The sequence below is a fragment of the Micromonospora sp. NPDC048898 genome, from assembly GCF_043198035.1.
Classification (GTDB): domain Bacteria; phylum Actinomycetota; class Actinomycetes; order Mycobacteriales; family Micromonosporaceae; genus Micromonospora.
Genome location: NZ_JBICUF010000004.1, coordinates 383,062 through 439,789, shown reverse-complemented (window position 1 = coordinate 439,789; position 56,728 = coordinate 383,062). Strand labels below are relative to the sequence as shown.

Below are 56,728 nucleotides of genomic sequence, written 5' to 3'. Positions count from 1 at the left end.
AGCTTCGCGAAGGCCCACGGCCCCATCGCCTGACAGCATCGCAAAGATGCCCCCGGCATTCGCGTCGGGGGCATCTTTGCGTCTCAGTAGGAGTCGCCTCACGGGTTCAAAGCGGCCCCGTGTAGCTCCTGTAGGTAGGTGTATGCGGACCGGAGCAAGCGGCCGGTCGCCTGGGCGGCCTCAGCGGTGGAGAGCGCCGGTTTAACGGCGACCAGAGAAGCCGGGGTTTGTAGATCAAAACGCGTCGGGCAGGAGAATCGCGCCGATCTTGCACTTTCTGTCGTTGATTTCGGCGGGAATGCCCCCTGATGTCTGGGCAGAAAGTGCAAGATCGCGGGGCAGGCTCGGCGATCATGGCGTGGAGTGCCTGGTTTGGTGTTGCACGGGCGCTTTGTCGTCCGGCACAGTTCCATGATCGGCGAGGCAGTGCCCGTGACAGTTCTCTCGGGCTCGGTGATTACAACGGCCTGCAGAGCGTCTACGGCCCCTAGAGCTACGGTGATCAGATGGTAATCAAAGCTCTTCGCTCGACCTTTGCGATAGCGCTGGTGTCCATCACTCTGACCGCCTGCCCGTCAAGTGGCAACAGCAGCGAGGTCTGTGTATCGCCCAGCCCAGGCATCTCGCCGCCGCCATGCCATGACATGCCGACCGCTGTCGTCGATCAACCCTGAGGGACCGCCGGGAAGCCGTAGTTGAGGCATCCCGGCGGCGCCGGTGGCTTCCGGACCAATAACAACTCCAGCGCTAGCCAAAGAGGATGCCGTTCCGGGCTCAAAGCGTTTACACCCGGCCGTCCTGACCAGCGCTGAAGTTGCTATTTCGCTGGCCCACCCCGGCGCTAAACGTAGTAGAATCACCACGAACGCTTTGGGCGCCCTCGGGCCACCAGAGTTCTGGCTCCTAACTTTGGATGGCGCTCACCGACTTCGGTGGGCGCCATTCCGGTTTCCCGGCCCCTTTCCAGCACGTCCGACGTGGAGACGGGCCGCCAGCGCCCTACGCCGTCCCGGCGCCCAGCGTCCAGGGCGCTGACCCTCGTTTCGGAAGTGGGCACGCCGCGCGTGCCTGACGCCACCGCACCGCCCCGTAGGATTCCGTTCATGAGTTGCTTCGCCGCTTGGCGCACCCGCCGCTGAAGGTCGGCTCGCCGCCGTTCCGGCTGCTTGCTGGCCATCTGATGCCCGGTTTGTTGGCTTTCAGAACCTCAGCTTGAGAGGCACACTCAGATGCGTATCCGTTCGTTTCTTCAGCATGACCTGGCCCGGCTCACCGAACTGACCATCGAGACGTTCGGGCCGTTCTATGAAGACTCCTTCCGCCCCCTCGTGGGCGACGTCGTTTTCACCAACCAGCACGGCGACTGGCGCGACGACTACGTCAAGCAGGTCGCCGGGCTCCACGACCCCGCCGAGCACCGGTACGTCGCGGTCGCCGAGATCGACGGCGTCATCGCCGGCTACGTGGCCTGGGCGGTAGAGCCTGAGCGCAGAAATGCCAGCGTCACGATCCTCGCCGTGTCCGCGCAGCACCGCCGGCTCGGCGCGGGCACCGTGCTGTCTGAGCACGCGTTCGCCGCGATGCGGGAACTCGGTGCCGAGGTCGTGACTATCGGCACGGGCGGGGACGGTTTCCATGCGCCCGCCCGAGCCCTGTACGAAACGCTGGGTTGCACGCCCCTGCCGGTCGCCGTCTACTACCGGGAACTCTGATCCGGTGACGCGCTACTCGTGCCCGGAGCTGCGCGTTCGCTAGTCGCCGTCGCGGCGGATACGACGACGGCGGGGCCACGGTTGCCCGTGACCCCGCCGTCGGTCGAGTTACTGCCCGGCCGGCTTGAGGCAGAGCACCCGGTTGGCGCCGCTGCCTGGCAGCACCACGTGTGGCTGTGTCGTGTCGGTGCACTTCTCCTTGGCGTCCACCCTGGAGACGATGGAGAAGGAGCCCGCCTCGCCGCAGGTTGCCGCCGAGGCACCACCCTGACCGGACTGCTTCACGCAGCTGCCGACCGCCGGGTCGAACGGCGCCGGGTCGTCCTTGCCGACCTTGCCGAGGAGCAGCAGCAGGCCGAGCGGCACCGCCAGGATGAGTACCGCGGCGATCAGTACCGCGGCCAGCACCCGGCCGTTGCGTACCTTCGGCGTCGGTAGCTCCGCCTTGGGGCTGTCGGCGGCGTCCGGCTTGAACGAGTCGAACCGGCCCTGATCCGACTGGCCAGGCTCCTGGCCCCAGGACGGTACGGGCTGCTGCGGGGGCGGGAAGGCCGGCGGGAAACTGCCGCCCGGCACCGACTCGGTCGCCGGCCCACCGAACCCCGGCCCACCGAACCCCGGCCCACCGAACCCTGGCCCGTCGGAACCCGGCCCGCCAAAGTTCGGCGCGCCGTAGGTCGACGTGCCGCCGACCGCGGCGCTGCCGGCGGCGGGTGGGCCGCCGAACTGGTCGGCCGGCCGCTCGGCACCCCCGTGCGGCCGGGTGCCGTTCACCGGCCGGTTGTTACCCGGCGTGTCGACGAAGGACGGCACACCCGGAGGGAACGCCGGAGGCGGCGACGAGGCCGCACCGAACGCGTTCGGTGCGGGCTGCCGGTCGTCGAAGCGCGGCTCGGCGGAGGGCTCGCCGCCCCAGCCGGGGCCGAGCTGCCGCGGCGGCTCGTTCTGCCAGTCCGGTGCGCCCTGCCGCGGCGGGTCGTTCTGCCAATCCGGGGCGGCCTGGCGTTGGGAGTCGCTCTGCCAGTCGGGTGCGCTCTGCCGCGGCGACTCGTTCTGCCAGTCCGGTGCGGCCTGGCGGGGCGGGTCGTTCTGCCAGTCCGGTGGGCCCTGGCGATCGGTAGCCGGGTCGGCCTGGAACGCCTCCGGCTCCGGCTCGTTGTCGGGCTCGGGTCGCGCCGGCCGGCCGTACACCCGGGGTTGGGGTGTGGCCGTGCCGGTCGGACGGATGGCCTGGTCGGTCGGGGGCATCACCCGGCTGGCCAGCGGCACCGAAGCGCTTGCCGTGGCCTTGGCCGCCGCGCCGGCTGCCGACTCGGCGTCCGACACCGGCACCACCGCGCGGCCCGCTCCGGCCTCCGGAGAGGTACGCGGTGCGGGCACCACCGCGCTACTCGGGTGAGCGTCCTCGGCGCGGCCCCAACCGGCCGGGTCCGCCTCGTACTGTGCGGCGACGTCCGGTGTCTCCCGCTCGGGGTACGCGGGCTGCTCGGGGATCGGTGCGAACTGGGCCTGGGGCACGTAGTCGGCCGGCGGTGCAGCCGCCAGGCTGGCGCCGGGCACGCGCTGCTCCTGCGGAGGCAGCGGCACCGCGTTCGCCGGTGAGATGCCCGGCGCGGGACCGGGTTGGTAGGCCGGTGCCTCGTCGCCGCGGTCCGCCTCCCAGCCGCCACGGGCCTGGGCGGAGGCTTCCGCTTCGGCGCGACCCCACACCTCGCCGGGTGCCCACGGCTCGACCTCGGCCGCACCATCCCTGCCGGGCGCGCTGACACGGGAGGGAAGGCCGCTCTGCTGCGCCGGCGCGGGCTGATCCTGTGGCGACAGCACCCAGTCGGGCTGCTGCGGACGGCTCTCGGCCTCGCCCCAGGCGGCCGGCTGCGCGGGCTGGTCCTGCCGTGCGTCGCCGTCACCCCGCCCGGCGGGCTGCGCCTGCTGCTGGGCGGCCCAGCCACCGGAGCGGGCCGGGTCGTCCGACCCGGGCCAGTTCGTCGCCGGGGCCGGCACCTGGGCCGCGCCACGGGCCGCGTTCGGTTGGGCCGCCTGCCCCCACGCGGGGGCGGACTGCTCGGCCGGCTCGGCGGGCTGGCCCCAGGCCGGCGGCGACTGCTCGGCAGGCGTCCACCCGGGCTGGTCGTCGCGTCCCGCCGCGCTGGCGGGCCAGCCGCCGCTGCCGGACGCCTCGTCCTGCTGGGCGCCGCCGGACCAGTTGGCGGCCTGCGGCGACTCGGGCTGCGGCGACTCGGCACCGCGCCACTCAGCGGCAGGCGGGTTGGCCGGCGCCGCGCCACCCCAGCCGCCGGCGTTGGCCGGGTCCTGCTGGGCGGGCCAGGCAGCGGTGGCCGGAGGCACCTGCGCGGCGCCCCGCGCGGGCGGCTGGGCCCAGTCGGGCTGCTCGGCGGCGTTCGGGGTCCAGGTGGGGGCGGGCGCGCTCTGCTCAGCCGGCGTCCAGCCCTGCTGTGGCTGCGCGGCCCAGGCTGGCTGCGCCGGAGCCGGTGCGCTGTCGCCGCCAGGCCAGGTGCCGGGCTGCTGCTGCGGAGGCTCGCTCGCGCCACCGCCGGCCGCCCACGCCGGCTGCGCCGGGTCGTTGGGCTGCGGGGCGGCGGTGCCCCACGTGGGCTGCGCCGAGTCGTTGGCCTGCGGGGCAGCGGTGCCCCAGGCGGGCTGCGCCGGGTCGTTGTGTTGCGGAGCAGCGGCGGCACCCCAGGCAGGGGCCGGTGGTTGCTCGGACTGGGTGGCCCATGCCGGCGTCGACGCGTCGGACCGCGTCGGTGGCGGGGGCGCCCAACCCAGGTCTGGGCCGGTGGCGTTGTGGCCGTTGTCCGGCTGCGCCGGGCGGTCGCCGTACGGCGCCGGTCCGCCGGCGCCCGGTGACACCTCGTCCGGCTCTTGGCCGGTGCGGTGCGGGCCCTCGGACGTCATGGGTGCGCCTCCTCCATCACATGTCGGCTCGCCGGTGCCGATCGGTCTCCTCGGCATGGCTGCCGGCGTCACCGGCATACCGCTGTGCCGGCTCCCCGCACGGTATCGGGTGGTGGCACGGCACGTCCAAGGAGCACCGGTCGTCACTCCCCGTATCCGGTTGGTGTCGAGCTGCTTCGGTTGGCTCGGCCTCTGCCGGGTCGGCGGGCGGCGACCGAAGCCCACCGTACCGGGCGTCGCGGCAGGGCGGAATCCCGGTGGCGGGTGGCCGGAACGCCGATGGCCCACCCGGCGGGCCGGGTGGGCCATCGATCTGGAGGAGGTGAGGAAAGTCGTGGAGCGTCAGCTCATGTGACGCTGGGCGATGACGAGGATTTCCTCGCGAACTGCCGGCGAGTTCGCCGAGCGCAGCGCGTGCTCGATGGCACGGGCGCGGCGGGTGGCGTCGCGGTGGTTGCGGATTCGCTCGATCATGCTCATTGGTGGGTCCCCCTAGCTATTCGGTTGTCAGCCCCTGATGTGTCTATTCAACCGCAGAACCCCGGGAACTTCCATCGATTATTAGGTGAGCTGGGACACCCGCCTAACAATCGAAGGTCAACAGGCTGCTTGGCCGACGCTTCCGTTGCCGAAACGACACGGCCGGTGTGCCGGGTGTTAACCCGTGGCACACCGGCCGTGGCTGGCGTCTCGAACCGATCAGGTCCAGGCGAGCAGCGCCGCCTCCGGGTCCGCGAGGAAGTCGCCGATGTCGCGCAGGAACTTCGAACCCAGCTCACCGTCGATGATCCGGTGGTCGAAGCTCAGCCCCAGGGTGGTGACCTGGCGGACCTTGACCTTGCCCTTGTGCACCCAGGGCATCTCCCGCACCGCGCCGAAGGCCAGGATCGCGGACTCACCCGGCGGCAGGATCGGAGTGCCGGTGTCCACCCCGAACACGCCGACGTTGGTGATGGTCAGGGTGCCGCCGGACATGGCCGCCGGCGAGGTGCGCCCGGACTTCGCCGTCTGCACCAGGTCGGTCAGCGAGTCCGCCAACTCGCGCAACGAGAGTCGGCCGGCGTCCTTGATGTTCGGCACGATCAGGCCCCGCTCGGTGGCCGCCGCGATGCCGAGGTTGACGTACTCCTTCACCACGATCTCGTCGCCGGCCCACGTCGAGTTGACCATCGGGTGACGCCGCACCGCCAGCAGCACCGCCTTCGCCACCAGCAGCAGCGGCGAGACCCGTACGTCGCGCCACTCCCGCCGGCCGCGCAGCCGGTCCAGTGCCTTCATCGCCCGGGTCACGTCGACGGTCAGGAACTCCGTCACGTGCGGGGCGGTGAACGCCGAGCGGGACATGTTCTCGGCGGTGAGCTTGCGGACCCCCTTGACCGGGATACGCTGCTCCCGGTCCGCGCCGAAGCTGGGAGCCGTCGTCACCGCGAGTGGCTCCGCCACCGCGACCGCGCCGTTCACCGCCCGGTGTACGTCCTCCCGGGTGATCGAGCCCAGCGGCCCCGACCCGGTCACCGTGCCGAGATCAACCCCAAGATCCTTGGCAAGCTTCCGCACCGGCGGCTTGGCCAACACGGCCCCGCCACTCGCCCCGCCGCTCGCCCCATCGCGTCGATCATGGACTTGTGGTGCCGGAATCGTGGGGATCGCGGCTGGTTTGTCACCCACCACAACTCCATGATCGACCCCAGCGGGGGTGGCGGGCTGGGCGGGGACGGGGGCGTTCTTGCGGGGGCGGCGTTTTGCGGCCGTCGTTCGTGGGCCGTAGCCGACGAGCACCGCCGTCCGACCGCCCGGGGCGGCACCGCCGATCAGGCCCGGCTCCACCATGCCCTCGGCCGGGGCCAACTCCACCGCAGCCAGCGAGGCCGCCGACGGGGTGGGCAGGTCGCCGCTCGGCGTGGCGGTGGTCGACGGCGCCTCCAGCGGGCCGGCGCCCGGGTCGGTGTCGATCGCGATGATCGGCGTACCGACCTCGACAGTCGTGCCCTCCGGGTGGTGGATCGCCTGCACCTGCCCGGCCCACTTCGCCGGGATCTCCACCGCCGCCTTGGCCGTCTCGACCTCGACGATCGGCTGGTTCAGCTCGATCGTGTCGCCGACCTTGACCAGCCAGGCCAGGATCTCGCCCTCGGTCAGCCCCTCGCCCAGGTCGGGCAGGTTGAACGTCTTGATCCGGGACATGGCGCTCACCAGCCGAAGGTGCGGTCGACGGCGTCGAGCACCCGGTCGAGATCGGGCAGGTATTCCTCTTCGACCCGGGCGGCCGGGTAGGGGGTGTCGAAGCCGGTCACCCGCAGCACCGGCGACTCCAGGGAGTAGAAGCACTCCTCGGTGATCCGGGCGGCCAACTCGGCGCCGAGGCCGAGGTTCGACGGAGCCTCGTGCACCACGACCGCACGGCCGGTGCGCCTCACCGACTCGTACGCCGCCGCCAGGTCCAGCGGGGAGAGCGAGCGCAGGTCGATGACCTCCAGCTCCCGGCCGTCCTCCGCGGCGGCGGTCGCCGCGTCCAGGCACGTCCGCACCATCGGCCCGTAGGCCAGCACGGTCACGTCCGTGCCGGGCCGCACCACGCGGGCCGAGTGCAGGGGGTACGCCTCGGACAGCGGCGCGTCCAGGTCCACCTGCCCCTTCTCCCAGTAGCGCCGCTTGGGCTCCAGGAAGACGATCGGGTCGTCCGAGGCGACGGCCTGCTGGATCATCACGTACGCGTCCTGCGGGTTGGAGCAGGTCACCACCTTCAGGCCGGCCGTGTGCGCGAAGTACGCCTCGGGCGACTCGGAGTGGTGCTCGACCGCGCCGATGCCGCCGCCGTACGGGATGCGGATCACCATCGGGATGTTGAGCTTGCCGCCGGAGCGGTAGTGCATCTTCGCCACCTGCGACACGATCTGGTCGTACGCGGGGTAGACGAAGCCGTCGAACTGGATCTCGCAGATCGGCCGGTAGCCACGGATGGCGAGACCGACGGCGGTGCCGATGATGCCGGACTCGGCCAGCGGGGTGTCGATCACCCGCTGGTCGCCGAAGTCCTTCTGGAGGCCGTCGGTGATCCGGAAGACGCCGCCGAGCTTGCCGACGTCCTCGCCCATGATGATGACCTTGGAGTCGTTCTCCAGGGCGCGGCGCAGGCCGGTGTTGAGGGCCTTGCCGATGGTGAGCGTCTCCGTGGCCATCAGTGGGCGCTCCCCTCGAAGGACTCCATGTAGCGGCTGAACTGCGCACGTTGCTCGTCGAGCAGCGGGGAACCGTTCGGGTAGACGTGGTCGAACATCGTCACCGGCTCCGGGTCGGGCATGTCGAGCACCCGCTCGCGCAGGTGCACCGACTCGCGGCGGGCCTGCTCGTCGACGTCGGCGAAGAAGGCCGCGTCGGCGATCTGCTGCTTCTCCAGGAAGGCCTTGACCCGGGTGATGGGGTCCTTGGCCTGCCACGCCTCGACCTCGCTGGCGATGCGGTAGCGGGTCGGGTCGTCGGAGGTGGTATGCGCGCCCATCCGGTAGGTGTACGCCTCGATCATGCTGGGGCCCTGCCCGTGGCGGGCGTTGTCCAACGCCGTGCGGGTGACCGCGTACGAGGCCAGCACGTCGTTGCCGTCCACCCGTACGCCGGGGAAGCCGAAGCCGGCGGCCCGCTGGTAGAGCGGGACGCGGGTCTGCCGCTCCAGGGGCTCGGAGATCGCGTACTGGTTGTTCTGGCAGAAGAAGACGAGCGGGGCGTTGAACACGCTCGCCCAGACGAACGCCTCGTTCACGTCGCCCTGGCTGGTGGCCCCGTCGCCGAAGTAGGCGATCGCGGCCTCGCCGTCGTCGGTACCGGTCTTGCCGTCCATGGTGATGCCCATGGCGTAGCCGGTCGCGTGCAGGGTCTGCGCGCCGATGACGATCGTGTACATGTTGAACTTGAACTCGTTCGGGTCCCACCCGCCCTGGTCGACACCGCGGAACAGACCGAGCGGCATGATCGGGTCGATGCCCCGGCAGTAGAGGACGCCGTGCTCCCGGTAGGTCGGGAAGGCCATGTCCTGCGTCCGCAGCGCCCGCCCCGATCCGACCTGCGCGGCCTCCTGGCCGAGCAGGCTGGCCCAGAGGCCCAACTCGCCCTGGCGCTGGAGCGCGGTCGCCTCGGCGTCCAGCTTGCGAACCAGCACCAGATCGCGGTAGAGGCCGCGGTACTCCTCGTCGGTGAAGTCGACGCGGTATTCGGTGCCGTCCGGCCCGGTGACGCTGTCGATCCGTTCGCCGTCGGGGGTGAGCAGCTGCACCAGCTCGGGGTCGCCGGCCGTGCCCTTCTTGGAGCGGGGTGCCGCCCGCCTGCCGCGGGTGGTGCCCCCGGGGTCGCCCTTTGCCATCGGTCTCTCCCTGTCGTGTCTGCGTCGGCACCGGGGGTAATCCGGCCACGCAACTCGTGCGCCTGTCCGGCTTCTGCCGGACCGGTTCCTGGCGGCCGCGCCTAGCCCCGGTGGGGGTTGCCGCACGGCGTGAGCCGGGTTCTGGCCGAACCCGGATCGGGAGCGCCGGCGCCGGGCCGCGCCTGCCGCGAGGGTGCGCGGAGGTCACGGCTGCGTTGCCGTCGTGCTCCATATTCGCAGAGCAGGTGAGCGCGCCCACAGTACGCCCGCCCCGGATTCCGACAGCCCACCCTTTGACGTCGTTTGTCGCCATCATGCCGGCCTGCGTTGCACAGGCGACCCGGCGATGATTCGTCACCGTTCGGACAGCATCGCGTGTCGACACGCGGTGGAAGCTGGCTAACGGAGGGTAACTGGGTCAGGCTGATTCCCGCAGGATCGCGCCTATCAGGTCATATGCCGGCTTTGGGGCTGGCGGCGTCCATCCATGTCCTCCGACGGCCGACGACAAGGGGTGTGCGGTGCACGAGCCAGGTGATGGTCCCGGCACACCAGCACTCGGCCGGCATCGGTCGGCCGGTGGCTACCGACGGGTGGTCGGTGTCCACCGTGCTCCCGGCGCGGGCGGCGCCACCCGGGGTTACCTGCTCACCGTCGCCCTGCTGGCCGGCACCGCGTCGATGCCCATCCTCGCCGCGATCAGCGCGGGCTCGGCCACCCCGGGCAGCACCGCGCTGCCGGACAGCAGCGCCCCGTTCATCACGACCCCGTCGGTCGGGCCGGTGGTGATCCCACTGCCGATGACCAGCCAGCCGGCGCTCCCGCCACCCGGCACCCCAAGCGTCGGGCCGACCAGCGGCTGGCTGCCCGCGCCTCCGGGGCGTACCTCGGAAGGGCCTCCATCGGAGCCGACCGGCCCCGGCCGGGTGGCGACCTACCCACCGCCGCCGCCGAAGCCCACCCGTGGCACCTGGCCCGCCGTGCCCCCACCCGGCCCCCCGGCCCCGGACCCGACCGACCCGGACCCGACCGACCCGGACCAGACAGATCCCGATCCGACCGACCCGGACCCGACCGACCCGGACCCGACCGATCCAGGCCCGACCGACCCCGATCCGGACCCGACTGACCCGGACCCGGACCCGACTGACCCGGACCCGACTGACCCGGATCCGGACCCGACCGACCCCGACCCGGACCCGACCCTGGAGCCGACGCCCACGTTGGACCCCACGCCCACGCCCTTGCCGACACCCACGCCCACGCTGACGGACGCCCCGACGGCGACCGCCGTGCCGACCAGGGCGCCGTCCGCGCCGGTCAGCATCCCCGGGCCACCCGCCACCCCGGCCGAACCGACCAGCCAGCCCGGCCCAGCGGTCCCGTCGCCTCCGGCCGTTCCCGCCACGCCCGCCGATGGCCGGCCCGCGCTGGCCTGACCAGCGCACCCGTCCCTTGATGCCCGCCGACGGCGGGTCCGCACCGGCCTGACCGACGCACCGCACGGTGCCCGTTCCTCCACGCCCGCCGATGGCCGGCTCGCGCTGGTCTGACCGACGCACCGCACGGTGCCCGTTCCTCCACGCCCGCCGATGGGCGGTCCGCGCTGGTCTGACCGACGCACCGCACGGCGCCCGCGACGGTACGGTGACGATCAGGCGTGGCTGACCCGGTTCCGACGGTGGGCACGTACCGGAGGGGGTGGCGTGGGCGGCGGTGCGAAACTCCGCCCGGTCATCGCCCGGCCCGGCCCGGGGCTGCGGGTCGCCCGGCTGGTCACCGAGGTGAGCGCGCCGGCCGTGCTGGTGTCGCTGCTGATCGTCACCGTGAGCTGGCACAGCGCGCGCCGTCCGGGCCAGGGTCTGCTCTGGGGTCTGCTCGCCACGCTCTTCGTCATCGGCATCCCGTTCGCCTACGTCGTCGGCGGGGTACGCCGTGGCCGGCTCACCGACCACCACGTCGGCCGTCGGGAGCAGCGCCGTGCGCCGCTGCTTGTCGGCCTCGCCTCGGTGACCGCAGGGCTCGCCCTGCTCGTCGTGCTCGGTGCGCCCCGCCCGGTGCTGGCGCTGGCCGTGGCCGGGCTGGTCGGCCTCGTGGTCGCCGTGTCGGTGAGCCACTGGTGGAAGATGTCGATCCACTCGGCGGTGGCCGCCGGCGCACTTGTCATCCTGGTGCTGACCTTCGGGGCCCGGCTGGTCGTCGCCGCGCCGCTGCTGGTGTTGGTCGGCTGGTCCCGGGTACGGCTGCGGGATCACACGGTGTCGCAGGTCCTCGCCGGTGGTGTGCTCGGTGCGCTAATCGCCGCGGTGGTCTTCGGCGCGCTGCGCTGACCGCGATCTGCTCCCAACCGGGGCCCCCGCCGCCGGGCGGGCGAGAGCCGGTGCCGGACGAGAGCCGGGGCGGACGAGAGCCGGGGCGGACGACATGTCGCCCGCCCCGGGTGGACCGTCAGGCGCCGTCGTCGGCGAGACGGTGCCGGTTGGCCTCGATCCAGGCGTCCAGGGCGGCCGGGTCGTCCGGGTCCACCCCGTCGGCCATCAGCTGTGCCACCGCGGCGGTCGCCGGGCTGCGCCGCTCACCCGTCGAGTAGAGGCGGGCGAACTCCGGCACCATCTCCTCGATCGCCTCGTCGGTGCGCGTCGCCGCCGCCTCGGGCAGCCCGCGCTGGCGGGACGCGTACCGGGCCCAGGCGCGCAGCACCCGGGGCAGCATCGCCGCGTCGTCCATGTCCAGCACGGCGCGGCGGTGCACCCAGTCCAGCAGGAACAGCCCGGACACCGCCGGGCTCCAGCGCATCGGGTCGCCGTCCGGGAAGCTCGCCGAATGGTCCAGCACCAGGCTCAGGCAGAAGTGCAGGGAGGCCAACTCCGCGCCGTCGACGGTGTCCAGCCCGAAGCGGGCGGCCTCCGGTGCGGCGAGGAACCGCCGGACCAGGTCGGTGCGCTCGGCCGCGGAGAGCGGCTCGACCTCCGCCGGGCCGGTCGGATCGGCGGCGGTGGGCAGCAACGCCAGCCGGGCACCGACAAGCGCCCGGTCGGTCGCCAGGGAACCCTCGCCGGGCAACTCGCTGAGGTCGTCGGTCACCGCGAGGTGGCGGGCCACCTCGCCCCGGAGCCGGGCCGGATTCTCGGTACGGAACCAGGTCAACTCGTCGTCGGCGCACATCTGTCGGACCTGGTCCAGGATCCGTTCCGCCGGCCCACCGACGAAGATGTCCTTGGTGATCCCGATGTTGTGGTCCACCAGGGCGACCAGCGCGTGCTCGCCGCCACCGGAGGCGTCGTCGTACGCGAAGGTGGCGAGGTAGGAGGTCTGGTCGCCGTACACGTCGCCGTACGCCCAGGTGCCGGTGAGGTGCACCCGGCCGAGCTGCCCGGACCAGGCGGGCGCCTGGGTGCCCGGACGGACCCGCTCGGTGCCCTCGGCGTCCGGGACGAGCGCGGCGAAGACCTGTCGGATGGTGGTGGCCGCCGCGATCCGGCGGCGCGCGGTGGCGGCGAGGAACCCGGTGACGAACTCCCGTACGGCGGTGTCGCGGTCGGTTTCCGCGATGGCGTAGACACTGCCCAGCAGCGCGCTGCCGAGCATCTCGGCGTCGAGGGCGGACTCCAGCTTGGTCACGTCGCGTGCGGCGTGCAGCACCGCGTCGTAGGGGGTCTCAGGCGTGGCCATGCTCCGACCCTACGCCGCCCGGAGCCGATGCAGAGCGGTAGCGAGCCGCGCGGGGCGTCAGCGGCGGGCGGCTTCCCGCAGCGCGTCGCGTGCCTGCGCGTACGAGTCGAGCACGGTCCGTACCGGTGCCAGCACGTACTCCTCGCCGACCAGGGCCACCTTCGCGGTCAGCCGCTGCTCGGCGCGGGCCCGAGCGCGCCGGGCGGCCCACCGCACCACCGGCCGGGTCAGCGCCGCCACCAGCAGCCCGGCCAGCAGGCCGCCGAGCAGCAGCAGGGTGGGCAGCGGCACCTGACCGACCATCGGGTTGTCCAGCGCGGGCAGGCCGAGTGCGCGCAGCGCGTACCCGAGAAGCAACCAGCCGAGCCCGACCACCGCGGCGAGGGTGACCAGCCACTGCACGCCGCCGACGAGCCGCCACCACAGCGGCCGACGGCCCAGGCCGAGGTCGGTGCCGGCGATCGTGCGGTCCAGTGCGTCCGGCAGGTCGCCCAGGCGGGACCGGGCGGCCGAGGTCACCGCACCGGGCCAGGCGGCGGGCAGGTCGGCGGCGGCCCGGTCGGCCACCGCGCGGATCGCGAGACCGAGCGCCGAACGTTGGGCGGCCGATGGCTCCGGGACGGAGGTGGCCGCGACCAGACTCTCCGCCGGGTCGACCCGGTCGCCGGTCGGGCCGGGCAGATGCAGCCGACGCAGCGGGTCGGGTCGCAACCGCCGCCAGCCCCGGACCACGGGCCAGCCGGTGGCCGCGCCGGCCCGATGCCGGTACGCCTGCTCCACCGCCTCGGTGACCGCGGGCACGCCGGCCGCTCCGGCCAACGCCCGGTTGAGCCCGTCGAGCGCCGAGCCGTCCGGGCCACCCGCCGGGCGGGCCGAGCCAACCAGCTCGTCCAACCCGGCGACGACCGTGTCGACGTCACCCGCGAGCCGGCGCAGCGCGGCCTGCCGCTCGGCGACCGTACGCTCCAGCGCGCCGCGCAGCCCCACCATCCCGGGCGGGTCGATGGCGGTGGTCGCCAGCAGCGGCACACCGGTCAGCCCGTCCGTGTCGAGCAGTCGGCGCAGATCGTCCAGGACCCGCGGCACCTCGGCCGGGGGCAGCCGGTCGGCCTGGTTGAGCACGACGAGCGTGACGTCCCGATGCCTGTGGAACTCGCGCAGGTAGCTGTCGTGGATGACCCGGTCGGCGTACTTCTGTGGGTCGACGACCCAGACCACCTGGTCGACCAGGCCGAGGAGCCGGTCCACCTCCAGGCGGTGGGATCGCTGCACCGAGTCGAAGTCGGGCAGGTCGAGCAGGATCAGCCCGTGCAGTGCCGTCTCGTCGTCCCCGTCCAGGGCGCTCTCCCGCACGAAGCGGTGTCGGGGCAGCACGCCGATCCAGTCGAGCAGACGGGTGGCGCCCTCCAACGGCCCCCACACGCAGGCGTGGGTGACCCCGGTGGTCGGCCGGCGCACCCCGACCGGCGAGAGCGCCAACTGGGCCAACGCGTTGAAGAGGCTGGACTTGCCACTGCCGGTGGCGCCGGCCAACGCGACCACCGTGTGGTCCCGGGACAGCGCCAGCCGGGTGCCGGCCCGCTCGACCAGGGTGTGCGCGGGCACCAGCTCGGCGTCGGGCAGCAGGCCGTCCACGGCGGTCAGGAAGCGGCGTACCGCGTCCAGCCGGGCGACCAGCGCGTCGGCGTCGACCCGCTGGTCACCGCGGAACGCCTCGCGTACCCGACCGGTGATGTTCGTCACCGGGAAGCCTCCTCGTGGCCCGACGGCTGGGTGTCGCCGCCCGCGGTCAGGCCGCTGCGGTGCCGGGCCAGCTCGACCCGACCGGCGGCCCGGCGCAGCCCGTCGCCGGCGTCCGCGGCGGGGCGGGCGTCGGCGGTGCGGCCGAGGAACCGGTCGGCCTCCGCGTCGAGCAGCGTCCGCACCCGGGCCAGCAGGTCGGTGCGGGCCTTGGCAGCGAGGGTACGCACCGCCTGGTCCCCGAAGATCGCCTGGAGCACCGCCTGCGCGGCGACGGTGGTGCCCGCCCCGGTGGCCAGCTCCAGCCCGGTCGGGATGAACGCGGTGGAGGCGAAGACGGCGATCATGACGGCCAACCCGGTGGCGTTGACCGCGTACGCGGCGGTGCGGGCCACGAACCGCTTGTCGCCGCCCTCGACCCGGACCAGCTCCAACACCCCGCGCTGCCAGTCCCGGACCATGCGTTCGGCGCGCTCCGGGAGGTCGTCGCTCGGGTGGGCGAGCGCCGGATCGATCAGCCCGGAGCCCGCCGGGTGCGCCTTCCACGCCGTGTACGCGGATTCGGCGGCCTCCGAGGACACCCCGCGCAGCAGCGTGACCAGCTGCGACTCGATGGCGTTGCGCAGCTCGACGGCGGGCGCCGGGCGACCGGTGACAGCGGCGACGACCCGGTCGCGGAGGCGACCGATCCGGGCCTCCAGGGTGCGGAAGAACTCCCCGGTGCCGACGAACTCCTGCCAGCGGGCGAGCACCTCGCCCCGGAGTAGTCGGCCGTCCTGGAGCCCCTGCTCGACTGTGCGTTCGGCACCCCGGTACGCGGCCCGGACCCGTTCGTCCAGCTCGGCGGCGGCGGTGACCTGCGCGTCGGCGGCGGTGGCCAGCTCCTCGACGGCGGGGTGGAGCGCGGCCAGCGCACCGTCCAGGGTCTGGCGGACCACGGCCGAGCGGGCTTCCGCGTCGCCGGCCAGTCGGGCGAACCAGTCGGCCAGCGCCGCGGTCACGCCCTCGGGCAGTAGCCCCTGACCGTCGACCCAGGTCTCCGGCAACACGAACAGCGGCGCCCGGCCGAGATCCTGTTCGGCGAGCATCTCGGCCAGGTGCGCGGCGATCTCGTCGGTGGCCTCGGCGGGCACTCGGTCCAGCACCATGGCGATCACCGCGCCACGCGCCCGGGCGCTGCGCAGCAGCTCCCACGGCACCGCGTCGGCGTACCGGGCGGCGGTGGTGACGAACAGCCAGAGGTCGGCTGCGGCGAGCAGTTGGGTGGCGAGCGCCCGGTTGGCGTCGACCACCGAGTCGATGTCGGGTGCGTCGAGGAAGGCCAGCCCGGCGGGCAGGGCGGGCGCGGTGACGAGGTGCAGGGCGCGCGGATCGTCGCTCGGCTCGGTGGTGCGGGTCAGCCCGGGCAGCAGGTCACCCTGCCGAAACCACGCCGCGTCGGACGGGTTGCACACCAGCACCGGGGAGCGGGTGGTCGGCCGGAGCACGCCGGCGGCGCTGACCCGGGCCTTGACCAGGCTGTTGACAAGTGTCGACTTGCCCGCGCCGGTGGAGCCGCCGACCACCACGAGCAGCGGGGCGTCCAGCCGGGCGAGCCGGGGCAGCAGGTAGTCGTCGAGCTGGTCGGTGAGGGCGGCGGCGGTGTGCCGGGCGGAGCCGGCGGAGGGCAGTGCGAGAGGAAACCGGGTCGCACCTATCGCCTCCCGGAGACCCGACAGGGCGCCGGGGAGGCTGTCGTCCCCGGTGGTGGCGGGCGGCTCCTCCGCGGCGTCCGGCGGGCCGGTGCGGGCTGCGACGGCGGGCGCGCCGGAACGGGTGGCGGAATCGCCGTGCGTCGTCACCGCTAAAGCGTGCCCGACCGATGCAAGGGAAGACAACCGGACGGTAGGAATGGCTGAGTTGCGTCGGGGTGACTCAACCCGACTTGACGATTCGCCAACGCGTGGCACTATTGAGTCAAGTTCACTCAACTTGTGGTGGGGCCCGCTGCGGGCGGTGCTCGCCAAGCAGCCGCGGGCGATGCCCGTCACCTGCACAACCTTACGAAGTGAGGAAGCGAAGATGGCACGTGCGGTCGGTATCGACCTCGGCACGACGAACTCCTGCGTCAGCGTTCTCGAGGGCGGTGAACCCACAGTCATCGCCAACGCTGAGGGGTCGCGGACGACCCCGTCGATCGTCGCGTTCGCCCGCAACGGCGAGGTGCTCGTCGGCGAGGTCGCCAAGCGCCAGGCGGTGACCAACCCGGACCGGACGATCCGGTCGGTCAAGCGCGAGGTCGGCACGAACTGGTCCGTCGACATCGACGGCAAGAAGTACACCCCGCAGGAGATCTCGGCCCGGACGCTGATGAAGCTCAAGCGGGACGCGGAGGCGTACCTGGGCGAGCAGATCACCGACGCGGTGATCACCGTCCCGGCCTACTTCAACGACAGCCAGCGCCAGGCCACCAAGGAGGCCGGTGAGATCGCCGGCTTCAACGTGCTGCGGATCGTCAACGAGCCGACCGCGGCTGCCCTGGCGTACGGGCTGGACAAGGGCTCCAAGGAGCAGACCGTCCTGGTCTTCGACCTCGGCGGCGGCACCTTCGACGTGTCGCTGCTGGAGCTGGCCGAGGGCGTCATCGAGGTCAAGTCGACGAGTGGTGACAACCACCTCGGTGGCGATGACTGGGACCAGCGGATCATCGACCACCTGGTCAAGACGTTCCGTGGTGAGCACGGCATCGACCTCGGTCAGGACAAGATGGCCCTCCAGCGCCTCCGTGAGGCCGCCGAGAAGGCCAAGATCGAGCTGTCCGCCGCCACCACCTCCAACATCAACCTGCCGTACATCACCGCCGGCGCGGCCGGCCCGCTGCACCTCGACGTGACGCTGAGCCGCGCCGAGTTCCAGCGGATGACGCAGGACCTGCTGGACCGCTGCAAGGGCCCGTTCGAGCAGGCCGTGAAGGACGCCGGGATCAAGATCTCCGACGTCGAGCACGTCATCCTGGTCGGCGGTTCGACCCGGATGCCCGCCGTGACCGACCTGGTCAAGCAGCTCACCGGTCGCGACCCCAACAAGGGCGTCAACCCGGACGAGGTCGTCGCCGTCGGCGCCGCCCTCCAGGCCGGTGTGCTCAAGGGTGAGGTCAAGGACGTCCTGCTGCTCGACGTGACCCCGCTGAGCCTGGGCATCGAGACCAAGGGCGGCATCTTCACCAAGCTGATCGAGCGCAACACCACCATCCCGACCAAGCGCTCCGAGGTCTTCACCACGGCGGACGACAACCAGCCGTCGGTGCTGATCCAGGTGTTCCAGGGTGAGCGGGAGATCGCGGCCTACAACAAGAAGCTCGGCACCTTCGAGCTGACCGGCCTCCCGCCGGCGCCGCGCGGTGTGCCGCAGATCGAGGTCGCCTTCGACATCGACGCCAACGGCATCGTCAACGTGCACGCCAAGGACCTGGGCACCGGCAAGGAACAGAAGATGACGATCACCGGCGGCTCCTCGCTGCCGAAGGACGACATCGAGCGGATGCGCCGGGACGCCGAGGAGCACGCGGAGGAGGACAAGCGCCGTCGCGACGACGCCGAGGCTCGCAACGTGGCCGAGGCGCTGCAGTGGCAGACCGAGAAGTTCCTCGCCGAGAGCGGCGACAAGCTGCCCGGTGAAAACCGGGAGCAGCTCAACGAGGCGCTCGGCGAGCTGCGCGGCGCCCTCGGCGGTCAGGACATCGAGAAGATCAAGTCCGCCCACGAGAAGCTGGCGAAGGTCTCCCAGGAGGCTGGTTCGCTGCTCTACTCCCAGCAGGCCGAGCAGGGTCAGCAGCCGGGTGGCGAGCCCGGCCCGGGTGCGGCCGGCGCGACCGGTGCGACAGGTGCGCAGGCCGGTGCGGCCGACGACGTGGTCGACGCGGAGATCGTGGACGAGGACGGCAAGAAGTGACAGTCGGCCTCCGACACGTATCCACGGCGAAGGGGATGAGGTAGCCGCATGACGCAGAAGCCACGAGCCGCCGACCCGGGCGACACCGGGTCGACGCCGGGTGGCTCCGCGCCCACGGAGCCGACCACCGGCGACGGGGAGCGGGTCGTCATCCGCAACAAGCGCAAGCTCGTCGACACGGCGGAGCCGGAGGGCACCGCCGCCGACGCGGAGACCGGTGTGCCGGCCGAGGGTCTGGTCGAGGACGCCGAGGTCGTGGTCGACGAGATCGAGGTCGAGGTCAACTCCACCGACGGACCGGAGCCAACCGGTCCACCGGTGGTGGACGCCCCGGCACAGCCGGTCGACGGCGCTGGCACGGGCACGTCGCTCGGCGCCGAGCTGGAGGCACTCCGGGCCGAGTTGGACGAGCGGACCAGGGACCTGCAGCGGGTGTCGGCGGAGTACGCCAACTACCGCAAGCGGGTCGACCGCGACCGCAACCTGGTGCAGGAGCAGGCGACCGGCTCGGTGCTGGCCGCGCTGCTGCCGATCCTCGACGACCTGGACCGGGCTCGGGAACACGGCGACCTGGTCGGACCGTTCGGCACGGTGGCGGAACAACTCACCACCGCACTGGGCAAGTTCGGCCTGAACGCCTTCGGCGAGCAGGGCGACGCGTTCGACCCGACCCGCCACGAGGCGGTCGCGCACCAGACCTCGGCCGAGGTCAGCGAGCCGACCTGCGTCCAGGTGATGCGGCGCGGCTACCAGCTCGGTGAGCGGCTGCTGCGTCCCGCGCTGGTCGCGGTCGCGGACCCGGAATAGTGCGAGACAGTGACCGGGCCGTCCCGCCCACCGCGCGACGGTGGGCGGGACGGCCGGGCCGCGACTGCCGAAAGGGGGTGGACCGGTGAGTTCCAAGGACTGGATCGAGAAGGACTTCTACGCCGTGCTCGGCGTGGACAAGGCCGCCTCCGCGGACGACATCAAGAAGGCGTACCGCAAGGTGGCCCGTGAGTCGCACCCGGACCACAACCCGGGCGACGCCAAGGCCGAGGAGCGGTTCAAGGCCGCGTCCGAGGCGTACAACGTGCTGTCGGACTCCGGCCGCCGCCGCGAGTACGACGAGATGCGCTCGCTGTTCGGCTCGGGCGCGTTCCGGCGTAACGCCCGTGGCGAGGGTCAGCCGGGCGGCATGCCGTTCGACGTCTCCGACATGTTCGGCGGCGGGGGCGGCGACCGCCGCTTCGGAGGCACCGGCTTCCAGGACCTGTTCAGTTCGATCTTCACCGGTGGTCAGGGCGGTGGGCAGGCGGCGCCGCGCGGTCCGGCCCGCGGCCGGGACGTGGAGACCGAGGTGGCACTGGACTTCGGCGACGCGGTTCGCGGGGTGACGCTGCCCCTGACGCTGCGCGCGCCCGGGGTCTGCGACACCTGCCACGGCAACGGGGCCAAGCCCGGCACCCAGCCGCGTACCTGCCCGGTCTGCCACGGTGCCGGCGTGACCACCCGCAACCAGGGCTCGTTCAGCTTCTCCGAGCCGTGCCGCAACTGCCAGGGCGTCGGCACCGTGGTCGAGGAGAAGTGCCCCGAGTGCCACGGCAGCGGCGGTGTCACCAAGACCCGCACCATGAACGTGCGCTTCCCGGCCGGTGTTGCCGACGGCCAGCGCATCCGGCTGACCGGGCGCGGTGAGCCGGGCGAGCGCGGCGGTCCGGCCGGCGACCTGTTCGTGCACGTCAAGGTTCGACCGGACGAGCTGTTCGGGCGTACCGGTGACGACCTGACGCTGAGCGTGCCGGTCACCTTCGCGGAAGCCGTGCTCGGCACGGACCTGCGGGTGCCCACGCTCGACGGCGCGGTGACCCTGCGGGTTCCGCCGGGGACGCCGAGCGGGCGGGTGCTGCGCGCCCGCGGCAAGGGTGTGGTCCGCCGCGACGGACAGGCCGGCGACCTGCTTGTCACCTTGGACGTGGTGGTGCCGGCCGGGTTGTCCGACGAGGCGCGCGCCTCGCTGGAGGCGTTCGCCGAGCAGAGCCCGCCGGCGGCCCGGGAACATCTCGACGCGCGGTTGCGTCGGGTCAGTTAGTCCGGTGGAAGGGACGCGGAGGTGAGCGGCATGTCGGGCGAGTTCCTCGGTTCGGGTGACCCTGCCTACGAGGCCAAGGTGCTGATGATCTCGGTTGCGGCGCGGATGGCGGGGATGCATCCACAGACCCTGCGCCAGTACGACCGACTGGGGCTGGTGCAGCCTGGCCGAGCCGCTGGTGGCGGGCGCCGGTACAGCGTCCGCGACGTGGTGCTGCTGCGCGAGGTGCAGCGGCTCAGTCAGGACGACGGGATCAACCTGGCCGGCGTCAAGCGGATCATCGGGCTGGAGCGGCTGCTGGAGCAGGCGCAGCAGCGGGTGGCCCGACTGGAGGCGGAGCTGGATGCCGCGTACCGGCGGGTGGCCGAGCTGGAATCACTCGCCCGCTTCCCCGGACGGGACCTGGTGCCGACCAACCGCACGTCCACCGCGCTCGTGGTGTGGCGACCCCGCCGTACTCCCGATCGTTGACCTGACAACGCACCCGGATCCGTCTCCTCGGCCCGGACCGCGCCGGATTCCCCGGCGCGGTCCGGGCCGTTTCGGTTAGCCTGTGAATACGGGTCCAATCGGCTATTTCGGGCCTGCCGACATGGCGAGGGGGAGCGATGGCGGAACCGGCGAAGAAGGTGGCCGAGCAGACGGAGGACCGGCTGGAAAGCCTGGCCGAAACCGTCCGCAAGAAGTTCGACAAGGTAACCGAGGGGACCTATCGGGACCGGGTCGTCGGAGGCCGGTTCGCCGAGCGGGGCGACGACAAGAATCGACCCGAACCCGAACGCAAGCAGGACTGACCGGCAACCGACGTGCGGGCCGGGACCCACGGGGGGTCCCGGCCCGTTCGTAGTACCGAGTGCGGGCCGGGACGCGGGTGACGCCAAGGCGGGGGTCCCGGCCCGTTCGTAGTACCGAGTGCGGGCCGGGACGCGGGTGACGCCAAGGCGGGGGTCCCGGCCCGTTCGTAGTACCGAGTGCGGGCCGGGACGCGGCGCGGGGCGCAGTTCAGCCGAGGCGGCGGTTTTCGCGGACCAGGCCGCCCTCGCACCAGTCCCGGTAGACGAAGAGATCCGGTCGGGCCAGCAGCACCCGCCCGTTGTGCGCCCAGATCCTCATCAGCTCGTCGCCGTCCCGCTCGGCCTGCTCGACGAGCTTGCGGAAGCGGCGCTTGGGGTGGGCGCGGAAGTTCGTCCGGATGCCGTCGGCCGCGTAGATGTAGAGGCAGTGCAGGGCGAAACGCCGGGCCGGACAGGTCGGGTCCATTGCCAACTCGAAGAGTGTCAGCACCAGTCGGTCGCCGGAGACCAACAGGTCCCAGTCCGGTGGCATCGAAGCCAACGGCACCGAATCAGGCTTGTACGCCCAAGCTCGCAACTCCGCCGGACTCGGATCGACGGGGTTGGCGAAGCCGCGGAACGTCGACTCCTGCACGCTCACCGGCCAACCTTCCACGCTCTCGCCCGCGTTTGGCAACGCTGCCTACGGACCTTGGCTGCTGGGGCGAAACGGTAACCCGCCGTCGGGTGCTGCGGTAGTAGCCGCGAGGAGCAATTCCGCAACCGTTGGCATGGGCGGGTCCAGTGCATCGCTTCTACCTCCGCGAGGGTGCGACCCACGCGGCCGCCGCGTTCAGGTGGGGCTCACTGCACTGCGTCGACGACCGGGGTCCGCTCCCGCCGTTGGGCCGCCGCGCGGTTACGCAGCCACCGTTTGAACCACGGGAAGTCCGGCAGCCGGGCGAGGATCGGCCCGGTCACCACGGTGATCAGGACGTACGTCGCGGCCAGCGCCGCCAACCGCGGCTCGACGCTCCCGGCGGCCACCGCGAGCCCGGCGATGACGATGGAGAACTCACCCCGGGGTACGAGTGCCAGGCCGGCCCGCCACCGACCGGGTTCCGCGATGCCGACCCGGCGGGCCGCGAGGTAACCGGTGAGCGTCTTCGTCGCCATCGTGACCACGGCCAACGCGAGCGCCGGCAGCAGCACCGGCGGAATGTCCCGTGGGTCGGTGACCAGGCCGAAGAAGACGAAGAACACGGCGGCGAACAGGTCCCGCAGCGGGGAGAGCAACTCGGTCGCGTGGTGCGCCACCGGACCGGAGAGCGCGATGCCGACCAGGAACGCGCCGACCGCCGCCGACACCTGGAGCTTCGCCGCGATACCCGCGACCAGCACCGTCAGACCGAGGACGCCGAGCAGCAGCGCCTCCGGGTCCTTCGCCGACAGCGCGGAGGAGATCAGGTGGCCGTACCGGATGGCGACCACAAGCACGATCAGCACCGTACCCACCGCGATGGTGAGCGCGATGCCACCGCCGAGCAGGCCGCTGCCGAGCAGCACGGCCGTGACCAACGGCAGGTAGAGCGCCATCGCCAGGTCCTCGATCACCAGGACCGAGAGGATCACCGGGGTCTCCCGGTTACCGAGCCGGCCCAGGTCGGCGAGAACCTTGGCGATCACCCCGGAGGAGGAGACCCAGGTGATGCCGCCGAGCACCAGGGCGGCGACCCAGTCCCAGCCGAGCAGCAGGGCGAACCCCGCGCCGGGTAGCGCGTTGAGCACGCCGTCGATCAACCCGGCCGGGGCCGCCGAGCGGAGGTTGCCGACCAACTCGTTGGCCGAGTATTCCAGGCCGAGCATCACCAGCAGCAGGATGACGCCGATCTCGGCGCCAACGGCGAAGAACTCCTCGCTGGCGGCGAGCGGAAGCAACCCGCCGTGCCCGAACGCGAGCCCGGCCAGCAGGTAGAGAGGGATGGGTGAGAGGCCTACCCGGCGGCTGAGCCGGCCGAGGACACCGAGCAGCAGCAGCAGCGCACCGACTTCGATGAGCAGCGTCTTGAAATCGTGCATCCGCCTCAGCCGTCCGGGTCACTGTCGGCGAGGATGGCGGACACGCCGTCGAGACCCCTGCGGGTCCCGACGACGACCACCACATCGCCGGCCGCGAAGCGGAAGGAGGGGAGTGGCGAGACGATCACTTCGCCTTCGCGCAGCACCGCCACGATGGAGGCGCTGGTGCGGGTACGCGCCTTGGTGTCGGCGAGCTTCCGGTTGACGTACGGCGAGCCGGCCGTGATGGCGATCTGCTCGGTGAGCAGACCGGCGGCCTGCTCGCGCAGCCCGGAGAGCTGGCCGAGCATCAGCGACGCGCCGAGGATGTCGGCCAGAGCCTCAGCCTCGTCGTCGGTCAGCGGGATGTCCGCCTGGCAGGAGTCGGGATCGTCCGGGTCGTACAGGACGAGATCACGGCGGCCATTGCGGTGGGAGACAACGCCCAGGCGGCGCCCGGACTCCGTCACCAGATCGTGACGTACCCCGATCCCGGGTAGGGCGGTCTGCTCGACACGTACTCGCACACGCCAAGGCTACCGCCTGGTGAACAAACCGCAGATCTTGGAAGGACAGTGCTCCTCCCTGGAGCTCGCCGCGAGAGATCTTGGAAGAAATGCGCCCCTCCAGGGGCAGTTTCTTTCCAAGATCTACTGCTTCTCTGCGACGAACACACCGAGAGGAGCACCGCTGATGGTGGACCGAGGGTGGCGGCGATGACCGGCCGATTCGTCATCCACCTGCCGATATCCGCGCCCGCTCTGGCACGCGCCAAGATGCTGGGGCGGACCGCCGGCCGGTCGCTGGCTTTCCTTGCCGGATCGACCTTGGCGGGGTCACCGTCGCCGACCACGACGACCAAGGGGTACGGCTCTGGGTCTTCTGCGACCGGCGGCTGGACGGCGGCCGTCGCTGTGTGCTCCGCGCCGACCATGACACCCCGTGCACAGCCCGCCTGCCTCGGCGAATCCGCCCATAAGGATCGTGAAGGGCTGTTCCTAACGGTGATCGACTCGGCTTTCAGGATGTCGCGGTGTCCTGGCGGTCCGAATACCCCGATTTCCTGAAAGCCGAGTGGATCAAGCGCGCCAAGGTCAAGGCCAGGGCCAGGGCCAGGGTCGGGGTCGGGGTCGGGCCATGCCGGGCGAGGGCGAGGGCGGGAGCCGGGCCGGTGAGCGCCGGGCCGGGGCGAGGGTGAGGGTGAGGGTGAGGGCCGGGCCGGGGTGAGGGTGAGGGCCGGGCCGGGCCAGGGTGAGGGTGAGGGCCGGGACAGGGTGAGGACCGGGCCGGGGCGAGGGCGAGGGCCGGGGCCGGACGCGTTGGTGCCCGCCCCGGTGGAGCGGGGCGGGCACCCGGGCGACGCGGTGGTCAGCGGAGGCTGGCGAAGAACTCGCGGATGTCGGTGACCAGGACGTCGGTGGCCTGGTGGGCGGCGTAGTGACCGCCGACGTCACCCCGGCCCTCGACGTCGGCTTCGTAGGCCGTCCACCGGACGATGTTCGCGTGGTCCCGCTCGGCGAAGCGGCGGATGGACTGGAAGTCGCCGGGGAACATGGCCAGCGCGGTCGGCGCGGTGGTCGGCTCGGTCGGCTGCTGGTCGGCGTGGGCGTCTTCCCAGTAGAGCCGGATCGCCGAGGCGGCCGTGCCGGTGAACCAGTAGAGGGCCACGTTGGCCAGGATGAAGTCCGCGTCCAGGCTCTCGTCGAACAGTTGGGCGTTCCAGGCGAGCAGCCCGACCGGGGAGTCGGCCAGCGCGTACGCCAGGGTCTGCGGCTGTTGGCTGTGCACCTGGTTGAAGGAGAACTTGTTCTCGTAGAACCACTGGAGGTGCGCGAGCGCCGCCTGGTCCGCCTCGGACAGGTCGGCGAACTCGGCCGGGTCGCCGGAGGGGAACGAGAAGAGCTGGGTGACGTGCACGCCGAGGACGTGCTCCGGATCGACCCGGCCCAGTTCCGGCGCGACCATCGAGCCGGCGTCGTTGCCGACCGCGCCGTAGCTGTCGTACCCCAGGCGGTTCATCAGCTCGGCCCAGGCGCGGGCGGTGCGGAAGCGGTTCCAGCCGGCGCTGCGGGTGGGGCCGGAGAACCCGAAGCCGGGCAGCGACGGGATCACCAGGTGGAAGGCCGGCGCGGCCGGGTCGCTGGGCTCGGTGAGCGGGGCGATCACGTCCAGGTATTCCAGGACGGAGCCGGGCCAGCCGTGGGTCAGCACGAGGGCGGTGGCGTCCGGGCGGGAGGACCGGACGTGCAGGAAGTGGATCTGCTCGCCGTCGATCTCGGTGACGAACTGGGGGTGGGCGTTCAGCTGGGCCTCGACGGCCCGCCAGTCGAACCCGTCGCGCCACCGGTCGGCGAGAGCCCGCACCCGGTCGGTGCCGATCCCGTAGGTGTCGCCGGCACCGGGCACCTCGGCGGGCCAGCTCGTGCGGGCCAGGCGGGCGGTCAGATCGTCGAGGGCGGGCTGCGGGATCTCGACGCGGAAGGGGCGGATCGCGGTGCCGGTCATCTCGGAACTCCTTCGGAACGGAATGTTTCGTTCTGAAATCACAGTAGCAGACCGGAACGATCCGTTCCACTGTTAGGCTGACGGCATGGCAACTTCCGGCAAGACGCTGGGCGGCCGACGCGCCCAGGCCGCCCGCAACGACGAGGTCATCCTCGAAGCCGCCCGCGCGGTCTTCCTCGACGACCCGAAGGCCCCGATCGCCGCCGTCGCCGAACGTGCCGGCGTCGGCATCAGCGCCCTCTATCGGCGGTACGCGGGCAAGGAGGACCTGTTGCGTCAGCTCTGCCACGACGGGTTGCGCCGGTACGTGGCCGAGGCCGAGTCGGCCCTCGCCGAGCCGGACGACTGGGCCGCGTTCACGGGTTTCCTGACCCGGGTGGTCGACGCCGACGTGCACTCGCTGACCGTCCACCTGGCCGGCACCTTCACGCCGACCGAGGAGATGGGGCGGGACGCGATGCGTGCCGGCGAGCTGGCCACCGCCCTGTTCGAGCGGGCCCGCGCCAGCGGGCGGTTGCGCCCCGACGCGGTCGTACACGATCTGGGGTTGCTGCTGGAGTCGTGTGCGGCGGTGCGCGTGCCGGACGCGGAGCGGACCGGGCAGTTGCGCCGCCGGCAGCTCGCGGTGCTGCTGGCGGGCCTCTCGGCGGTGCCGGGCGCGGACCCGCTGCCCGGCCCGCCGCCGGCGGCCGGAGAGTTCGACTGGCGGTGGCGCCCTCGGCAGTGACGGGCGTCACAGCGCTAAGGTTGAGTGGAATACGCTCAACTCTGGTTGTGTCCTTCTCAGTGGACAACGCCGATCCGGGGGAGCCCATGAACACCGAAAAACTCACCACCAAGAGTCGCGAGACCATCACGGGCGCTGTCGCGCTGGCCAACCAGCGTGGTCACGCCACCGTGGAGCCCTGGCACCTGCTGCTGTCACTCCTGGACACCGATGGCTCGACCGCCAGCGGTCTGTTGCGCGCCGTCGGGGCCGACCCCGCCGAGCTGCGCCGGGCCGCCCAGCGCGCGGTCGACGCCCTGCCGGCCGCCCGCGGTTCGAGCATCGCCGAGCCGACGTTGGCTCGCGAGTTCGTCAACGCCATCGGCGCCGCCGAGCAGATCGCCCGGCCGTTGGGCGACGAGTACACCTCCACCGAGCACCTGCTCGCCGGCCTCGCCCGGGTCGGCGGCGCGGTGTCCGGCGCGCTGAAGACGGCAGGTGCCACCGAGGAAGCCCTGGTCGCGGCCTTCCCGACCGTCCGCGGCGGGGACCGCCGGGTCACCACCGCCGACCCGGAGCAGACCTACCAGGCCCTGACCAAGTACGGCGTCGACCTCACCGCCAGCGCCCGGGACGGAAAGATCGACCCGGTCATCGGCCGGGACTCCGAGATCCGTCGGGTCATCCAGGTGCTCTCCCGGCGTACGAAGAACAACCCGGTGCTGATCGGCGAGCCCGGCGTCGGCAAGACCGCGATCGTCGAAGGGCTCGCCCAGCGGATCGTCACCGGTGACGTGCCCGAGTCGCTGCGCGACAAGAAGCTGATCTCGCTGGACCTCGGCGCGATGGTCGCCGGCGCACAGTACCGGGGCCAGTTCGAGGAGCGGCTGAAGTCCGTCCTGGAGGAGATCAAGAACTCCAACGGGCAGGTCATCACGTTCCTCGACGAGCTGCACACGGTCGTCGGCGCCGGCAAGGGCGAGGGCTCGATGGACGCCGGCAACATGCTCAAGCCGATGCTGGCCCGTGGTGAGCTGCGGATGGTGGGCGCGACCACGCTCGACGAGTACCGCGAGCACATCGAGAAGGACCCGGCGCTGGAGCGTCGTTTCCAGCCGGTGCTTGTCGGCGAGCCGACGATCGAGGACACCATCGGCATCCTGCGCGGTCTCAAGGAGCGCTACGAGGTGCACCACGGCGTGCGGATCACCGACGCCGCGCTGGTGGCCGCCGCGACGCTGTCCGACCGTTACATCACCGACCGTTTCCTGCCGGACAAGGCGATCGACCTGGTCGACGAGTCCGCGTCCCGGCTCCGGATGGAGATCGACTCCCGTCCGGTCGAGGTGGACGAGATCGAGCGGGCGGTGCGCCGGCTGGAGATCGAGGAGATGGCGCTGGCGAAGGAGCCGGACGCCGCCTCCGCCGAGCGGTTGGAGCGGCTGCGCAAGGAGCTGGCCGACAAGCGCGAGCAGCTCACCGTGCTCTCCGAGCGCTGGCAGACGGAGAAGAGCCACATCACCAAGCTCTCCACCGCCAAGGAGGAGTTGGAGCGTCTCGGCGGTGAGGCCGAGCGGGCCGAGCGCGACGGTGAGTTGGAGCGCGCCGCCGAGCTGCGCTACGGCCGGATCCCCGCCCTCAAGGTCGAGCTGACGCAGGCCGAGGAGGAGTTGGCCCAGCTCCAGGCCGACGGCGCGATGCTCAAGGAGGAGGTCGGCGCGGACGACATCGCCGCGGTGGTCGCCTCCTGGACCGGCATCCCCGCCGGCCGGCTGCTGGAGGGCGAGACGGCCAAGCTGCTGCGGATGGAGGAGTCGCTGGGCGGCCGGGTGGTCGGCCAGGCCGAGGCGGTCGGAGCGGTCTCCGACGCGGTCCGCCGCGCCCGTGCCGGCATCGCCGACCCGGATCGCCCGACCGGCAGCTTCCTCTTCCTCGGCCCCACCGGCGTCGGCAAGACCGAGTTGGCCAAGGCGCTCGCCGAGTTCCTCTTCGACGACGAGCGGGCCATGGTCCGCATCGACATGAGCGAGTACGGCGAGAAGCACTCCGTCGCGCGCCTGGTCGGAGCCCCGCCCGGCTACGTGGGTTACAACGAGGGTGGTCAGCTCACCGAGGCGGTGCGTCGTCGGCCGTACTCGGTGATCCTGCTCGACGAGGTGGAGAAGGCCCACCCGGACGTCTTCGACGTGCTGCTCCAGGTGCTCGACGACGGCCGGCTCACCGACGGTCAGGGCCGTACCGTCGACTTCCGCAACGCGATCCTCATCCTCACGTCCAACCTCGGATCGTCGGTGATCGGTGACCTGACGCTCGCCGACGAGCAGCGCCGCGAGGGTGTGCTCGCCGTGGTCCGGTCGCACTTCAAGCCGGAGTTCCTCAACCGGCTGGACGACATCGTGGTCTTCGCCTCGCTGCGCGGGGACGATCTGCGGGCCATCGTCGACATCCAGTTGGACCGGATGCGAAACCGTCTTGCGGGCCGCCGATTGGCACTGGACATCACCGAGTCCGCCCGGACCTGGCTGGCCGAGCACGGCTACGACCCGATCTACGGCGCCCGCCCACTCCGTCGTCTGGTCCAGACCGCAATCGGAGACCAGTTGGCAAAGGCCCTACTGTCCGGCCAGATCCGAGACGGCCAAACAGTGAAGGTGGACCAGAACCCCCAAACCAACACCCTCTCCGTGACCCCCGCCTAACAACCCCTCCCCGGCGCGTTGATCATGGAGTTGTTGCCCGGCTGCGCCCGGCGTGTCGGGACAATAACTCCATGATCAACGGGGTCGAAGGGGTGGGAGGGGGGTCGGTGGGGAAAGAGGTGGGGCATGTTTGGGATTGGGAAGAAATGGGAGCGGGAACTTGGTGCGGCCGTCGACGAGTTGATCGCGGCTGACACGCTCGCCTTTGGTGGGGTGGGCATCGCCGGGGCTTTACTGCCGGTGACGGAGGCGTTCCGCAGTGTCGAGGCTGCCCTCGACGACCATCCCGACGAGGTCCGTCGGCAACTCGACCGGGTGCTGGCCGACGGCACACCCGCCGGCCGGGCGTACGCGGCCACGCTGCTGGAACGGGTCGACCCGACGGCGGCTCGGGCGGCCTGGACGGCACTGCGGGACGACCCGAGCGAGTTCACCACCTTCGTCGGCTGTGTGCTGGGCCGCGAGACCCTTGGCAACTACGCCAGTCAGCGGCTCACCACACTTTGATCCCTCTGCTGACACGAGCGAACCAGCGCCCACCCGGCCGTCCACAGTGCGATCGTGCACAACAGGCGATGCCACGGCTGCCGTCGGTAGCTGAGCTGTCGGTCACGGTGCGGGTCGCACCGGAGCCGAGGATTGTTACCGTCTGCGCCGAGGTACCTGGGGAGATGGTCGGGTGGGCAGGTCAGTGACGTACCTGGTGGTGGCGCTTGCCGTACTCGCGGTGGTCGTCATCGTGATCGTCGTGCGGACCCGGCGGCCGGCGACGGCCCGGTCCGGCGGGCGATCGTCGGACGCCCGGCCGGCAGAGCCACCGCGTGGCGATCCGCTCCGTCTGGGCCTGGGCGACCGCGTGCGGATCCGCGAGCGGGAGTACGTGGTGAGCGGCACCATCCGCCTGGTCGAGGGGGACTGGAGTTGGGTGCAGCACCTGCTCGACGACGGGTCCGGCACCCGCTACCGGCTCTCGGTGGAGGACGGCCCCGAACTGGAGTTGGTGCTCTGGACGGCCGAGCCGGGGGCGAGCGTGACCCCGGGTGCCCCGACCATCGACCTCGGCCGGCGGCGCTACACCTGGGCCGAGACGGGGCAGGCGCGCTACACCGCCACCGAGGAGACCGGGCTGCCGGCGGCCGGCACGATGCGCTACCACGACTACCAGTCCGCCGGCACCGCGCGGCTCTCCTTCGAGGCGTACGGCGAGGAGGGCTGGCGGGTGGCCCGTGGCGGCCTGCTCGACCGCGCTGACCTGACGATCCTTCCCAGATCCGGGGAGCGCTGAGCCCGAGCCGGGTGGGCGCGCCGGCTCGCCACGGCATGCCGAAACGGCCGGTTGCCGATACGGTGTGGGCGATCTGAGGGAAGGAGAATCATGGTCGATTCCCAGAGCACGCCGGCCCGTCAGCGGCCATCGGTTGTGTCGATTTCCAGTTACCTGCTCTACCTGTTCGTGGCGCTCCAGGTGATCACGCTGATCATCTCGCTCACCACCCTCGGCAAGACGCGGGATGCGCTCCGCGCCGCGTACGAGGGCAGCAGCACCGACGGCGACCAGGTGGCCGACGTCTTCGTCGCCATCGGCCTCGGCGGCGGCATCCTGATGCTGCTGCTCGCGGTCACGCTGGCGGTGCTTGCCATGTTCAACAACCAGGGCCGCAACGGTGCCCGGATCACCACCTGGATCGTCGGTGGCGTCATGGTCTGCTGCGTGGGCGGTGGCCTGCTCAGCAACGCGGGCGGCGGTTTCAACACCGGTGGCGGCACCGGTGACGGGCCCAGCCCCGACGAGATCCAGCGCCGCCTGGAGGAGGCCCTGCCCTCCTGGGTGACCCCGGTCAGCCTGCTGCTCGGTGTGCTCAGCCTGATCGCGCTGGTCACGGCGCTGGTGCTGCTGGCGCTGCCGAAGGCCAACCCGTTCTTCCGCAAGGCCACCACGGCCTGGGAGCCGCCGGCACCGGGTGCCAGCTACCCGGGCAACCCGCAGGTCCCGGGTCAGCCCGGCTACCCGCAGGTCCCGGGTCAGCCCGGCTACCCGCAGGTCCCGGGTCAGCCCGGCTACCCGCAGTCGTCCGGTGAGCCAGGCTATCCGTCGAGTGGGGAGCCGAGCTACCCGCCGCCGACGGACCGGCCGGGCGACACGCCGCCCACGGACCGGCCCGGGCCAACCCCACCGTCGACGAGTTGACCGCCAGATAAGCACGACGCCGACGATCCCTCCGAGTAGGTTGCAACCCGACGCCTACCGGAGGGATTCGTCGTGTCGTACCCCGAATCGGCACCGGCTCGCCGGCCCGCCGTCGTCCTGATCGCCGCGTCCGTGCTGTGGGTGATGGCGGTGGCCTCGCTCGCGTACGCCGTGGTCGACCTGCTGGTGCTGGGCGGGACTGTCGACGCGTTCCGCTCCGCCGCCCGCGACACCGCGGCGAGCCCGGAGCAGATCGACGACGTGGTGACCCTGCTTCGCGCGTCCAGCGTGCTGTCGGCGGTGCTGGCGGCGCTGTCCGTGCCGGTGCTCGCCGGTCTGGCCCTCGGGCTGGTGGCGGCCCGCAACGGCGCCCGCGTGGCCACCTGGGTGATCAGTGGGCTCGGCGTGCTCGGCGGTTGTTGCAGCGTGGCGGTGCTCATCGGTGAACGGGCCGCGCCACTGCAGCTGGGTGCCGACGACCAGGCTCTCGCCGAGTTGCTGGGCCTGGTCGGCGACGCGTACCCGTCCTGGTGGATCCCGCTCAACGCTGGGCTTTCCGTCGGGCAGGTGCTCGGTTACCTTGTAGTAGCCGTGCTGCTGGCCCTGCCGGCGGCGAACGCCTGGTTCGGTCACCGCCGCTCGACCGCGCCGACTCCACCATCCGCACCACCCGCGTTCACGTCCGCCCCGCCGGCGCCGCCCGCGCCCCCGTACCCGCCCAGGTGAGGAACCGTCCCGTGTCGCTCGACCCCACGGCTGCCGAGCGTCGAGCACTGATCACCGGGGCCACCGCCGGCATCGGTGCGGCGTTCGCCCGGAGGCTGGCCGCCGACGGTTGGCACCTGGTGCTTGTCGCCCGCGACGCGGCCCGGTTGGCGCAGATGGCCGGTGAGGTGAGTGCCACCCACGGTCGCGAGGCGGAGACGATCGCGGCGGATCTGTCCACCGACGACGGGTGCGCCATCGTGGAGCGACGGCTCACCGACGGCAGCCCGGTGCACCTACTGGTCAACAGTGCCGGGATCAGCCTCAACAAACCGTTCCTGCGCTCCACCGCGGAGGACGAGGCGCGCCTGCTGCGGCTCAACGTGCACGCGGTCATGCGGCTGACCCTGGCGGCGTTGCGGCCGATGACCGAACGCCGAAATGGGGCAGTGATAAATGTCTCTTCGGTCGCCGGGTTCAGCACGGCGATGCCGGGTTCGACGTACCCGGCCAGCAAGGCCTGGGTCACCAACTTCAGTGAGTCCGTTGGTCTGTCGGCACGGCCGTTCGGTGTCCGGGTGATGGCCCTCTGCCCCGGCTACACCCGCACCGAGTTCCACCAACGGGCCGGCATCAACATGTCCAAGACGCCCGAATGGATGTGGCTGCGGGCCGAGGACGTGGTCGACGAAGCCCTGCGTGACCTGGGCAAAGGCAAGATGGTCAGTGTCCCGTCCTGGAAGTACAAGGTGGCCGTCGCCGGCATGCGGCACGCGCCCCGTCGGCTGCTCCAGGCGGTCGCCCGAGACACTCGCGGCCGGATCGGTCGCGACGACCACTGAGCCTCGATCGGCCCACCGGCCCCCGGTGGTCGTTGCCGAGGCGTTGGCACGCCGCTGTCAGGCCAGTCGCTGAGCGTAGTCGAACATCGCCAACCATCGGTCCCTCACCGGGCTGATCAGGGTGGACCCCGCACACACCGTCCAGACTTGCGCAGTAACCTCTATCGCCATGGGCGACCACGACGACCTGCGTAAATTCATTACCGACCTGGCCGTGGTCCACGGGCGGGTCGTGCTCTCCTCGGGGCGGGAGGCAGACTGGTACGTGGATCTGCGGCGCGTCACGCTCCATCACCAGGCCGCTCCTCTGGTCGGCCGGGTGTTGCTCGACCTCACCGCCGACTGGGATTACGCCGCGGTCGGTGGTCTCACCCTGGGCGCGGACCCCGTCGCGCTCTCGATGCTGCACGCCGCCGCTCCGACCGGCCGGGCCCTGGACGCCTTTGTGGTGCGCAAGGCGGGCAAGGCGCACGGTCTGCAGCGACGGATCGAGGGACCGGAGGTGGCCGGCCGCCGGGTGTTGGCGGTGGAAGACACGTCCACGACGGGCGGAAGTGTGTTGACCGCTGTCGAGGCGCTTCGCGAGGCCGGGGCGGAAGTCGTGGGCGTGGCGGTTATTGTTGATCGAGGCGCCGGCGACGCGGTGCGAGCCGCCGGATTGCCTTACCGGGCGGCCTATACGTTGGCTGACCTCGGCCTTGTGGCGTAAAAGTTTGCCGATTCGGATCTGCTGATATGCAGGCGGATCGATGCTGCTGGTGGAAGGATGGAATACGTGGGAACTGCGTTGGCCGAAATGACTATGCCTCAGATCTCGCCGCTTAACGGCGAGCCGATCGAACGTGCCGATGCCGAGCGTCTCGCCGGGGTCCTCAAGGCCCTTGCGGATCCTGCTCGGCTGCGGCTGCTCAGCCTGATCCAGTCGGCCCCAGAGGGCGAGGCGTGCGTCTGTGACCTGACGGCGCCGCTCGGCCTCTCTCAGCCGACGGTCAGTCATCACCTGCGTATCCTCACCGAGGCGGGCTTGCTGCAGCGGGAGAAGCGCGGTGTCTGGGCGTACTACAGCCTGGTCCCGAGTGCGATCGCGACGATCGCCGACCTGCTGACCCCGCCGCGTAAGCGGGCCACCAAGAAGGCCCGCTGACGTAGGCACTGCACGCCGTCCCATGCCGGGACGGCGGTAGGCACTGCACGCCGTCCCATGCCGGGACGGCGGTAGGCACTGCATGCCGTCCCGCGCCGGGACGGCGCCCGGTGGCGAGCCAGGGGTGGCGCCACCGGTGGGTGACACCTGCTCGTCCCCGGCCGCACCGCCGGAGGCCGGGTCCGACATGCCGACGGCCGACCCCCTCACCAGGGGGCCGGCCGTCGTCGTACGTGGGTTCAGCGGTCCTGGCCGTGCTCCGGGCGCTGCCGGTCGTGCTGGTGTCGGTCGTGGTCGAACGCCTCGCGAGCTGCCTCCACCGCACCGGCGGCGCTGGCCGCCGCAACCACCGCGACCGCCTCGCCGCGCTTGCGAGCGCGCCGGTCGCGAAGGAACTCGAAGAAGATCGGCAACACCGAGATCAGGATGATCAGGGCGACCACCGGCAGGATGTAGCGGTCGATCTTTTCGCCGATGGCGTCGTAGATCTGCTCCGCGAGCAGGTAGCCGATCAGCAGGATGCCGTCCACCCAGAGCACCGCGCCGACGACGTTCCAGAGCAGGAACGTCCGAGCCGGCATGCCGAGCGCTCCCGCGACCGGGTTGAGGAACGTGCGGACGATCGGAATGAAGCGCGCCAGCACCACGGCCTTCGCCGGGCCGAACTTCTCGAAGTAGTACTCGGCCTTCTCCACGTACTCCTTCTTGAAGAGCCGGGAGTTTGGCCGTTCGAACATCGGCCGGCCATACCGAGCGCCGAGCCAGTGCCCCAGTTGGGCGCCGACGATCGCGCAGATCGGCCCGCCGATCAGCAGGCCAGCCAGGTTGAGGCGGGTGCCGTCGCCGAAGATCGCGTCCGCCACCGGTGACGCGGCGACGCCGGCGAGGAACAGCAGCGAGTCGCCCGGGAAGAAGAAGCCCACCAGCAGGCCGGTCTCGGCGAAGAGGATCACCCACACGCCGATCAGCCCGAAGGTTTGCAGCAGATCCTTGGGATCGAGCGGGTTCAGGGCGACGCTCTCCACGAGAGCGCGAGTCGTCTCAGCTGTGTCCACGGCCACAAAGGGTACCGAAGCCCAGGCCTGGTGCCGCGCCGGACCGGCCCGCACCACCCGCCCGCGTAGAAGCCGCCCTCGCACTCACACGGCAGGTGGCTTCCGCGCTCATCGGTAGTCGTCCTCGTCGCCGGTCACCACGCGTGCCTGCTCCATCGCGTCCCAGTCGTCGACCTCCAGCCCGCGCTGCGGCGTACCGTCGACGTCCACGGGGCCGGCCACTGTCGCCTGCTCGACGGCGTCCGCCGGCTCCGCCTCGGGGTCACGTTCGTCCGGGGCGAGGTGGTCGCCGGGGGTGAAGTCCTCGTCGGGTTGACCCATCGTCTCTCCCGGGGGTCTCGGGGCACGGTTCCCACCCACCGTACGGGCTGGACCGGCACCGTGCCCGGAGGCGGAGTGGCGGAATCAGCCCTCGCGGACGCGACCCGGTGCCAGGATGGTGCCGTGGGCTTCCTCATCCGATTGGCGATCACCGCGATCGCGTTGTGGATAACCACGCTCATCGTGCCCGGGGTCGACGTGCACGGCCGTTCCGGCGGCAACACCGTGCTCACCCTGATCGTGGTGGCGCTGATCTTCGGCGTGATCAACGCGGTGCTCAAACCGATCATCCGGGTGGTCGGCTGCGTGTTCTACCTGCTGACACTGGGCCTGTTCGCGCTCGTGGTCAACGCGTTGCTGTTCCTGCTCACCGACCGGATCGCCCGGGGGCTCGACCTGCCGTTCCAGGTGGACGGTTTCTGGGCGGCGTTCTGGGGAGCCATCGTGATGACAGTGGTCACCTGGCTGATCAGCGTCATCGTGCCGGACAACCTGGACCGCCGGTGAACGGCTAGGACCCGGGTCGGTTGTTCCGGCACACCCCACCTACGGGATACTGCCGGGCGGAGGACAGCGCGGTCCGGCGCACAAGTGAACAACAGCGGCCAGCACGGCCGAGAGTGGTAAGTAAGGAGCGCATCACATGCCCATCGCTTCCCCCGAGGCCTACGCGGAGATGCTGGACCGCGCCAAGGCTGGCCGGTACGCGTACCCCGCGATCAACGTGACCTCCTCGCAGACGCTGAACGCGGCGCTCAAGGGCTTCGCCGACGCGGAGAGCGACGGCATCATCCAGGTCTCCACCGGTGGTGCCGAGTACCTGTCCGGCCCCTCGATCAAGGACATGGTCACCGGTGCCGTGGCGTTCGCCGCGTACGCGCACGAGGTCGCCAAGAAGTACTCGGTCAACATCGCCCTGCACACCGACCACTGCCCGAAGGACAAGCTGGACAAGTTCGTCCGCCCGCTGATGGCCATCTCGCAGGAGCGGGTGCAGCGCGGCGACGAGCCGCTGTACCAGTCGCACATGTGGGACGGCTCGGCCGTGCCGGTCGCGGAGAACCTCCAGATCGCCGCCCAGCTCCTCGACGAGGCCGCCAAGGCCAAGATCGTCCTTGAGATCGAGGTCGGCGTCGTCGGTGGCGAGGAGGACGGCGTCGAGAACGCCATCAACGACAAGCTCTACACCACCACCGATGACGGCCTGGCCATGGTCGAGGCGCTCGGCCTCGGCGAGAAGGGCCGCTACATGGCGGCGCTGACCTTCGGCAACGTGCACGGCGTCTACAAGCCGGGCAACGTCAAGCTCCGTCCGGAGATCCTCAACCAGATCCAGGAGGCCGTCGGCGCCAAGTACGGCAAGGACAAGCCGCTCAGCCTGGTCTTCCACGGCGGCTCCGGCTCCCTGCTGAGCGAGATCCGCGAGGCCCTGGACTACGGCGTGGTGAAGATGAACATCGACACCGACACCCAGTACGCCTTCACCCGGCCCGTCGCGGACCACATGCTGCGCAACTACGACGGCGTGCTGAAGATCGACGGCGAGGTCGGCAACAAGAAGCAGTACGACCCGCGCGCCTGGGGCAAGGCCGCCGAGGCCGGCCTGGCCGCCCGGGTCGTCGAGGCGTGCGAGCACCTGCGCTCCACCGGCACCACGATGACCAAGTAACGACGCACCACCGACGGCCGGCTCTCCCTCCCGGGGAGCCGGCCGTCGTCGCTCAGACGGTGAGCAGCCGGACCGCCTCGTGCACGTCGTCGGTGAGGTGGATCGTCGACGACAGGTCACCGAACGGGGACGCGGCCAGCAGCGGACGCAACAACGCCTGCACCGGCAGCTCCGCGGTCCAGTAGCCGCGGTCCAGGAAGATGTACGCCCCACTGGCGCCGTCGGTGCCGTAGTAGGTCTTCGTGGCCGCCTGGAACACCTCCTGCACCGTGCCCGCCCGCCCCGGAGCGAAGACGATGCCGCCCCGGGCGAGCCGCAGGATGGTGTCCTCCCGGATCGCGTTCGAGAAGTACTTCGCGATCCGCCCGGCGAACAGGTTCGCCGGCTCGTGCCCGTACAGCCAGGTCGGGATGGCCAGCCCACCGGCCCGCGCCCAGCCGAGGTCGTCACCACGCTGCCGGGGCACGCCCGCGTAGCGCTGCCGCACCGCCAACGCGGTGGCCGTGTACCGGTGGTGGTCGGTGAAGTCGGGCGCGCCGGCCAGCAGGTCGATCGCCTCGGTCAACTCGGCCGCCGGCCGGTCCGCCAGGTAGGCGCCCAGGTTCGCGGCCTCCATCACCCCCGGACCGCCGCCGGTCACCACCAGGCGGTCGGCCCGCGCCAGCTCCCACCCCAGCACGGCAGCCATCCGGTACGCGGGACTGCCGCGCCGCACCGCGTGCCCGCCCATGATGCCCACCACCGACTGCGGCCCGTGTCGGGACAGCCAGACCCGGGTGGCGTCGGCCAGCGCATTGTCCACACCGTGGTCGTGCAGCCGCTGACCCAGCGCCTCCCGGACATCCGGCAGCGCGCCACCGTGCGCCCGGAAGTGGTCGTACACCCGGGTGTCGTACATCCCGGTGAACCCGCCCTCGGCGAACCCGGCGGCCAGGTCTTCCGGGGTGTAGAGGTGCGCCGGCTGGGTCGGGTACGGCAGCCCCGAGAACGGCGGCACCACGTTCGCGCCGCGCCGGACCAGGTCGGCCCCGACGTCCCGGGAGGCGAACCGGCAGCCCACGAAGAGCGTGCCGGCGACCTCGATGCCGGTGAGGTCAGGCACCGGCGCCAGGTCGAGGCGCAGGCCCTGAACGGTCAGCCCGGTCAGTCGGCCGGTGGCCAACTGCCGATCGAACTCGTCGCGGGTCTGGATCTCGTCGACGTGCAGGTGCGGCTCGATGACGTCCGCGGGAGGTGGGGTCGGCACCCGGCCATCCTGCCCCTGCGCCGGGGCCGGCCAAACCTCGGGCCTGGGGTGTAACCGACAGGAGCCCGGTGACCGAGGCCACCGGGCTCCTGCATAACCGGTTCCTGGGGAGGCTCCGGACCATTAGTTGTAGTGGAAAAGATCCGGCGGCGGCATAGGCCGCAGGCGTGACCAACTCCTCAGCCGTTCAGCGGAACGTGTCGGCCGACCCGCTCGCGTGTCGCCCTGTCCAGCGGGTTGAATGGGGCGATGCAGAACCTCTTGCCAGAGCCACCGGCCACCCGCCTGCCCGCGAACGACGAGGCCGACGCCGCCCTGGCTGCCGCCGAGCAGGCCGGCACCGAGGAGGCGTTCGCCAGCGTGGCGGCCGGCTTCCCGACCTTCAGTGCGGGCTGGGCGGCGCTTGCCGCCCGCTCGTTCGCGCAGGGCCAGGTGGTGACCGCGTACGCCTACGCCCGCACCGGCTACCACCGTGGCCTCGACCAGCTGCGCCGCAGCGGTTGGAAGGGGCACGGTCCGGTGCCGTGGTCGCACGAGCCCAACCGGGGCTTCCTGCGCTGCCTCTACGTGCTGTCCCGAGCAGCGGACGAGATCGGTGAGGCCGACGAGGCGGCCCGCTGCGCCCAGTTCCTGCGCGACTGCGACCCGGAAGCGGCGGACGCGCTGGCGAGCAACTGACCCGCACCGGCGGCCGGCCCGACTCCGGGCCGGCCGTCGGCGGTCACAACCCCTCGGCGACCGCGGCGGCGATCTTCAGCCAGGCGTCCCGGGTGGCCGTGGAGAGCCCGCCGTACCGGATCGGCTCACCCGTGTCGATGAGCCGCTCGTACGGGGCCAGCAACACCGCCCGGGTACGGGCCGCGAAGTGCTCCTGGATGGCCGGCAGGTCGATCTCCTTGCGCGACGGCGGCATCGACACCACGGTCACGGCCTGGCGGACCAGCCGCTGCCGGCCACTCTGCTCCAGGTGGTCGAGCATCCGGGCGGCGGTCTCGGCGGAGTCGTTACGGGCCGACATGGTCACCACCAACTGGTCGGTGGCGTCCATCGACGCCTGCCAGTTCTGCGCCCGGACGTTGTTCCCGGTGTCCACGAAGATCAGCTTGTAGAACCGGCTGACCACCTCACGGATCTCGGCGAACGCGGCGGCGGTCAGCATCTCGCCGCCGGTGGCCGACTCGTCCGAGGCCAACACGTCGAACATGCCCTCGCCCTGCGAGCGGACGTACTGCGACAGGTCACCGACCCGCCCGTGCGCACCCTGGAACTGCCCGAGATCCCGCAGCATGTCCCGCACCGTGCGGGAGTGGAAGTCCTGCTGGGCACGCATCCCGAGGGTGCCCTGGGTCTCGTTGTTGTCCCAGGCCAGCACGTAACCACCGCGCTTCTGGCCGAACGTCATCGCGAGCAGCAGGATGGCCACCGTCTTACCGGCGCCACCCTTCGGGTTGACCACTGTCACCTGCCGCAGCCCGCCGAAGTTGCGGCGCACCATCTCGATGTCCCGCTTGAGCTCCTGCTCGTGCCGCCCCGGAGAGAGCCGGAGCAGCCCCGTCCGGTTGACCATCGCGCGTACGCCCATGGTCGCCACCGGATCGACGGGCCGAACCTGCCGGCGCCGGCTGAAGTCCTCGGCGGTCGGTACCGCCGTCTCCTCCGGGGTCCAGCTCGCATCCGGATACGTGGCGGCATCCGGGTAGCCGGCGGTGGGCACCCGGGTCACCCCCTCCGCCTCCTGGTAGGGCTGCCCAGCCTGGACGCCGGACGTGCCCTGCTGCCAGGGCGGCGGGTACCAACCCGGAGACGGCGGGAACGGCCCGGGTGGTGGGGCCGCCGGCCCGGCCTGCTGAGGAGCCTGCGGCAGGCTGCTGAACTGCGTCAGGTCGGGCGGCGGCGGGATGTGCCCGGGGCCGGCCTGCCCGGAGGTCACCGGGGTGAACGACTGACCCGGGTGCGCCGGCTGCGGGTCGGGCGGGGCGGGAAGCGGGGAAGTCACCGTGGCGGCCTCGTCGTTGGCCGGTGCGGACGCTCCGGTGGGGCGTTGCGGCGGATACGCCCACGGCGACTCGGTGACCGGCCGCGCCGTCCCGACGGCAGGCCCGTCGGTCCCGATCCCGTCGGCCTGCGATGCCAGCCCGGCCGCCGCGGGCCCGGCTGCCGCCGGGGCTGTGCTGGTCGGGCCTGTGCTGGTCGAGCCTGCGGGGGTCGGGCCCGCGTTCGGGCGGCCGGCGGGTGTGGGGGCTGCGGTGGGTTGGTCGGTGGGCATCGCGGCGGCGGGGCGATCCAGGGTGAACGGCAGGTCCAGGTCGACACCACCCGGGGGGATCGGAGCGGCGGCGACGCCGGTCGGACTCCGGTCGCCGGCCTGCGTCTGCGCCACGCTGCTGATCGTGTTGCGTGCGCCGTTGGTCGCCCCGGCGGCGGTGCTCGCGGGAGCGCCGGCTGCCCGGGGTGTGCCTGGTGTGGTTGGCCTGCCGGTCGTCGGCGTGCCAGTCGCTCGCGTGCCAGTCGCTCGCGTGCCGGCCGCTGGCGTGCCTGGTGCGAGCTGCGTGCCTGGTGCCGCTGGGGTGCTGGTCGCTGGCGTGCCGGTCGGCGGCGTGCCCGGTGCCGGCGGTGTGCCGGTTGCCGGCGTTGCGGGCGGTGTCGACGCGGCGGTTGGTGCCGCCGGGTCGGCTGGCGGCCAACTCGGCTGCGCTGGCGCCCAGCCGGACGCGGTGGTGGACGAGCCGCTGCCGCCCCAGCCGCCCGGCACCGGGACGGCACCGGTGAGCGACGGATAGTCGGCCGGCGAAGGCGGTGGCTGGGCCGGGGCCCCGGGTTGCCCGGGAACCGGCGGCCGTCCGGTCGGCGGTGCGGCCACCGGCGGAGTCACCGGCCCGGGTGCGACAGACGACGGCGCACCCCGCTGTTGGGCGACCGCCGCCCACGGCGGCACCGCGCTACCCGCGTCGCGGTCGGCGGGATCCGGTGGCCAGAGTGGTTCGATGTCCCGCTCTGGCACCGGCTGCTGGCCGTGCACCTGCGCGCGGTCGGCGTTCTCGTCCATTACGGCCCCTCCCAGTCCTCCTGCGAGGATAGGCCCATCCGCCGAGAAGGGGCCGTCGGCGCAGCCGGGCCGGCCCTTCGGTGCGGGCAGGGTCAGCTCGACCAGACCGCCCAGGCGCCGGGCTCGATCCACCAGGAACGCTTCCGGGTCAGCTCACCCTCGACACCATCGTCGAGGTAGGGGACCTTCCCCTCCCGGGGCAGCACCGAAACGGCCCGTCCACGGGCCCGCCGCACCTCGAGGCGTACCCGCTTGCGGCCCAGCGCCGAGCGGACGACCACCGGCACGGCAACCGCGACCTCGATCTGGCCGTCGGTCGGGTCCGGTGCGGTCAGCAGCGTCACGTCGTCGAGCGTCGCGTACCCGCCGGCGTTGCCGACCACGCACGCCAGCAGCGGTTCGTCTCCGTTGGTGAGGACGGTGTCGTCCACCTCCACCCGGGCCCGCCAGTGCAGCGGCCGGCCGGCGTCGTCGGCGGCGCCGAGGAGCGCGCCGTCCAGGGTCACCGATCCACCGTCGTTGCGCAGCAGGTCGAGTCGGCGCACCGTGCCGTCCACCACCGCGGCGGCCACCGCCGCCGGGTCACGCGGCAGCCCGAGCTGCGCGGCCAGGTCGCGGTGCGTGCCGCCACGGGCCGGATCGAGCGGGAGTACGGCCACCGGCGGCAGGTCGGGCAGGGTCCGGTTGCCGGGCAGATCCGCCGGACGCCTGCTCGGCGCTGGCGCGTACCGCCGGACCAGTCGGCGCAGCACGGCGCGCAACTGCCCGTCGCTGGCCGTGGCGACGACCAGCCGGGTCTTGCCGTCCAGGTCGGGCCAGGTGAGGCCATCCGGGCGGGCCGGACCGTCGAGCCGCGCCAACACCGCGTCGATCTCCGCGTCGGAGCGGGCGGTGACCATCTCCACCCGCGCGCCCCGGGCGATCAGCGCATCGGAGCAGGCCAGCACCGGCACCCGTGGCCGCTCGGTGGCGCACCGCTCGGTGTCCCCGCCGGTCTGGGCCCCCTGGCCGGTGTCGGGCTGGCCGGTGTCGGGCTGGCTTTTCGGGTCGGTGGCGGCCTCGGTGGCACCGCCGCAGCAGGCCCCTCCGCTGCCACAGCCCCCGGGAGCGTCCCGCTCCGAACCGAGGGTGAGCAGCACCACGTCGTACACGGAAGGAGCCTCCTGCCTCTCGACGCGACCCCTGCCGGCCGCGCCGTCACTACTTGTTAACCTGACACCCCGGGCTCGCCAACCGGTCGCCACCTGGCACCCGAGCCTTCTGGAGGCGGAAAAGATGCCAGCGATCGTGCTCATCGGCGCTCAGTGGGGCGACGAGGGCAAGGGCAAGGTTACCGACCTGCTGGGTGAGCGGGTCGACTACGTCGTGCGCTACTCCGGTGGCAACAACGCCGGCCACACGGTGATCACCCCGGACGGCCAGAAGTACGCGCTGCACCTGATGCCGTCCGGCGCACTCTCGCCGAACGCGATGATCGTCATCGGCAACGGTGTGGTGGTCGACCCGAAGGTGCTGCTCGCCGAGATCGACGGTCTGGCCGAGCGCGGCGTCGACGTGTCCCGGCTGCGGATCTCCGGTGACGCGCACCTGATCATGCCGCACCACCGGGCACTGGACCGGGTGATCGAGCGTTACCTCGGCTCGTCGCGGATTGGCACGACCGGCCGGGGCATCGGCCCGGCGTACGGCGACAAGGTCGCCCGGATCGGCATCCGGCTCCAGGACCTGCTCGACCCGGGCATCCTGCGTAAGAAGCTGGAACTCGCCCTGCGCGAGAAGAACCAGATCCTGTTCAAGGTGTACAACCGCAAGGCGATCGACCTTGAGGCGACCGTCGACGAGTACCTGGAGTACGCCGAGCGGCTCAAGCCGTACATCGCGGAGACCCGGGCCATGCTCTGGGACGCCCTGGACCGGGGCGACACGGTGCTGCTGGAGGGCGCGCAGGCCACCATGCTCGACATGGACCACGGCACGTACCCCTTCGTGACCTCGTCCAACCCGACCGCCGGTGGTGCCTGCGTGGGTGCCGGCATCCCGCCGACCGCGATCAACAAGGTCATCGCGGTGAGCAAGGCGTACACCACCCGGGTCGGCGCGGGACCGTTCCCGACCGAGCTGTTCGACGCCAGCGGCGAGCACCTGCGCAAGATCGGCGCGGAGTACGGCACCACCACGGGCCGGGAGCGGCGTTGCGGGTGGTTCGACGCGGTCGTCGCCCGGTACGCCTGCCGCCTCAACGGTGTCACCGACCTGGTCATCACCAAGCTGGACGTGCTCACCGGCCTGCCCAAGGTGCCGCTCTGCGTCGGCTACGAGATCAACGGCGTCCGGGTCGACGACATGCCGATGAGCCAGACGGACTTCCACCACGCCAAGCCCGTCTACGAGGAACTCGACGGCTGGTGGGAGGACATCACCAAGGCGAGAACCGTCGAGGACCTGCCGGAGAACGCCCGCCGCTACATCGCCCGGGTGGAAGAACTCTGCAACACCAAGGTGAGCGTCGTAGGAGTAGGCCCAGGGCGAGAAGAAAACGTAGTCCTCCACCCCCTCCTCCCCTAACAGTGCCCCGGTGTTGATCATGAGGTTATAGCCACTCGCGGCGGCGTGGAGCAATAACCTCATGATCAACTGGGCTTGAGTGGTGGGCAGTAGGATGCGGTGTCGTGCGGGTTCTTTTGGTGGGTGGGGGCGGGCGGGAGCATGCGCTTGCGCTCGGGCTGGTGCGCGATTCGGCTGTGTCGGCGCTGATTGCCGCGCCGGGTAATCCGGGGATCGCGAGCGTGGCTGAGCTGCGGGCCGTGACTCCGACTGATCCGACAGCGGTGGCGGCGCTGGCCGTGGAGACATCCGCCGACCTGGTGGTGATCGGGCCGGAGGCGCCGCTGGTCGCCGGGGTCGCCGACGCCGTACGCGCCAAGGGGATCGCCGTGTTCGGCCCCTCCGGTGCGGCCGCTCAGCTGGAGGGTTCCAAGGCGTTCGCCAAGGACGTGATGACCGCCGCCGGCGTGCCGACCGCCCGGGCGTACGTCTGCACGGACCAGGAGAGCACCGCCCGCGCGCTCGACGAGTTCGGTGCCCCGTACGTGGTGAAGGACGACGGTCTCGCCGCCGGCAAGGGTGTGGTGGTGACCGACGACCGGTCCGCGGCTCTGGCGCACGCCGCCGAGTGTGGACGGGTCGTGGTCGAGGAGTTCCTCGACGGTCCGGAGGTCAGCCTCTTCGTGGTCACCGACGGGGAGGCGGCGCTGCCGCTCCTGCCGGCACAGGACTTCAAGCGGCTCGGCGACGGCGACACCGGGCCGAACACCGGCGGCATGGGGGCGTACGCGCCACTGGCCTGGACCCCGTCCGGCCTGGTCGACGACGTCCTGCGTGACGTGGTCCACCCGACGCTGGCGGAGATGCGCCGCCGGGGCACCCCGTTCGCCGGCCTGCTCTACGTCGGGCTCGCGATCACCGCCACCGGTCCTCGGGTGATCGAGTTCAACGCGCGCTTCGGTGACCCAGAGACGCAGGTGGTGCTCGCGCTGCTGGAGACCCCGCTGGGCGGGCTGCTGCACGCGGCGGCCACCGGCACGCTTGCCGAGCATCCGCCGCTGCGCTGGCGGGACGGCAGCGCGGTGACAGTGGTGCTGGCCTCGCCGGGCTACCCGGTCGCGCCCAGCACCGGCGACGTGATCACCGGCGCGGACCGGCCGGGCATCATCCACGCGGGCACCGCCCGCCGGGCCAGCGACGGCGCGTTGCTCTCCGCCGGCGGCCGGGTTCTCTGCGGTACGGCCACCGGTCCCGACCTGGCTGCCGCGCGGGACGCCGCATACGCGCTGGTGGACGGGGTGAAGCTGGCTGGCTCGCAGCACCGCACCGACATCGCCGCCGCCGCGATCGACGGCCGGATCACGATTCCCGGCTGAACCCGGGCAACCCCGGCCCTCCCCGCCGCCGTTTGAGCGGTGAGGTGAGGGGTGGTGGGAGATGCCGGTCGATGTCGAGGGCTACCGCGACTCCGTCGGTACGCGGCTGGAGCCATTTCGACGCACGGCGTACCTGTTGTGTGGCGACTGGCACACGGCCGACGACGGGGTGGCGATGTTCAGCGCCAGCAAGCCTGACCCTCTATCCCTGAGCGTTTGTCACCCTCGATGGGCAACCCGGCGTTACTCCCGCCACGACTTAGCGGTGTCGGAGGCACAGCGACGGGAGGAGTGGGAGATGCGGGTTTGCGGACGATCACCGTGCTGTTGGTGGCCGGTGGGAGGACAGGTCCGACGATGCCGTTGAGCCCGAGGTCGGTCGAGCGGTCCGCGGCCGACGCCGAGTACACCGAATGCGTTCGCGTTGGTCTGGCGCAGTGGCGCCGGACGGCGTACCTGATGTGCGGTGACTGGCACCAGGGCGACGACATCGTGCAGCGGGTGCTCACCGAGTTGTACCGCAACTGGCCTCGGGCACGGCGGGCCGACAGCCTGAATGCGCTGGTCCGGACGATGTTGATGCGGCGGTTGATCGACGAGCGGCGACGCGGCTGGGCTCGGGTGCTGATCACCGACCTGCTTCCGGAGCGGCCCGCACCGACCGCCCCGGATGCCACGGTGCGGCTCGATCTGGTGACGGCGCTGCGCCAGGTCGCGCCGCGGCAGCGGGCCGTCCTGGTGCTCCGGTTCTTCCAGGACCTGAGTGTGGAGGAGACGGCACAGGCGCTGGGTTGCGCGCCGGGCACCGTCAAGAGCCAGACCGCCAAGGGGTTGGCGACGCTGCGAGGACTGCTCGCCCCCGCCCGAAACGGCGTGCCGACCACGCAGACCGGCACGGCGAGTGGCGTGCCGACCAACGTGTTAGCCCACGGGAGTTCATCATGATCGATGAGATGGATCTGGCGCGGTTGATGCGCGCCGAGTTCGAGGCGGCCGAGCCGCCGTCCGCCGTGGTGAACGTCGAACGGGCGATGACCGCCGGGCGGCGGCAGCGGTGGTACGCGCGCAGTGCGGGCGCCGCACTGGCGGTGGTCGCGGTGGTTGTCGGCGCCGTCACGATGCCGGGCCTGGTCGCGCCGACGGACGGGTCGTCGCCGTCGGCGCCGCCGTCGTCACTGAACCTGTTCGGCGCCCTGGCTCCGCTGGAGCCGTACACCGGGAAGGTGCCGTCGCCCGACACGTCCCGGATCCCGGCCGCCTTGGAGACGATCGACCCGACCGTTCAGTACATGCGGTTCGGTTGGTTGCCGTCGGGCCTGGCCAGGCTGAGTTACGACGCGGGTGTGTCGCCCCTTGGCCTGGGTGTCTCTCTGAGCGGGGATGCCGGCGATCCGCAGAACTGGGCGGGAGTCTCGGTCGATCTCTACCCGAAGGGGGTGACGCCACAGGCGCCGCAGGTCATGGGCATTGACCAACGGGCACCAGTCGTGAGTACGGTGCCCGCGCCCGATGTGCGGGGCGCGGCGGCGACATTCACCCAGTACGACGTCGACGGCACCGACCGGCTCTCCCTCCGCTGGCAGTACGCCCCAGACGGCTGGGCCGAGGTCGATGTCGCAACCTGGGCGCAGGGGCAGGACGCCCGCGAGATCGCCCTGCACGTGGCCCAGAAGCTCAGATTCAGTACGACCGAGCGGGTGAAGATGCCAGCCCAGGTCATGGGGGTGCCGCAGAACCTGCGGCTGATCAATGCCACCGTCCAGGGGCCACTGACCCCGGACGGCTGGCGGTGGTACGCCAACGTCATGTACAGCGCCGAACCCGCCACCGCTAGCCCCGGTACGCAGTGGTCGAAGACGCTGGACGTCGGCTTCTCCCCGTACTTCGTGATGACCGACGAGATCCGGGCCGAGCTGAACGGTAAGGAGCCTTTGGAGCCGAACACCACCTTCGACGGTCATCAGGCGGCGTACTTCACCGCTGGCGGTGATCCGGGCTCGCTTGAGTCGCTGACCGTGTACGACGTGCGGGGGATGACGGTCCGCATCGACGCGCACCGCGGCACGCTCGACGAGCAGGGCACCAAGGGCCTGTTCCAGCGCCTCGACCTCGCCGGGGCCAAGCAGGACTGGCGGCCCTCGCTGATCGTCGACTGACGGGCGTCGTCACCGCCCCGGAACTCGCCGGTCTTCCGCCGACGGTTCCGGGGCGGTCAGCCGTAGTAGCGACGTAGCTCTCGGCTGAGCACCTTGCCGGTGGCGTTGCGGGGCAGGTATTTCACGAAGATCACGTCCCGGGGTACGGAGAATCGGGCCAGGTAGTGCCGGACGTACTCGCGTACCGCCTCGGGGTCGAGCGTTTCGTCCGGGTGTAGTGCGAGGAACGCGGACAGCCGCTGGCCGTACTCCGCGTCCGGCACGCCGATCACGGCCGCCTCGCGGACCTGGGGCAGTTGGGCGAGCAGGTCCTCCACCTCGGATGGGAAGACGTTCTCGCCACCGGAGACGATCATGTCGTCGGCCCGTCCGTCGACGAAGAGCAGGCCGTCGGGGTTGAGCCGGCCGAGGTCACCGGTGTCGAGCAGGCCGTCGTGGGTCTCTCGGCTCGCACCGGAGGTGTACCCCTCGAAGAGCATCTCGTTGCCGACGAAGATCCGCCCGACCTGGCCGGGCGGCACCGGCTGCCCGTTGTCGTCGAGCAACTCCAGCCAGGTTCCGTGGGGTGGCCGGCCGGCCGTGGTGGGTGCCTGGCGCAGATCCTGGGGGGCCGCGAGGGAGGCCCAGGAGACCTCGGTGGAGCCGTACAGGTTGAACAGGACGTCGCCGTAGACGTCCATGAACCTCGGAGCGAGCCCGCCGGGCAGGGCGGAACCGCTGACCGCGACGACCTTGAGCGGGGGGCGCGGGTCCGGCGCGGGCACCTCCAGGAGCCGCTGCACCATCACCGGTACGGCGAACAGCGCGTCACACCGGTGCGCGGTCAGGGCGGTGAGCGTGGCGACCGGGTCGAAGCGCCGGTGCAGCACGATGGTGGCCCGCAACGCCAGGCACACCTGGAGGGCGGCGAGCCCCCAGGTGTGGAAGATCGGTGCCGCGATCAGCACCCGGTCCCGGGCGTGCAGCGGGATGCGGTCGATGATGGACACCAGCGGGCCGAAGCCGCTCGGCGTGGGTCGGCGGGCACCCTTGGGCGTACCTGTGGTGCCGGAGGTGAGCACGATGATCCGGCCGTCCCGCTCGGGCGGGTGCAGGTCACCCGGCAGCGCCCCGGCGATCAACTCCTCGCGGGCTCGTTCGTCGAGACGTGGCAGCTCGGCGGGGAGGCCGAGGACCCTTTCGGCGAACTCGTCGTCGTGCACCAGCAGCCGCAGCCGCTGCTCCTCGGCGACGGTGCCCAGTTGGGCGGCGGAGAGCCCGGTGTTGACAAGCACGGCGTCGACGCCGAGCAGGGTGGCCGCGACGATCGTCTCGATCAGCCCGTGGTGGTTGCGGCAGAGCACACCGATCCGGTCACCGGCCTGGACGCCGAGGCCCGCCCGCATCGAGCGGGCCATCCGTTCGGCCCGGTCGAGCAGATCGTGGTACGTCAGCTCGACGCCGTTCTCGTCGACGACCGCCGGCCGGCCCGGGTCCCGGGCGGCTGCCTGACGCAGCTCGCCGGCCAGGCTCCACCCCCACGTGCGCAACGCGTTGAGCTGCGCGGCGACCCGGACAGGGCTGCCGGGGGTGAGCAGCCCGCGACGGGTCAGCGTGGCAACGATGAACGGCAGGTCCATGCCGCAGACCTCCTCGGGTGGTGCGCGGACGGGCGGGGTTGCCCCCCCGTCCAGCAGGGCGTCTTTCCTTGATCATGCACTGGGCGCGACGGAGGCCCCAGGTCGCGTCCGCACGGGGTGACGAAGACGGCACAGAAGGTGGAATCCGCTGCCCTGCGAAGCCCCGGTGGACGGCGTAACCACGAATCGAGTCTCACCAAACAATGAAAGAGCTGTTGGAAATAGGCGCATTCGTCATCGCCTTGGTCGCGCCGAGTCGGGTGCGGTCCAGTGATAATAAACTGTTCTTACAGACCTGCCGCGTATGTTCATCGACGAAGACATGCGATGGAAAGGCGAAATGTTCGACGTTGAGCTCAGTCGTATTCGCTTCCATCGCCCAGGTAGCGCTTCCCAAAATTTGGAGGTTCGGTGAACCTGTCGAAAAAGCGTACTCTTGCCGCAGGGGCAGGAATCGTCGTAGCCGTTACTGGCTCTCTCTTCGCGATTTCTTCGCCTGCCTCGGCGGACTACGCGTGCCCGGCGAGGCAGGTGTGCTTCTTCCAGGACAAGGACGGCCACGGGAGCCCGGCCACGCTGGCGGGTCTGGCCCAGGGCGGCGGCGGCGTCGCCTACTTCTCTGAGCACAAGTTCCACAACGGTGTGAACCTCAATGACAAGGCATCCTCCGTGTTCAACAACACGAACCAGTACCTGGGGGTCTACGAGCACACCATCTACGGTGGGCGGTACCAACGGGTCAAGCCGTACGGGTGGGCCAATTTCGGGAGTGAGGTCAGGAATGACACCGCCTCGTCCGCCCGGTTCGTCGATGAGCCGTGCGTACCGGGGGCGGATTGGTGCTGATCAGGCCCATGGCGTCGGGCCTGGCTGCCGGGCACGCCTAAGTCTTATCGTGGCGGCCCAACTGCAGAGCGAGGGCCGGAATATGCGGCCCTCGCTCTGTCGCCCCATGGAAGAGCGATGCTTCCCGGCGAGCCGCCCGACCGACAGTCGGGCCAGGGGCGGGCCGGTCAGCGGATCTGCACCCCGGAGATCGCCCGGGAGATGACCAGTCGTTGGATCTCGGAAGTGCCCTCGAAGATGGTGTAGATCTTGGCGTCCCGGTACCAGCGCTCGACCGGGTGGTCACGCAGGAAGCCGGCCCCGCCGAGCAGCTGCACCGCCTTCTCGGTGACCGACACCGCCACCTCGCCGGCCTTGAGCTTGGACATCGACCCCTCGCCCGCGGTGAAGGGGCGGTTGTTGCGGCCCATCCACGACGCACGCCAGACCAGCAGCCGTGCAGCGTCGATCTCCATCCGCATGTCGGCAAGCGCGAACGCGACAGCCTGGTTCTCGATGATCGGCCGTCCGAACTGGACCCGGTCCTTCGCGTAGTCCAGGGCGTACTCGTAGGCGGCCCGTGCCACGCCGAGCGCCTGCGCGCCGACGGTGGGTCGGGTCAGCTCGAAGGTCCGCATCGCGGCCTGCCCGGTGGACCGTTGGCCGGAGCGGGCCCGGTCGAGGCGTGCCAGCAGGGCGTCTCGACCGCCGAGCAGGCAGCGGCCGGGCACGCGGACTCCGTCGAGGAAGACGTCGGCGGTGTGCGACGCGCGCAGGCCGAGTTTGCGCAGCTTGCGGGTCGCGGCCAGGCCGGGCGTGCCCGGGGGTACGACGAACGCCGCCTGGCCTCGGGAGCCGAGCGTGGCGTCGACCGAGGCGGTGACCACGTGGACTCCGGCGATCCCGCCGTTCGTGGCGTACGCCTTCTGGCCGGTGAGCACCCACTCGTCGGTCGCCTCGTCGTAGACGGCCCGGGTGCGCATCGCGCCGACGTCGGAGCCGGCTTCCGGCTCGCTTGAGCAGAACGCGGCGACGGCCGGCGAGTCGACGTCGCCGAAGCACTGCGGCACCCATTCGGCAAGCTGGTCCGGGGTGCCGGCACCGTAGATGGCGGCGACGGCGAGCGAGGTGCCGAAGATGGAGAGGCCGATGCCGGCGTCGCCCCAGAAGAGTTCCTCGCTGGCGATCGGCAGGGAGAGCCCGGTGGGGTCGGCCCAGCAGGTGGCGAGGAACTCGAAGCCGTAGAGGCCGACCTTGGCGGCCTCCCGGATCACCGGCCACGGGGTTTCCTCGCGCTCGTCCCACTCGGCGGCGGCCGGGCGCACGACCTCGGCGGCGAAGCCGTGCACCCAGTCGCGCAGATCCCGCTGTTCCTCGTTCAGGTCGAGCGAGAACTCGGCCATGTCAGGCCTTGGGGATGTCGAACAGGTTGGCGATGTTGGCGGCGAGGCCGAGGTCACCCTTCGCTTTCAGCTTTCCGGTCATGAACATCATCACCGGGTTGGCGCCACCGGAGACGATCTTCAGGAACTCGACCGGGCCCATGGTCAGGCTCAGCTTCGGGTCGTGCTGCGGGGTCTCGTTCACCACGCACGTGCCGTCGGCGATGACCACCTCGTAGGTGTCGCTGCCGCCGTCGGGGCGACCGGTGATGACCCAGTGGATGACCGCGTTGGTGGAGCCGGCCCGGTCCGCCCGGAACAGAGCCGGCATCCGCCCGAACACCTCGCCCAGGATCTTGTCGCGCAGGTCACCGGACATCACCTGGGCGATCTTGTCGTCCGGGGTGGACTTGACCAGCTGGGCGAACTCCTTGGGACCCACGTTGGCGAAGGTGGCCGGGTCGAAGTCAGTCATCGGGTGCGCCTTCCGGAAGATTTGTCTACTCGTGCGTAACCCTACGCACGAGTAGGTATGCTCGCAAGGTGTCCACCCCGCCTGCCTTCAAGCGCCTGCCACGTGCCGTTCGTGAGCAGCAGATGCTTGATGCGGCCGTCAAGGTCTTCTCCCGCCGCGGCTTCCATGCCGCCAGCATGGACGAGATCGCGGAGGATGCGGGCATTTCCAAGCCCATGGTGTACGCGTACCTCGGCACCAAGGAGGAACTCTTCGTCGCCTGCCTGCACCGGGAGGGCACCCGGATGATGCAGGCCATCGCCGGTGCCGCTGCCCCTGACCTGCCGGCGGACGTCCGGCTCTGGCGAGGGCTGAAGGCGTTCTTCGGCTTCGTGGGCGCGCACCGCGACGGCTGGGCGGTGCTCTACCGGCAGGCTCGCGGTGAGCAGCCGTTCGCCGGCGAGTTGGCCAGCATGCGGGCCCGGATGGTCGAGGTCGTCGCCGGGATGCTCGACCACGCCCTGCGCGCCGAAGGCCGTGAGATCAGCGCCGTCGACCTGGAGGTCGTCGCGTACGCCCTGGTCGGCGCGGCCGAGTCGTTGGCCGACTGGCTCGCGGACCACCCGGAGGCCGACCCGGAGAAGACCGCCACCCGGATGATGAACGTGGCCTGGCAGGGCGCCGGCCAACTCCTGCACGGCGTCGTCTGGCTCCCGGCCACCGACTGACCGCCGCCCCGAAGCCAGCGCACCCGCCGGGCCGCCCCGAAGCGAAGCCAGCGCGCTGGAGATCAGCGCACCGGCACCCGGCTCACCGGCTCGGTCGTCGACGCCGACTGCGCGGATCGGCGACGCCGGCCGAGCCAGCGAACCACCTCGACGACCGTCGTCACCGTCAGCGCGAGGCCCAGACCGAGCAGGAGGCCGCGCAACGGGTCCTGCTCGAAGGCCAGCCCGCCGAGGTAGCCCACCAGCCCGGAGTAGAGTCCCCACGAGCCGGCGGCGAGCGCGTCGAAGGCCAGGAACCGCCGCCGGGGGTAGTGCACCGCGCCCATGGTGAGGGTGACCGCCGTCCGGCCGCCCGGCACGTAGCGGGCCACCGTGAGGATGAGACCTCCCCGCGTGGCGATGCCCCGACGCGCCCACTCGATGGCGCGCCTGCGCCGACCCTCGGGTGGGAGCCGGTCGAGCAGTCGCGCGCCACCACCCCGCCCGATGGCGTACGAGATGTGGTCGCCGACCAGCGCCCCGGAGGCGGCCACCAGGATCACCGCGGGGAGGTACGGCGCGCCGGAGGCCGCGAACACCCCAGCGGTGATCACCGCCGTCTCGCTCGGCACCACCGGGAAGAACCCGTCGAGCACCGCGATCGCGAAGATCGCCAGATACACCCAGGGCGAGGACATCGTGTCGTGCAGCAGGTCGAGCAGATCCATGCCCCGATGCTGGTACGGGTGGCGGCTCCCGCCATCGGCCAGTGGTCAGCCGGACGCCACTACTTTGGTCGCATCCGGCCCGGACGACGGGTAGGGGTCATCCCCCACCGCACCCGGGTCCGACGGCGCGGGGCGACCCCAGCCGCCGACGACGCCCTACGCTCGTCGCGTGGCCCCCAGCGCCGTCGCCGTCCGGCGGGTCGTCCAGCCGTACGCCCCGCTGCTGCTCGCCGTCCTGGTCGCTGTGGCTGTCGGTGCCAGTGCGACAGGTGACCTCGGGGTCCGCTCTCCGCTGCCGGGCGTGGTCGTGCTGGTGCTCGCGGTGGTCTCGGGTTGGGCCGCCAGCATGACCCGGGCTCGCCGCTGGCCGTTGTTCCTGGCCGCGGCGGTCGGCTGGTTGGTGCTCGCCGCCGCGGCGGCCGGGGTGGTCGCCTCGTACCAGGCGGGCCTGCGGCTGCGGGGCCGGCGGCTCGCCGGTTACCTCGTCGGTGCGGCAGTGGTGCTGGCCGGTGGTGTGCTCGTCGGGCTGGCGGTGGGTGGCGTACGCCGGATCACCACCGCCACCAGCGGCAACGTCCTCTTCCTCGCCACCGGTCTGGTCGGGCTGCCGCTGGTGGTCGGCCTCTGGACGCGGGCGCGCCGGGACACGCTCGTCGCACTGCGGGACCGGGCCGAGCGGCTGGAACGCGAGCAGGAGGCCCGCGCCGACCGGGTCCGCGCCGAGGAGCGGACCCGGATCGCCCGCGAGATGCACGACGTGGTGGCGCACCGGGTCTCGCTGATGGTGGTGCATGCCGGGGCGCTGGAGGTGACCGCGAACGACCCGGCGACCGTCGACGCCGCCGCGCTGATCCGTACGACCGGTCGGGAGGCGCTCACCGACCTGCGGGAGGTGCTGGGTGTGCTGCGGCAGGCCGGTCCGGCCGTGGTGCCGGAGCGAGGGCTCGACGCGTTGGACGAGCTGATCGGGGAGTCCCGTGCCGCCGGGCTGCGGGTGCACCGGCGGGACGAGGGAGTGGTGTCGGCGCTGCCGGCGACGGTGGGGCGTACGGCGTACCGGGTGGTCCGGGAGGCGCTGACGAACGTGCGCAAGCACGCCGCCGACGCCGAGACGACCGTGTGCCTGCGCTACCTGCCCGACGGGCTGGAGGTGCTGGTCCGTAACGGCCCGTCCGAGGGTGGCCAGTCCCTGCCCGGTGCCGGGCAGGGGCTGCTCGGGCTACGGGAGCGGGTGGAACTGCTCGGCGGCCGGCTGGAGGCGACGGCCGTGGACGGCGGCTTCCTGGTCCGCGCCCTGATCCCGGTGGCGGGTGCGGCGTGATCCGGGTGGTGGTGGTCGACGACGAACAACTGGTCCGCGCCGGGCTGCGGCTGATCCTGGAGGCGGCCGACGACATCACGGTGGTGGGCGAGGCGGCGGACGGCGCTGGCGCGTTGGAGCAGGTCCAGCGGTTGCGTCCCGACGTGGTGCTGCTCGACGTGCGGATGCCGGGCGTCGACGGGCTGACCGTCGCGCCCGACGTGGTCGCCGCCGGACCCAAGGTGATCATGCTGACCACCTTCGACCTCGACGAGTACGTGCACCGGGCGCTGCGGGCCGGGGCGGTCGGCTTCCTGCTCAAGGACACCCCGCCCCGGGAGTTGGCCGTCGCCGTCCGCACGGTGGCCGCCGGTAACGCGATGCTCGCCCCGACTGTCACCCGGCGCCTGATCAGCTCGTTCGCCGAGCGTGGTCCGGCCCGGCGGGAGGCGGCCCGCGAGCGGCTGGCCCCGCTCACCGCGCGGGAGTTGGAGATCGTCCGGGAGGTGGCCCGCGGGCACGGCAACGCGGAGATCGCCAGGCGGTTGGCGATGAGCGAGGCCACCGTGAAGGCGCACGTCAGCCGGGCGCTGGCGAAACTCCACGTCGGCAACCGGGTGCGGCTCGCGATCCTGGTGTACGACGCCGACCTGCTCTGAGCTGGCCCGAGGCCGGTCAGTGCCGGGAGGAGGTGCGGCGGTGCGCCCGGTGGCGTACCCAGCGGATGCCCTCGATGCCCAGCGTGACGAGCACCGAGAGGCCGATCCCGGCGAGGACGCCCTTGATGGGGTGGCGCTCGAAGGCCAGCCCACCGAAGTAGCCGAGCAGCCCGCAGTACAGGGCCCAGGTGATCGTCGCGATGCTGTCGTACAGCAGGAACGACCGCCGGGGATAGCGCACCGCGCCCATGGTGAGGGTGACCGCGGTCCGGCCGCCCGGCAGGTACCGGGATGTGGTCAGGATCAGCCCGCCGCGCCGGTTCAGGGCGCGTCGGGCCCACTCGGAGCTGGCCCGTCGGCGGCTGCCGTCGGGAAACCCGGCGAGCCGGTTCGCGCCGCCACCGCGCCCGATGGCGTACGAGATGTGGTCGCCGGCGCAGGCACCCACCGCCGCGGCGGCGATCACCGCCGCCAGTTTGGGATTGCCGCCGGTGGAGAGCACCGCGGCGGTGATGACGGCCGCCTCGCCGGGTACGGCCGGGAAGAACGCGTCGACCGCCGTGAGCCCGAAGATCAGCAGGTACACCCATGGTGAGGTGACGAGCTGCCGGAGCAGGTCGAGCGCGGAGTCCATGCCCCCATGCTCGCCGGGTACGACCCGTCCCGGTGCCGAAGCGGCGGTATGACCTCCACCCCTCCCCGCGCCGATCTTGCACTTGGGGCCAGTAGCGGGCCGATTGGGGTTTTGTGGTTGGCGGTGGGGCCCCGTGAGGTCAGCACCACGGGGGTGGCCAGTTCCGTGCTCACCGCCTCGGCCCAGTTGGGCGGCGGGTCGTCGTAGATCGGGCGGGAGCGCAGCAGTCGAGCGGTGAGCGCGGCCTGCCGGTCCAGGTCGCCGGGCGGGCCGGGGACGAGCCGGTCGGTGGTGTCGTAGCGCCGGCAGATCCGCAGCTCAGGGCCGGCGAGGTCGAGATGGGTCAGCGCCAGGCCGTCCACCCCGCCGGCCGCCGCGAGCGCGTACCGGTGGGCAACCGCGTCGAAGTGGCCGAACCGGAACCGGCCCTGCCACGGGTTCGTGGCGTTGTGCGCGTCGGTGAACGGCAGGCTGGGGTCCTCGGTCACCAACGGGCCGTGCCCGTGCCGGGTGGTGACCACGCGGAGCACCCCGATCCGGGTCACGTCGCCGGGCTGGCCCGCCTCGGCGAGCAGGCCGTCCACGTTGGCGAACGTGGTGGTGCTCCACGTCGTGTACGGGTGGAAGCCGTGCCACTCGTCGAGCAGCACCCCCTGTGCGCCCTCGAAGACGCAGGTGCCGGCGCGCAGCGCCCCGGCGAGCCAGGTCTCGTCGACGATCGCGACCCGCCCGGCGAACCCGGTGAACGCGGGCAGGCAGTCCTCGACCGGTGGCGCGTCCAGGGGGCCCAGCTCGGCGGTCAGCCGGTCCCGCAGGGCGGTCAGCCGGCGAAGCAGCAGTGCAGGGTTGTGGCAGTCGGCGACCCGGGGTGCGTCGTCCGGGTGGGGGGGGGGGGGGGCGGGCCCCCCCCGCCCCCCCCCCCCCCCCCCCCCCCCCCCCGACTCGCTTTCGCTGGTCGGGTCTGTCCCGGCCACCCCCGGACTCGGGTCACT

51 protein-coding genes and 2 pseudogenes (1 of these 53 cut by a window edge) are annotated in these 56,728 nt (G+C 71.7%); 30 read left to right on the top strand and 23 right to left on the bottom strand.

The window, feature by feature from the left end; genetic code table 11:
• Positions 1-33, top strand: the 3' portion of a protein-coding gene (locus ACGFIQ_RS15075; protein ID WP_393243821.1) for a DUF397 domain-containing protein. 174 nt of this gene lie to the left of the window's left edge; only the last 33 of its 207 coding nucleotides appear in the window; the start codon falls outside the window, past its left edge; its stop codon occupies positions 31-33.
• Positions 34-1,229: 1,196 nt separating this feature from the next.
• A complete protein-coding gene (locus ACGFIQ_RS15070; protein ID WP_393243819.1) occupies positions 1,230-1,712 on the top strand; it encodes a GNAT family N-acetyltransferase in 483 nt (160 codons plus the stop codon).
• A gap of 108 nt (positions 1,713-1,820) precedes the next feature.
• Here ACGFIQ_RS15070 and ACGFIQ_RS15065 read toward each other — a convergent pair whose 3' ends face one another.
• The 5 genes from ACGFIQ_RS15065 to pdhA form a co-directional block, all read right to left on the bottom strand.
• Complete coding sequence (locus ACGFIQ_RS15065; RefSeq protein WP_393243817.1) at positions 1,821-4,628, bottom strand: hypothetical protein; 2,808 nt, start codon at positions 4,626-4,628, stop codon at positions 1,821-1,823.
• A 342-nt stretch (positions 4,629-4,970) separates the two neighbouring features.
• Positions 4,971-5,108 (bottom strand): hypothetical protein, encoded by a 138-nt coding sequence (locus ACGFIQ_RS15060; RefSeq protein ID WP_165435866.1) that lies wholly within the window; start codon positions 5,106-5,108, stop codon positions 4,971-4,973.
• A 219-nt stretch (positions 5,109-5,327) separates the two neighbouring features.
• Complete coding sequence (locus ACGFIQ_RS15055; protein WP_393244037.1) at positions 5,328-6,812, bottom strand: dihydrolipoamide acetyltransferase family protein; 1,485 nt, start codon at positions 6,810-6,812, stop codon at positions 5,328-5,330.
• A 5-nt stretch (positions 6,813-6,817) separates the two neighbouring features.
• Positions 6,818-7,807 (bottom strand): alpha-ketoacid dehydrogenase subunit beta, encoded by a 990-nt coding sequence (locus ACGFIQ_RS15050; protein ID WP_393243815.1) that lies wholly within the window; start codon positions 7,805-7,807, stop codon positions 6,818-6,820.
• Positions 7,807-8,982: a pyruvate dehydrogenase (acetyl-transferring) E1 component subunit alpha gene (pdhA, locus tag ACGFIQ_RS15045; protein ID WP_393243813.1), complete on the bottom strand. Its 1,176-nt coding sequence runs from the start codon at positions 8,980-8,982 to the stop codon at positions 7,807-7,809. Before pdhA ends, ACGFIQ_RS15050 begins: the two co-directional genes overlap by 1 nt.
• Positions 8,983-9,503: 521 nt before the next feature.
• On the opposite strand from pdhA, the gene ACGFIQ_RS15040 reads away from it, so the two are divergent.
• Both ACGFIQ_RS15040 and ACGFIQ_RS15035 read left to right on the top strand, forming a co-directional pair.
• Complete coding sequence (locus ACGFIQ_RS15040; RefSeq protein ID WP_393243811.1) at positions 9,504-10,421, top strand: hypothetical protein; 918 nt, start codon at positions 9,504-9,506, stop codon at positions 10,419-10,421.
• A gap of 267 nt (positions 10,422-10,688) precedes the next feature.
• Entirely contained in the window at positions 10,689-11,312 is a 624-nt protein-coding gene (locus ACGFIQ_RS15035) for a phosphatase PAP2 family protein (protein ID WP_393243809.1), read from the top strand.
• 118 nt (positions 11,313-11,430) lie between these two features.
• Here the strand turns inward: ACGFIQ_RS15035 and ACGFIQ_RS15030 are convergent, their stop codons facing one another.
• The 3 genes from ACGFIQ_RS15030 to ACGFIQ_RS15020 are packed head-to-tail and all read right to left on the bottom strand — an operon-like array spanning position 11,431 to position 16,235.
• Positions 11,431-12,654, bottom strand: coding sequence for a hypothetical protein (locus ACGFIQ_RS15030; RefSeq protein ID WP_393243807.1), 1,224 nt, complete (start codon positions 12,652-12,654; stop codon positions 11,431-11,433).
• 57 nt (positions 12,655-12,711) lie between these two features.
• Positions 12,712-14,397, bottom strand: a complete 1,686-nt coding sequence (locus ACGFIQ_RS15025; RefSeq protein WP_393243805.1) for a GTPase — start codon at positions 14,395-14,397, stop codon at positions 12,712-12,714.
• Positions 14,394-16,235, bottom strand: a complete 1,842-nt coding sequence (locus ACGFIQ_RS15020; protein ID WP_393243803.1) for an ABC transporter — start codon at positions 16,233-16,235, stop codon at positions 14,394-14,396. The genes ACGFIQ_RS15025 and ACGFIQ_RS15020 overlap by 4 nt, the downstream gene beginning before the upstream one ends.
• Before the next feature lie 220 nt (positions 16,236-16,455).
• Here ACGFIQ_RS15020 and dnaK point away from each other — a divergent pair, with 220 nt between their 5' ends.
• The 5 genes from dnaK to ACGFIQ_RS14995 all read left to right on the top strand — a co-directional run bounded on the left by dnaK (position 16,456) and on the right by ACGFIQ_RS14995 (position 21,189).
• The gene (gene dnaK, locus ACGFIQ_RS15015) at positions 16,456-18,324 is read left to right on the top strand and encodes a molecular chaperone DnaK (RefSeq protein ID WP_393243801.1); all 1,869 of its coding nucleotides are present in this window, start codon (positions 16,456-16,458) and stop codon (positions 18,322-18,324) included.
• A gap of 48 nt (positions 18,325-18,372) precedes the next feature.
• On the top strand, positions 18,373-19,131 hold the full coding sequence (grpE, locus tag ACGFIQ_RS15010; RefSeq protein WP_393243799.1) for a nucleotide exchange factor GrpE: 759 nt from the start codon (positions 18,373-18,375) through the stop codon (positions 19,129-19,131).
• 85 nt (positions 19,132-19,216) lie between these two features.
• Positions 19,217-20,395, top strand: a complete 1,179-nt coding sequence (gene dnaJ, locus ACGFIQ_RS15005) for a molecular chaperone DnaJ (protein ID WP_393243797.1) — start codon at positions 19,217-19,219, stop codon at positions 20,393-20,395.
• 30 nt (positions 20,396-20,425) lie between these two features.
• Positions 20,426-20,866: a heat shock protein transcriptional repressor HspR gene (locus ACGFIQ_RS15000; RefSeq protein WP_030332087.1), complete on the top strand. Its 441-nt coding sequence runs from the start codon at positions 20,426-20,428 to the stop codon at positions 20,864-20,866.
• Between the two features lie 137 nt (positions 20,867-21,003).
• Positions 21,004-21,189, top strand: a complete 186-nt coding sequence (locus tag ACGFIQ_RS14995) for a hypothetical protein (protein ID WP_393243795.1) — start codon at positions 21,004-21,006, stop codon at positions 21,187-21,189.
• A 208-nt stretch (positions 21,190-21,397) separates the two neighbouring features.
• Here ACGFIQ_RS14995 and ACGFIQ_RS14990 read toward each other — a convergent pair whose 3' ends face one another.
• From ACGFIQ_RS14990 to ACGFIQ_RS14980, 3 genes are all read right to left on the bottom strand, one after another.
• Positions 21,398-21,829 carry a hypothetical protein gene (locus tag ACGFIQ_RS14990; RefSeq protein ID WP_357066482.1) on the bottom strand — a complete coding sequence of 144 codons (432 nt, stop codon included), beginning with the start codon at positions 21,827-21,829 and terminating at the stop codon, positions 21,398-21,400.
• Between the two features lie 203 nt (positions 21,830-22,032).
• Positions 22,033-23,247 carry a cation:proton antiporter gene (locus ACGFIQ_RS14985; protein WP_393243793.1) on the bottom strand — a complete coding sequence of 405 codons (1,215 nt, stop codon included), beginning with the start codon at positions 23,245-23,247 and terminating at the stop codon, positions 22,033-22,035.
• A gap of 5 nt (positions 23,248-23,252) precedes the next feature.
• Positions 23,253-23,753, bottom strand: a complete 501-nt coding sequence (locus tag ACGFIQ_RS14980; RefSeq protein ID WP_357066486.1) for a TrkA C-terminal domain-containing protein — start codon at positions 23,751-23,753, stop codon at positions 23,253-23,255.
• 189 nt (positions 23,754-23,942) lie between these two features.
• Here ACGFIQ_RS14980 and ACGFIQ_RS14975 point away from each other — a divergent pair.
• Positions 23,943-24,205, top strand: a pseudogene (locus ACGFIQ_RS14975) (hypothetical protein).
• Positions 24,206-24,594: 389 nt separating this feature from the next.
• On the opposite strand, the gene ACGFIQ_RS14970 reads toward ACGFIQ_RS14975, so the two are convergent.
• A complete protein-coding gene (locus tag ACGFIQ_RS14970) occupies positions 24,595-25,731 on the bottom strand; it encodes an epoxide hydrolase family protein (RefSeq protein WP_393243791.1) in 1,137 nt (378 codons plus the stop codon).
• Positions 25,732-25,816: 85 nt separating this feature from the next.
• On the opposite strand from ACGFIQ_RS14970, the gene ACGFIQ_RS14965 reads away from it, so the two are divergent.
• The 9 genes from ACGFIQ_RS14965 to ACGFIQ_RS14925 all read left to right on the top strand — a co-directional run bounded on the left by ACGFIQ_RS14965 (position 25,817) and on the right by ACGFIQ_RS14925 (position 34,015).
• Entirely contained in the window at positions 25,817-26,458 is a 642-nt protein-coding gene (locus ACGFIQ_RS14965) for a TetR/AcrR family transcriptional regulator (RefSeq protein WP_393243789.1), read from the top strand.
• An 86-nt stretch (positions 26,459-26,544) separates the two neighbouring features.
• Positions 26,545-29,136 carry an ATP-dependent chaperone ClpB gene (clpB, locus tag ACGFIQ_RS14960; RefSeq protein WP_393243787.1) on the top strand — a complete coding sequence of 864 codons (2,592 nt, stop codon included), beginning with the start codon at positions 26,545-26,547 and terminating at the stop codon, positions 29,134-29,136.
• A gap of 126 nt (positions 29,137-29,262) precedes the next feature.
• Positions 29,263-29,643 carry a hypothetical protein gene (locus ACGFIQ_RS14955; RefSeq protein ID WP_393243785.1) on the top strand — a complete coding sequence of 127 codons (381 nt, stop codon included), beginning with the start codon at positions 29,263-29,265 and terminating at the stop codon, positions 29,641-29,643.
• A 172-nt stretch (positions 29,644-29,815) separates the two neighbouring features.
• The gene (locus tag ACGFIQ_RS14950; RefSeq protein ID WP_393243783.1) at positions 29,816-30,421 is read left to right on the top strand and encodes a DUF4178 domain-containing protein; all 606 of its coding nucleotides are present in this window, start codon (positions 29,816-29,818) and stop codon (positions 30,419-30,421) included.
• Positions 30,422-30,511: 90 nt separating this feature from the next.
• On the top strand, positions 30,512-31,324 hold the full coding sequence (locus tag ACGFIQ_RS14945) for a hypothetical protein (protein WP_393243781.1): 813 nt from the start codon (positions 30,512-30,514) through the stop codon (positions 31,322-31,324).
• Between the two features lie 72 nt (positions 31,325-31,396).
• Positions 31,397-32,050, top strand: coding sequence for a hypothetical protein (locus tag ACGFIQ_RS14940; protein WP_393243779.1), 654 nt, complete (start codon positions 31,397-31,399; stop codon positions 32,048-32,050).
• An 11-nt stretch (positions 32,051-32,061) separates the two neighbouring features.
• A complete protein-coding gene (locus tag ACGFIQ_RS14935; RefSeq protein WP_393243777.1) occupies positions 32,062-32,871 on the top strand; it encodes an SDR family NAD(P)-dependent oxidoreductase in 810 nt (269 codons plus the stop codon).
• Between the two features lie 169 nt (positions 32,872-33,040).
• Positions 33,041-33,580 (top strand): orotate phosphoribosyltransferase, encoded by a 540-nt coding sequence (locus ACGFIQ_RS14930; RefSeq protein WP_355029652.1) that lies wholly within the window; start codon positions 33,041-33,043, stop codon positions 33,578-33,580.
• 57 nt (positions 33,581-33,637) lie between these two features.
• The gene (locus tag ACGFIQ_RS14925) at positions 33,638-34,015 is read left to right on the top strand and encodes a helix-turn-helix transcriptional regulator (RefSeq protein WP_030332125.1); all 378 of its coding nucleotides are present in this window, start codon (positions 33,638-33,640) and stop codon (positions 34,013-34,015) included.
• A gap of 239 nt (positions 34,016-34,254) precedes the next feature.
• On the opposite strand, the gene ACGFIQ_RS14920 is transcribed toward ACGFIQ_RS14925, so the two are convergent.
• Positions 34,255-35,076 carry a DedA family protein gene (locus tag ACGFIQ_RS14920; protein ID WP_393243774.1) on the bottom strand — a complete coding sequence of 274 codons (822 nt, stop codon included), beginning with the start codon at positions 35,074-35,076 and terminating at the stop codon, positions 34,255-34,257.
• Between the two features lie 102 nt (positions 35,077-35,178).
• Positions 35,179-35,391: a hypothetical protein gene (locus tag ACGFIQ_RS14915; RefSeq protein WP_357555143.1), complete on the bottom strand. Its 213-nt coding sequence runs from the start codon at positions 35,389-35,391 to the stop codon at positions 35,179-35,181.
• 123 nt (positions 35,392-35,514) lie between these two features.
• Between ACGFIQ_RS14915 and ACGFIQ_RS14910 the strand changes: the two genes are divergently transcribed.
• Positions 35,515-35,898: a phage holin family protein gene (locus ACGFIQ_RS14910; protein ID WP_357066511.1), complete on the top strand. Its 384-nt coding sequence runs from the start codon at positions 35,515-35,517 to the stop codon at positions 35,896-35,898.
• Positions 35,899-36,034: 136 nt separating this feature from the next.
• On the top strand, positions 36,035-37,060 hold the full coding sequence (gene fbaA, locus ACGFIQ_RS14905) for a class II fructose-bisphosphate aldolase (RefSeq protein WP_357555146.1): 1,026 nt from the start codon (positions 36,035-36,037) through the stop codon (positions 37,058-37,060).
• Positions 37,061-37,112: 52 nt separating this feature from the next.
• Here fbaA and ACGFIQ_RS14900 read toward each other — a convergent pair whose 3' ends face one another.
• On the bottom strand, positions 37,113-38,306 hold the full coding sequence (locus ACGFIQ_RS14900) for an LOG family protein (RefSeq protein ID WP_393243772.1): 1,194 nt from the start codon (positions 38,304-38,306) through the stop codon (positions 37,113-37,115).
• Between the two features lie 249 nt (positions 38,307-38,555).
• Between ACGFIQ_RS14900 and ACGFIQ_RS14895 the strand changes: the two genes are divergently transcribed.
• A complete protein-coding gene (locus ACGFIQ_RS14895) occupies positions 38,556-38,984 on the top strand; it encodes a DUF3151 domain-containing protein (RefSeq protein ID WP_393243770.1) in 429 nt (142 codons plus the stop codon).
• 43 nt (positions 38,985-39,027) lie between these two features.
• Here ACGFIQ_RS14895 and ACGFIQ_RS14890 read toward each other — a convergent pair whose 3' ends face one another.
• Together ACGFIQ_RS14890 and ACGFIQ_RS14885 are read right to left on the bottom strand one after the other, a co-directional pair.
• Positions 39,028-41,058: a chromosome partitioning protein gene (locus ACGFIQ_RS14890; RefSeq protein ID WP_393244035.1), complete on the bottom strand. Its 2,031-nt coding sequence runs from the start codon at positions 41,056-41,058 to the stop codon at positions 39,028-39,030.
• Between the two features lie 386 nt (positions 41,059-41,444).
• Entirely contained in the window at positions 41,445-42,503 is a 1,059-nt protein-coding gene (locus ACGFIQ_RS14885; protein WP_393243768.1) for a diacylglycerol kinase family protein, read from the bottom strand.
• Between the two features lie 124 nt (positions 42,504-42,627).
• On the opposite strand from ACGFIQ_RS14885, the gene ACGFIQ_RS14880 reads away from it, so the two are divergent.
• The 4 genes from ACGFIQ_RS14880 (at position 42,628) to ACGFIQ_RS14865 (ending at position 47,428) form a co-directional block, all read left to right on the top strand.
• Entirely contained in the window at positions 42,628-43,917 is a 1,290-nt protein-coding gene (locus ACGFIQ_RS14880) for an adenylosuccinate synthase (protein ID WP_393243766.1), read from the top strand.
• Positions 43,918-44,021: 104 nt separating this feature from the next.
• Positions 44,022-45,272, top strand: coding sequence for a phosphoribosylamine--glycine ligase (gene purD, locus ACGFIQ_RS14875; protein ID WP_393243764.1), 1,251 nt, complete (start codon positions 44,022-44,024; stop codon positions 45,270-45,272).
• Positions 45,273-45,578: 306 nt separating this feature from the next.
• A complete protein-coding gene (locus ACGFIQ_RS14870; protein WP_393243762.1) occupies positions 45,579-46,217 on the top strand; it encodes a SigE family RNA polymerase sigma factor in 639 nt (212 codons plus the stop codon).
• Positions 46,214-47,428, top strand: a complete 1,215-nt coding sequence (locus ACGFIQ_RS14865; protein ID WP_393243760.1) for a hypothetical protein — start codon at positions 46,214-46,216, stop codon at positions 47,426-47,428. The genes ACGFIQ_RS14870 and ACGFIQ_RS14865 overlap by 4 nt, the downstream gene beginning before the upstream one ends.
• Positions 47,429-47,484: 56 nt before the next feature.
• On the opposite strand, the gene ACGFIQ_RS14860 is transcribed toward ACGFIQ_RS14865, so the two are convergent.
• Positions 47,485-49,047, bottom strand: a complete 1,563-nt coding sequence (locus ACGFIQ_RS14860) for an AMP-binding protein (RefSeq protein ID WP_393243758.1) — start codon at positions 49,045-49,047, stop codon at positions 47,485-47,487.
• Between the two features lie 411 nt (positions 49,048-49,458).
• On the opposite strand from ACGFIQ_RS14860, the gene ACGFIQ_RS14855 reads away from it, so the two are divergent.
• Positions 49,459-49,893 carry a peptidase inhibitor family I36 protein gene (locus ACGFIQ_RS14855; RefSeq protein ID WP_393243757.1) on the top strand — a complete coding sequence of 145 codons (435 nt, stop codon included), beginning with the start codon at positions 49,459-49,461 and terminating at the stop codon, positions 49,891-49,893.
• Between the two features lie 167 nt (positions 49,894-50,060).
• Here the strand turns inward: ACGFIQ_RS14855 and ACGFIQ_RS14850 are convergent, their stop codons facing one another.
• Positions 50,061-51,275 carry an acyl-CoA dehydrogenase family protein gene (locus ACGFIQ_RS14850; RefSeq protein WP_393243755.1) on the bottom strand — a complete coding sequence of 405 codons (1,215 nt, stop codon included), beginning with the start codon at positions 51,273-51,275 and terminating at the stop codon, positions 50,061-50,063.
• A 1-nt stretch (position 51,276) separates the two neighbouring features.
• Positions 51,277-51,729, bottom strand: coding sequence for an SCP2 sterol-binding domain-containing protein (locus ACGFIQ_RS14845; RefSeq protein ID WP_393243754.1), 453 nt, complete (start codon positions 51,727-51,729; stop codon positions 51,277-51,279).
• 68 nt (positions 51,730-51,797) lie between these two features.
• Between ACGFIQ_RS14845 and ACGFIQ_RS14840 the strand changes: the two genes are divergently transcribed.
• Positions 51,798-52,436: a TetR/AcrR family transcriptional regulator gene (locus ACGFIQ_RS14840; protein WP_393243752.1), complete on the top strand. Its 639-nt coding sequence runs from the start codon at positions 51,798-51,800 to the stop codon at positions 52,434-52,436.
• Positions 52,437-52,498: 62 nt separating this feature from the next.
• Here ACGFIQ_RS14840 and ACGFIQ_RS14835 read toward each other — a convergent pair whose 3' ends face one another.
• Entirely contained in the window at positions 52,499-53,143 is a 645-nt protein-coding gene (locus ACGFIQ_RS14835; protein ID WP_393243750.1) for a DedA family protein, read from the bottom strand.
• Positions 53,144-53,312: 169 nt separating this feature from the next.
• On the opposite strand from ACGFIQ_RS14835, the gene ACGFIQ_RS14830 reads away from it, so the two are divergent.
• Positions 53,313-54,464, top strand: coding sequence for a sensor histidine kinase (locus ACGFIQ_RS14830; RefSeq protein ID WP_393243748.1), 1,152 nt, complete (start codon positions 53,313-53,315; stop codon positions 54,462-54,464).
• Positions 54,461-55,102: a response regulator gene (locus ACGFIQ_RS14825; protein WP_393243746.1), complete on the top strand. Its 642-nt coding sequence runs from the start codon at positions 54,461-54,463 to the stop codon at positions 55,100-55,102. The genes ACGFIQ_RS14830 and ACGFIQ_RS14825 overlap by 4 nt, the downstream gene beginning before the upstream one ends.
• 16 nt (positions 55,103-55,118) lie before the next feature.
• Here ACGFIQ_RS14825 and ACGFIQ_RS14820 read toward each other — a convergent pair whose 3' ends face one another.
• A complete protein-coding gene (locus ACGFIQ_RS14820) occupies positions 55,119-55,736 on the bottom strand; it encodes a DedA family protein (protein WP_393243744.1) in 618 nt (205 codons plus the stop codon).
• Positions 55,676-56,728: pseudogene (locus ACGFIQ_RS14815) on the bottom strand (adenylosuccinate synthetase); the annotation flags it as partial. The gene ACGFIQ_RS14820 and the pseudogene ACGFIQ_RS14815, both read right to left, overlap by 61 nt.

Bases quoted from the DNA above. Each gene is read 5' to 3' on its own strand.
- ACGFIQ_RS15070 (WP_393243819.1), top strand. From the start codon at position 1,230: ATGCGTATCCGTTCGTTTCTTCAGCATGACCTGGCCCGGCTCACCGAA.
- ACGFIQ_RS15065 (WP_393243817.1), bottom strand. From the start codon at position 4,628: ATGACGTCCGAGGGCCCGCACCGCACCGGCCAAGAGCCGGACGAGGTG.
- ACGFIQ_RS15060 (WP_165435866.1), bottom strand. From the start codon at position 5,108: ATGAGCATGATCGAGCGAATCCGCAACCACCGCGACGCCACCCGCCGC.
- ACGFIQ_RS15055 (WP_393244037.1), bottom strand. From the start codon at position 6,812: ATGTCCCGGATCAAGACGTTCAACCTGCCCGACCTGGGCGAGGGGCTG.
- ACGFIQ_RS15050 (WP_393243815.1), bottom strand. From the start codon at position 7,807: ATGGCCACGGAGACGCTCACCATCGGCAAGGCCCTCAACACCGGCCTG.
- pdhA (WP_393243813.1), bottom strand. From the start codon at position 8,982: ATGGCAAAGGGCGACCCCGGGGGCACCACCCGCGGCAGGCGGGCGGCA.
- ACGFIQ_RS15030 (WP_393243807.1), bottom strand. From the start codon at position 12,654: ATGGCCACGCCTGAGACCCCCTACGACGCGGTGCTGCACGCCGCACGC.
- dnaK (WP_393243801.1), top strand. From the start codon at position 16,456: ATGGCACGTGCGGTCGGTATCGACCTCGGCACGACGAACTCCTGCGTC.
- grpE (WP_393243799.1), top strand. From the start codon at position 18,373: ATGACGCAGAAGCCACGAGCCGCCGACCCGGGCGACACCGGGTCGACG.
- ACGFIQ_RS15000 (WP_030332087.1), top strand. From the start codon at position 20,426: ATGTCGGGCGAGTTCCTCGGTTCGGGTGACCCTGCCTACGAGGCCAAG.
- ACGFIQ_RS14995 (WP_393243795.1), top strand. From the start codon at position 21,004: ATGGCGGAACCGGCGAAGAAGGTGGCCGAGCAGACGGAGGACCGGCTG.
- ACGFIQ_RS14985 (WP_393243793.1), bottom strand. From the start codon at position 23,247: ATGCACGATTTCAAGACGCTGCTCATCGAAGTCGGTGCGCTGCTGCTG.
- ACGFIQ_RS14970 (WP_393243791.1), bottom strand. From the start codon at position 25,731: ATGACCGGCACCGCGATCCGCCCCTTCCGCGTCGAGATCCCGCAGCCC.
- ACGFIQ_RS14965 (WP_393243789.1), top strand. From the start codon at position 25,817: ATGGCAACTTCCGGCAAGACGCTGGGCGGCCGACGCGCCCAGGCCGCC.
- clpB (WP_393243787.1), top strand. From the start codon at position 26,545: ATGAACACCGAAAAACTCACCACCAAGAGTCGCGAGACCATCACGGGC.
- ACGFIQ_RS14955 (WP_393243785.1), top strand. From the start codon at position 29,263: ATGTTTGGGATTGGGAAGAAATGGGAGCGGGAACTTGGTGCGGCCGTC.
- ACGFIQ_RS14945 (WP_393243781.1), top strand. From the start codon at position 30,512: ATGGTCGATTCCCAGAGCACGCCGGCCCGTCAGCGGCCATCGGTTGTG.
- ACGFIQ_RS14930 (WP_355029652.1), top strand. From the start codon at position 33,041: ATGGGCGACCACGACGACCTGCGTAAATTCATTACCGACCTGGCCGTG.
- ACGFIQ_RS14925 (WP_030332125.1), top strand. From the start codon at position 33,638: ATGGAATACGTGGGAACTGCGTTGGCCGAAATGACTATGCCTCAGATC.
- ACGFIQ_RS14915 (WP_357555143.1), bottom strand. From the start codon at position 35,391: ATGGGTCAACCCGACGAGGACTTCACCCCCGGCGACCACCTCGCCCCG.
- fbaA (WP_357555146.1), top strand. From the start codon at position 36,035: ATGCCCATCGCTTCCCCCGAGGCCTACGCGGAGATGCTGGACCGCGCC.
- ACGFIQ_RS14895 (WP_393243770.1), top strand. From the start codon at position 38,556: ATGCAGAACCTCTTGCCAGAGCCACCGGCCACCCGCCTGCCCGCGAAC.
- ACGFIQ_RS14880 (WP_393243766.1), top strand. From the start codon at position 42,628: ATGCCAGCGATCGTGCTCATCGGCGCTCAGTGGGGCGACGAGGGCAAG.
- ACGFIQ_RS14865 (WP_393243760.1), top strand. From the start codon at position 46,214: ATGATCGATGAGATGGATCTGGCGCGGTTGATGCGCGCCGAGTTCGAG.
- ACGFIQ_RS14860 (WP_393243758.1), bottom strand. From the start codon at position 49,047: ATGGACCTGCCGTTCATCGTTGCCACGCTGACCCGTCGCGGGCTGCTC.
- ACGFIQ_RS14850 (WP_393243755.1), bottom strand. From the start codon at position 51,275: ATGGCCGAGTTCTCGCTCGACCTGAACGAGGAACAGCGGGATCTGCGC.
- ACGFIQ_RS14845 (WP_393243754.1), bottom strand. From the start codon at position 51,729: ATGACTGACTTCGACCCGGCCACCTTCGCCAACGTGGGTCCCAAGGAG.
- ACGFIQ_RS14835 (WP_393243750.1), bottom strand. From the start codon at position 53,143: ATGGATCTGCTCGACCTGCTGCACGACACGATGTCCTCGCCCTGGGTG.
- ACGFIQ_RS14820 (WP_393243744.1), bottom strand. From the start codon at position 55,736: ATGGACTCCGCGCTCGACCTGCTCCGGCAGCTCGTCACCTCACCATGG.